At 35.2% G+C, this 57,671-nt stretch carries 52 protein-coding genes and 1 pseudogene (2 of these 53 running past the window's edge); 22 read left to right on the forward strand and 31 right to left on the reverse strand.

Translation table 11 applies throughout. The features are described from left to right. The 4 genes in view from ODR02_RS05445 to ODR02_RS05460 are tightly spaced (each overlapping or abutting the next) and all read left to right on the forward strand, a layout consistent with a single transcriptional unit that may run on beyond the window. Window positions 1-83, forward strand: partial view of a TnsA endonuclease N-terminal domain-containing protein gene (locus tag ODR02_RS05445; protein ID WP_175608825.1) — the final stretch only. 565 nt of this gene lie to the left of the window's left edge; only the last 83 of its 648 coding nucleotides appear in the window; its start codon lies beyond the left edge, outside the window; it ends in the stop codon at window positions 81-83. Then, entirely contained in the window at window positions 80-1,915 is a 1,836-nt protein-coding gene (locus ODR02_RS05450) for a Mu transposase C-terminal domain-containing protein (RefSeq protein WP_084196444.1), read from the forward strand. Before ODR02_RS05445 ends, ODR02_RS05450 begins: the two co-directional genes overlap by 4 nt. Then, window positions 1,903-2,799, forward strand: coding sequence for a TniB family NTP-binding protein (locus ODR02_RS05455; protein ID WP_309511796.1), 897 nt, complete (start codon window positions 1,903-1,905; stop codon window positions 2,797-2,799). Before ODR02_RS05450 ends, ODR02_RS05455 begins: the two co-directional genes overlap by 13 nt. Continuing rightward, window positions 2,786-3,775, forward strand: a complete 990-nt coding sequence (locus ODR02_RS05460) for a TniQ family protein (protein WP_309511797.1) — start codon at window positions 2,786-2,788, stop codon at window positions 3,773-3,775. Before ODR02_RS05455 ends, ODR02_RS05460 begins: the two co-directional genes overlap by 14 nt. On the opposite strand, the gene ODR02_RS05465 is transcribed toward ODR02_RS05460, so the two are convergent. Next, window positions 3,765-5,456, reverse strand: a complete 1,692-nt coding sequence (locus ODR02_RS05465) for a hypothetical protein (protein WP_309511798.1) — start codon at window positions 5,454-5,456, stop codon at window positions 3,765-3,767. The genes ODR02_RS05460 and ODR02_RS05465 overlap by 11 nt on opposite strands. Window positions 5,457-5,770: 314 nt before the next feature. Between ODR02_RS05465 and ODR02_RS05470 the strand changes: the two genes are divergently transcribed. The 4 genes from ODR02_RS05470 (at window position 5,771) to ODR02_RS05485 (ending at window position 8,877) form a co-directional block, all read left to right on the forward strand. Further along, window positions 5,771-6,838 (forward strand): helix-turn-helix domain-containing protein, encoded by a 1,068-nt coding sequence (locus ODR02_RS05470; protein ID WP_076393947.1) that lies wholly within the window; start codon window positions 5,771-5,773, stop codon window positions 6,836-6,838. Further along, the gene (locus tag ODR02_RS05475; RefSeq protein WP_076393946.1) at window positions 6,835-7,263 is read left to right on the forward strand and encodes a hypothetical protein; all 429 of its coding nucleotides are present in this window, start codon (window positions 6,835-6,837) and stop codon (window positions 7,261-7,263) included. The genes ODR02_RS05470 and ODR02_RS05475 overlap by 4 nt, the downstream gene beginning before the upstream one ends. Window positions 7,264-7,453: 190 nt before the next feature. Beyond that, window positions 7,454-7,627 carry a hypothetical protein gene (locus ODR02_RS05480; RefSeq protein ID WP_175608824.1) on the forward strand — a complete coding sequence of 58 codons (174 nt, stop codon included), beginning with the start codon at window positions 7,454-7,456 and terminating at the stop codon, window positions 7,625-7,627. A gap of 8 nt (window positions 7,628-7,635) precedes the next feature. Beyond that, window positions 7,636-8,877, forward strand: coding sequence for a hypothetical protein (locus ODR02_RS05485; RefSeq protein ID WP_309511799.1), 1,242 nt, complete (start codon window positions 7,636-7,638; stop codon window positions 8,875-8,877). A 62-nt stretch (window positions 8,878-8,939) separates the two neighbouring features. On the opposite strand, the gene qatD is transcribed toward ODR02_RS05485, so the two are convergent. The 5 genes and pseudogenes from qatD to ODR02_RS05510 form a co-directional block, all read right to left on the reverse strand. Beyond that, complete coding sequence (qatD, locus tag ODR02_RS05490) at window positions 8,940-9,674, reverse strand: Qat anti-phage system TatD family nuclease QatD (protein ID WP_309511800.1); 735 nt, start codon at window positions 9,672-9,674, stop codon at window positions 8,940-8,942. 7 nt (window positions 9,675-9,681) lie between these two features. Further along, window positions 9,682-11,013 (reverse strand): Qat anti-phage system QueC-like protein QatC, encoded by a 1,332-nt coding sequence (qatC, locus tag ODR02_RS05495; protein WP_309511801.1) that lies wholly within the window; start codon window positions 11,011-11,013, stop codon window positions 9,682-9,684. Further along, the gene (qatB, locus tag ODR02_RS05500; RefSeq protein WP_309511802.1) at window positions 11,013-11,891 is read right to left on the reverse strand and encodes a Qat anti-phage system associated protein QatB; all 879 of its coding nucleotides are present in this window, start codon (window positions 11,889-11,891) and stop codon (window positions 11,013-11,015) included. The genes qatC and qatB overlap by 1 nt, the downstream gene beginning before the upstream one ends. Before the next feature lie 10 nt (window positions 11,892-11,901). After that, window positions 11,902-13,755: a KAP family P-loop NTPase fold protein gene (locus ODR02_RS05505; RefSeq protein WP_331835072.1), complete on the reverse strand. Its 1,854-nt coding sequence runs from the start codon at window positions 13,753-13,755 to the stop codon at window positions 11,902-11,904. A gap of 219 nt (window positions 13,756-13,974) precedes the next feature. Beyond that, a pseudogene (locus tag ODR02_RS05510) lies at window positions 13,975-14,772 on the reverse strand (YifB family Mg chelatase-like AAA ATPase); the annotation flags it as partial. Window positions 14,773-15,055: 283 nt separating this feature from the next. Here ODR02_RS05510 and ODR02_RS05515 point away from each other — a divergent pair. After that, window positions 15,056-16,264, forward strand: a complete 1,209-nt coding sequence (locus ODR02_RS05515; RefSeq protein ID WP_309511804.1) for a PepSY-associated TM helix domain-containing protein — start codon at window positions 15,056-15,058, stop codon at window positions 16,262-16,264. 10 nt (window positions 16,265-16,274) lie between these two features. Beyond that, a complete protein-coding gene (locus ODR02_RS05520; protein WP_309511805.1) occupies window positions 16,275-18,398 on the forward strand; it encodes an outer membrane beta-barrel family protein in 2,124 nt (707 codons plus the stop codon). Window positions 18,399-18,549: 151 nt separating this feature from the next. Here the strand turns inward: ODR02_RS05520 and ODR02_RS05525 are convergent, their stop codons facing one another. The 11 genes from ODR02_RS05525 to ODR02_RS05575 form a co-directional block, all read right to left on the reverse strand. Further along, on the reverse strand, window positions 18,550-19,752 hold the full coding sequence (locus tag ODR02_RS05525; protein WP_309511806.1) for a hypothetical protein: 1,203 nt from the start codon (window positions 19,750-19,752) through the stop codon (window positions 18,550-18,552). A gap of 7 nt (window positions 19,753-19,759) precedes the next feature. Beyond that, window positions 19,760-22,120 (reverse strand): TonB-dependent receptor, encoded by a 2,361-nt coding sequence (locus ODR02_RS05530; RefSeq protein ID WP_309511807.1) that lies wholly within the window; start codon window positions 22,118-22,120, stop codon window positions 19,760-19,762. Window positions 22,121-22,675: 555 nt separating this feature from the next. Next, the gene (locus tag ODR02_RS05535; RefSeq protein ID WP_209786415.1) at window positions 22,676-23,638 is read right to left on the reverse strand and encodes a T9SS type A sorting domain-containing protein; all 963 of its coding nucleotides are present in this window, start codon (window positions 23,636-23,638) and stop codon (window positions 22,676-22,678) included. A gap of 44 nt (window positions 23,639-23,682) precedes the next feature. Next, on the reverse strand, window positions 23,683-25,071 hold the full coding sequence (locus tag ODR02_RS05540) for a porin family protein (protein WP_309511808.1): 1,389 nt from the start codon (window positions 25,069-25,071) through the stop codon (window positions 23,683-23,685). After that, window positions 25,064-25,630: an RNA polymerase sigma factor gene (locus ODR02_RS05545; RefSeq protein ID WP_105683017.1), complete on the reverse strand. Its 567-nt coding sequence runs from the start codon at window positions 25,628-25,630 to the stop codon at window positions 25,064-25,066. Before ODR02_RS05545 ends, ODR02_RS05540 begins: the two co-directional genes overlap by 8 nt. 106 nt (window positions 25,631-25,736) lie before the next feature. Beyond that, a complete protein-coding gene (locus ODR02_RS05550) occupies window positions 25,737-26,315 on the reverse strand; it encodes a DUF4840 domain-containing protein (protein ID WP_309511809.1) in 579 nt (192 codons plus the stop codon). Window positions 26,316-26,570: 255 nt separating this feature from the next. Further along, on the reverse strand, window positions 26,571-27,986 hold the full coding sequence (locus tag ODR02_RS05555; protein ID WP_209786418.1) for an efflux transporter outer membrane subunit: 1,416 nt from the start codon (window positions 27,984-27,986) through the stop codon (window positions 26,571-26,573). Continuing rightward, the gene (locus ODR02_RS05560; protein WP_309511810.1) at window positions 27,973-31,131 is read right to left on the reverse strand and encodes an efflux RND transporter permease subunit; all 3,159 of its coding nucleotides are present in this window, start codon (window positions 31,129-31,131) and stop codon (window positions 27,973-27,975) included. The genes ODR02_RS05555 and ODR02_RS05560 overlap by 14 nt, the downstream gene beginning before the upstream one ends. A 29-nt stretch (window positions 31,132-31,160) precedes the next feature. Next, window positions 31,161-32,282, reverse strand: coding sequence for an efflux RND transporter periplasmic adaptor subunit (locus tag ODR02_RS05565; protein WP_209786420.1), 1,122 nt, complete (start codon window positions 32,280-32,282; stop codon window positions 31,161-31,163). A 249-nt stretch (window positions 32,283-32,531) separates the two neighbouring features. Further along, window positions 32,532-33,296 (reverse strand): LytR/AlgR family response regulator transcription factor, encoded by a 765-nt coding sequence (locus ODR02_RS05570; protein ID WP_209786421.1) that lies wholly within the window; start codon window positions 33,294-33,296, stop codon window positions 32,532-32,534. Beyond that, the gene (locus ODR02_RS05575) at window positions 33,293-34,411 is read right to left on the reverse strand and encodes a sensor histidine kinase (protein WP_209786422.1); all 1,119 of its coding nucleotides are present in this window, start codon (window positions 34,409-34,411) and stop codon (window positions 33,293-33,295) included. Before ODR02_RS05575 ends, ODR02_RS05570 begins: the two co-directional genes overlap by 4 nt. A 229-nt stretch (window positions 34,412-34,640) precedes the next feature. Between ODR02_RS05575 and ODR02_RS05580 the strand changes: the two genes are divergently transcribed. The 7 genes from ODR02_RS05580 (at window position 34,641) to ODR02_RS05610 (ending at window position 40,615) form a co-directional block, all read left to right on the forward strand. Next, a complete protein-coding gene (locus ODR02_RS05580) occupies window positions 34,641-35,465 on the forward strand; it encodes a universal stress protein (RefSeq protein WP_209786423.1) in 825 nt (274 codons plus the stop codon). A 315-nt stretch (window positions 35,466-35,780) separates the two neighbouring features. Next, on the forward strand, window positions 35,781-36,335 hold the full coding sequence (locus tag ODR02_RS05585) for a hypothetical protein (protein ID WP_209786424.1): 555 nt from the start codon (window positions 35,781-35,783) through the stop codon (window positions 36,333-36,335). A gap of 10 nt (window positions 36,336-36,345) precedes the next feature. Further along, the gene (locus tag ODR02_RS05590) at window positions 36,346-36,990 is read left to right on the forward strand and encodes a hypothetical protein (protein WP_209786425.1); all 645 of its coding nucleotides are present in this window, start codon (window positions 36,346-36,348) and stop codon (window positions 36,988-36,990) included. 13 nt (window positions 36,991-37,003) lie between these two features. After that, window positions 37,004-37,774: a sensor histidine kinase gene (locus ODR02_RS05595; protein WP_309511811.1), complete on the forward strand. Its 771-nt coding sequence runs from the start codon at window positions 37,004-37,006 to the stop codon at window positions 37,772-37,774. Continuing rightward, a complete protein-coding gene (locus ODR02_RS05600; RefSeq protein ID WP_079243768.1) occupies window positions 37,771-38,415 on the forward strand; it encodes a response regulator transcription factor in 645 nt (214 codons plus the stop codon). The genes ODR02_RS05595 and ODR02_RS05600 overlap by 4 nt, the downstream gene beginning before the upstream one ends. Window positions 38,416-38,685: 270 nt before the next feature. Continuing rightward, window positions 38,686-39,531, forward strand: a complete 846-nt coding sequence (locus ODR02_RS05605) for a caspase family protein (RefSeq protein WP_209786427.1) — start codon at window positions 38,686-38,688, stop codon at window positions 39,529-39,531. A gap of 73 nt (window positions 39,532-39,604) precedes the next feature. Continuing rightward, window positions 39,605-40,615, forward strand: a complete 1,011-nt coding sequence (locus ODR02_RS05610; RefSeq protein WP_209786428.1) for a trypsin-like serine peptidase — start codon at window positions 39,605-39,607, stop codon at window positions 40,613-40,615. Window positions 40,616-40,743: 128 nt separating this feature from the next. Here ODR02_RS05610 and ODR02_RS05615 read toward each other — a convergent pair whose 3' ends face one another. From ODR02_RS05615 to ODR02_RS05670, 12 genes are all read right to left on the reverse strand, one after another. After that, the gene (locus tag ODR02_RS05615) at window positions 40,744-41,112 is read right to left on the reverse strand and encodes a hypothetical protein (protein ID WP_209786429.1); all 369 of its coding nucleotides are present in this window, start codon (window positions 41,110-41,112) and stop codon (window positions 40,744-40,746) included. Between the two features lie 115 nt (window positions 41,113-41,227). After that, entirely contained in the window at window positions 41,228-41,617 is a 390-nt protein-coding gene (locus ODR02_RS05620) for a hypothetical protein (RefSeq protein ID WP_209786430.1), read from the reverse strand. 59 nt (window positions 41,618-41,676) lie between these two features. Next, window positions 41,677-41,985 (reverse strand): hypothetical protein, encoded by a 309-nt coding sequence (locus tag ODR02_RS05625; RefSeq protein WP_209786431.1) that lies wholly within the window; start codon window positions 41,983-41,985, stop codon window positions 41,677-41,679. Window positions 41,986-41,990: 5 nt separating this feature from the next. Next, window positions 41,991-42,254: a zincin-like metallopeptidase toxin domain-containing protein gene (locus ODR02_RS05630; protein ID WP_209786432.1), complete on the reverse strand. Its 264-nt coding sequence runs from the start codon at window positions 42,252-42,254 to the stop codon at window positions 41,991-41,993. Window positions 42,255-42,298: 44 nt separating this feature from the next. Beyond that, window positions 42,299-42,556: a hypothetical protein gene (locus ODR02_RS05635; RefSeq protein WP_209786433.1), complete on the reverse strand. Its 258-nt coding sequence runs from the start codon at window positions 42,554-42,556 to the stop codon at window positions 42,299-42,301. Between the two features lie 115 nt (window positions 42,557-42,671). Then, the gene (locus tag ODR02_RS05640; RefSeq protein WP_309511812.1) at window positions 42,672-42,950 is read right to left on the reverse strand and encodes a hypothetical protein; all 279 of its coding nucleotides are present in this window, start codon (window positions 42,948-42,950) and stop codon (window positions 42,672-42,674) included. Continuing rightward, a complete protein-coding gene (locus tag ODR02_RS05645) occupies window positions 42,951-43,412 on the reverse strand; it encodes a hypothetical protein (RefSeq protein WP_309511813.1) in 462 nt (153 codons plus the stop codon). 128 nt (window positions 43,413-43,540) lie between these two features. After that, window positions 43,541-44,044, reverse strand: coding sequence for a hypothetical protein (locus ODR02_RS05650; protein WP_309511814.1), 504 nt, complete (start codon window positions 44,042-44,044; stop codon window positions 43,541-43,543). Between the two features lie 4 nt (window positions 44,045-44,048). Beyond that, a complete protein-coding gene (locus tag ODR02_RS05655; RefSeq protein WP_309511815.1) occupies window positions 44,049-46,286 on the reverse strand; it encodes a cysteine peptidase family C39 domain-containing protein in 2,238 nt (745 codons plus the stop codon). 75 nt (window positions 46,287-46,361) lie between these two features. Then, window positions 46,362-46,868 (reverse strand): hypothetical protein, encoded by a 507-nt coding sequence (locus ODR02_RS05660; RefSeq protein WP_309511816.1) that lies wholly within the window; start codon window positions 46,866-46,868, stop codon window positions 46,362-46,364. A gap of 119 nt (window positions 46,869-46,987) precedes the next feature. Beyond that, window positions 46,988-48,565: a hypothetical protein gene (locus tag ODR02_RS05665; protein WP_209786437.1), complete on the reverse strand. Its 1,578-nt coding sequence runs from the start codon at window positions 48,563-48,565 to the stop codon at window positions 46,988-46,990. 30 nt (window positions 48,566-48,595) lie between these two features. Next, complete coding sequence (locus tag ODR02_RS05670; RefSeq protein ID WP_309511817.1) at window positions 48,596-52,240, reverse strand: hypothetical protein; 3,645 nt, start codon at window positions 52,238-52,240, stop codon at window positions 48,596-48,598. A gap of 285 nt (window positions 52,241-52,525) precedes the next feature. Between ODR02_RS05670 and ODR02_RS05675 the strand changes: the two genes are divergently transcribed. The 4 genes from ODR02_RS05675 to ODR02_RS05690 are packed head-to-tail and all read left to right on the forward strand — an operon-like array spanning window position 52,526 to window position 54,430. Continuing rightward, window positions 52,526-53,035, forward strand: a complete 510-nt coding sequence (locus ODR02_RS05675; RefSeq protein WP_209786439.1) for a hypothetical protein — start codon at window positions 52,526-52,528, stop codon at window positions 53,033-53,035. Further along, window positions 53,032-53,379, forward strand: coding sequence for a tRNA-binding protein (locus ODR02_RS05680; protein WP_079243765.1), 348 nt, complete (start codon window positions 53,032-53,034; stop codon window positions 53,377-53,379). The genes ODR02_RS05675 and ODR02_RS05680 overlap by 4 nt, the downstream gene beginning before the upstream one ends. A 19-nt stretch (window positions 53,380-53,398) precedes the next feature. Continuing rightward, window positions 53,399-54,100, forward strand: a complete 702-nt coding sequence (locus ODR02_RS05685; protein ID WP_209786440.1) for a 3'-5' exonuclease — start codon at window positions 53,399-53,401, stop codon at window positions 54,098-54,100. 3 nt (window positions 54,101-54,103) lie between these two features. After that, window positions 54,104-54,430: an SUF system Fe-S cluster assembly protein gene (locus ODR02_RS05690; protein ID WP_034691980.1), complete on the forward strand. Its 327-nt coding sequence runs from the start codon at window positions 54,104-54,106 to the stop codon at window positions 54,428-54,430. Window positions 54,431-54,482: 52 nt separating this feature from the next. Here the strand turns inward: ODR02_RS05690 and ODR02_RS05695 are convergent, their stop codons facing one another. After that, a complete protein-coding gene (locus ODR02_RS05695; RefSeq protein WP_309511818.1) occupies window positions 54,483-55,319 on the reverse strand; it encodes a sulfurtransferase in 837 nt (278 codons plus the stop codon). 185 nt (window positions 55,320-55,504) lie between these two features. Beyond that, window positions 55,505-56,353 (reverse strand): hydroxymethylglutaryl-CoA lyase, encoded by an 849-nt coding sequence (locus ODR02_RS05700; RefSeq protein WP_209786442.1) that lies wholly within the window; start codon window positions 56,351-56,353, stop codon window positions 55,505-55,507. Between the two features lie 187 nt (window positions 56,354-56,540). Between ODR02_RS05700 and pepT the strand changes: the two genes are divergently transcribed. Further along, on the forward strand, window positions 56,541-57,671 hold the 5' portion of the coding sequence (pepT, locus tag ODR02_RS05705) for a peptidase T (protein WP_309511819.1). It continues 117 nt past the right edge of the window; 1,131 of the gene's 1,248 nt are visible here — the first part of the coding sequence; its start codon is at window positions 56,541-56,543; its stop codon lies beyond the right edge, outside the window.

The following is a 57,671-nucleotide window of genomic DNA, read 5'->3' on the forward strand; positions in this document are numbered from 1 at the left end:
TGCTTCATATGTTATCTAAAAGATATATAAACTTCGATGAAACAACTAAATTAACAATGGATACTCTAATATTTTTAGAATGATGGAAAGAATTTTTATTAGTAAAGGTGAAAAAGTATTGTACAATAATACTTTATGTATAATCGTAAGAATTATTGATATAGATACATTGTCAATTGAAGAAATTAAAACAAATATTATACATACCGTTAAAATAGCCGAACTAGAAAGCATTAAAAACTTCAGCGTAAACAACGAAAAAAACCTTGTTTCCTTGTCTGACAAGGAATGGGAAAAAGCACAGCACAGATATAATCTAATCAGTCCAATATTAAAAAACAGGGGTGATTACAAACTGATCTCTTCAATTTCCAAAAACAACAAGATCAGCGTTCCAACAATTTATAGATGGGTTAAGATATTTGAGACCTATGGAACAGTTTCGTCACTTGCCGGGAAGAAGAAAAATGGAGGACAAGGAAAGAGTAGATTATCAGATGATTTGGAAAACATTATAGCAAATAAAATACATTCAGTTTACCTTAATCAATCAAAAAAGTCAATAAATAAAACTATAAGAGAGGTGAATTTAGAATGTGATAAATACTCTATTAAGCCACCACATCCCAACACAATCCGTAATAGAATTAAAAATATTTCTGATGAAGAAAAAGTAAGAAAAAGATTAGGAATAAAGGAAGCTAAATATAAGTATGAACCTCATAGAGGCAGTTTTGAAGGGGCACAATACCCATTATCCATAGTACAAATTGATCACACATTGGTTGATATTATTCTTGTAGATGAACAATATAGAAAACCACTGAAAAGACCTTGGCTCACACTAGCAATTGATGTTTATAGTAGAATGGTTACTGGCTTATACCTTTCTTTTGAGCACCCAGGAGCACTGGGTACAGGAATGTGCATAGCCAATTCTATATTACCAAAAGAATCATGGTTAAATTCATTAGAAATATCTGGAGAATGGCCATGTTGGGGAATAATGGACACTGTACATTTAGATAATGCCAAAGAATTTAGAGGAAATACTTTGCGAAAATCCTGTGCTAATTATGGAATTAATATTGAATTCAGGCCAGTTGCTACTCCACATTTTGGAGGACATATAGAGCGTATTTTAGGAACATTTTCGAAAGAGATTCACAATTTACCCGGAACAACTTTCTCTAATATTCAAGATAGAAAGAATTATGATTCGAAAAAAAATGCATCTTTCACACTATATGAATTTGAAAAATGGTTAGTCACATATATTACTAAAATCTATCATAAAAGAATTCATTCTAGTCTAGACATCACTCCTGAACAGAAATTTAAAAGAGGAATTCTGGGAGGATCCGACGTTATAGGACGAGGAATTCCTCCTAGAATTAATAATGAAAGAAAAGTAAGATTAGATTTCATGCCAATAATTAAAAGAACTATTCAGGAGTATGGGATTGTTATTGATCATATCCATTATTATAGTGATGTATTAAAAAGTTTCATACATGATGCCAATATCAAAGGGGAAAAAATACAACATTTATTTAGAAGGGATCCTAGAGATATTAGTTGCATTTACTTTTACGATCCACAAAAAAACGATTATTACGACATTCCTTATAGAAATATGTCTTTACCTAAAATATCGATTTGGGAATATCGGGAAATTTTAAAAATAATAAAAAGTAAAAAAATAAAGGTAGATGAAAAATCAATCTTTGAAGCTTACCGGGAATTAGATGAGATAGAAAAAAGAGCTATGAGAAATACAAAAATCCAAAATAGTAAATCTTATAGTAAAAACAAAATACAAACAAAATTAGACGAGGAATCTCTAATACAAAATGAGCAGAAAAATTATCAAGATATTCAACCTTTTGATGACATTGAAGTATGGAACATTTAACAAATAATTTAAAGACATTCATTGCCAATTCTTCTAATGAAGAAAGAATACTATACACCAAAGAGTTTAAATGGATAGGCTATACAAAAGCTAAAATCATTTTAGATAAAATGGTAGATTTAACAACATATCCCAAAGGGCATAGAATGCCAAATTTATTGCTTGTTGGAGAGTCAAATAATGGAAAAACTGCCTTACTAAAAAAGTTTTGCAGATCACATCAATCATATGTTGATGAAAAAACCGCAAAATTAAAATGTCCTGTATTAATGATTCAGTCTCCTCCAGAACCAGATGAAAAAAGGTTCTATAATGCTATATTAAACTCAGTATTAGCGCCAACAAAAACATCTGAAAAAATTGAGAATAGACAAAATCGAGTAATACATCTTTTAAAAGAACTTGAAGTTAAAGTCTTAATTATTGATGAAATCCATCACGTTCTTGCCGGTACGATTTCAAAGCAAAGATTATTTTTAAATGTTATAAAATATTTATCTAACGAATTAAACATACCATTAGTTTGCTCCGGAACAAAACTAGCTTTCAATGCTATACAAACCGATTCACAACTATCAAATCGATTTGAACCTAATATCCTTGTAAGATGGGAAAACAACACTGATTACAAAAGACTTCTAGCAAGTTTTGAAAAGGTACTCCCAATCAAAAAGAGATCGGATCTCATAGAAGATCGACTATCGAATAAGATCCTTCTGATGAGCGATGGCTTAATAGGGGAAATTTCCAAAATATTAGAGCTCTCAACCATATTAGCTATTAATACGCAAAGTGAAAAAATAACTTTAGAAATATTAAATAACATCGATTATATAGCTCCACAAAACAGGAAAAAAGCTTTTTTTAACAATGGTATATATTAAATCTTTTGATAAAGATATTTTTCCTCTGTATATCGCACCAAACAAGAATGAGTTATTTAGTTCTTGGATAAACAGATTATCTATTAACCATCAAGTTAAAACACAAACTTTCCTTAAGAACTTCTTCCCAAAATCAAGAAGCTATTTTACAAGAGATATAGATATTTTAGCTCCTAATAATTTGATAGAGATAATTAACAGATATACTCCCTTGTCGATCTCACAAATTAATAACCTTTTTTTAAAATCTTTTGAGGGTTATGCCTTCGAAAACATTAATACTAAAACAATAACAATAAATGTTTTACCAATCGGAATAGTTAATAGGTCCAAGTTTAAACACGGTCTCCAAGCTTGCGTTAAATGTTTAAATGAATATAAATATTATCAAAAACAATGGAGACTAAGCTCTTCTATATTATGCCTAGACTGTAAATTATATTTGATTGACAGATGCCCTGAATGCAATCACCCTCTACATTTTTTTAAAATTAATAAGGGAGGAAATAGATTATATCCAGCGAATGGTTTTAGACCATTTAATATTTGCTACAATTGTTTTTTCGATTATACTTTAATAGACTTAAATCATTTAGTCGTAAGTAATAAATTAGATTTACAATATCAAAAGTATATTAATTCAACTATTAATATTGGATACAACGAATTCACTTCGTATTCATTTTTATTTTTAAAAGTATTATTAATCATTGCCTCTAGACTTAGAAGCAATTCACATAAAGGAATATTTAACCAATTTCTTAAAGATATATACCACTTCGATCTAGAAATAATTAATGAAAATATTAGCTTTTGGGATCTTCAAACAAGAATTGAGACTTTTCCACTTGCCTATAAAATACTTAAAGAACAAAAATTTTATGACCAACTTAACCACTATAAAATAGCAAAATCTTATATATACTCTGAAAAGTCTGGAATACCATATTGGTTTGAAAAGAAACTTATTTATTAATTTTTTTATATATATTGTCACCAATTTTTTGGATTGTGTTTTTCTCTGTAAGTCCATATCTATGGTTAACAGGTTGTAGGACTTCTAAAAACATTTTTTCTCTTATATATTCAAATCTTATTTTCTTATTTTGATAATCCTTACTTAATGTACCGTCGTAAAATATTGAACTCCAGCTAAATGTTACACTTCTATGATCAAGTATTTTAATAAGTTTGCTTAGATTTTTATCGTTCCTTTGCTGTGCTGGTATATTTGATAAATTTTCTACTAACCCAATATTCCGATACAAACCTGTTTCAATAATGAAAAACTCCTTATCATTTAACCTAGCAATAGCAATTATCATATATGGTATTTTAGAGTTCTCAGGCTCATAAAATGAGAACTTCTCATCTGCAGAATCATTAATTGTTGCGAAAACAATATTTACTCCCTTTTCTTTTAGATATTCAAGTATTTTCAAAAAAAGATCAGAAGAATTTTCTTGAATAGCAGTATAATCAATAGCTTGAGTATTATTTCCCGTTGTTGTCTGATTACTTAATATTCCATGCTCTTCTACTGTATTTACAAGTGTATTTCCTTTTATGTAATTTTTATCGTTTTGTATTTTCTTGGTTTTTTTATAATTAGGAGACTCTAAGAAGATATCATTATCAACTGTTATCTCTTCAACGTCCAAATTAGGATTTGTAGAGACCGCAGGAGAATCTGATATCAAATCTAATATCTCTTCTCCATCAATTGTTATATTGTCAGTATATGTCTCAGAATCTCCGTGATTGTTTTCAGCTGAACGAGTATCTACAAGTGCTATTGGTTCAATATCTTGGTCATTAATAAAAAAAAGATAATCTTTTTTATTGGGTTCAATATTTAACAATCTATAGGCGAAAAATTTATTTTTAGCAAGCTTTTGTCCTATAACAGTGGCTTTAATTGGAAAGTTAAATGGTATATTATAGAAGATTTCTCCTGAAAGGTGCCCTCTTTTATCTTCTTTTTGCTTCCATAATAAACTATAAAAACTATTAATCGCTTTCCTTAATAAATAAATCCCTGTTTTGTTTTCATCTTTATGGGTAAACCAATATTTACCTATAAACTTTGCCTCTTTTTGCCCTATACCGATAGTATTATCAAAAACGAATTTGCTTTCTAGCACATCTCTATTTACAAACCCTTTATTAAATTTTTCAAAATCTGTAATTATATTAATAACTTTAGTGGAATAGTAGTAGAAAAACTGACTAACCAAGCTTAAAGAAATAAACGTATCATTATTAAAGAGATAATATGCTTTATTATTAATTTGATTAGCAAAAGGGGTGTCACTAAAAAACTCTTCACAAGAACCTACTTTGAAATTTCTATAGTTTGATAAGATAACTTCCCTTTTTTCTATTTTATTATGATTTTTATTTAAATCGCATACAAACTTTCCATTGCAATCATAAATATCTGCGAGTTTAAATTTATTTACTATTTGCTCTGCTATTTCTTCTATGATAATTTCATCTAAACTCCACTCTTCTGAATTATAATAATCAGATGGATTTACTTTTATAAACTTGATTTCTCTATATAAAATTTCATCTCTAAAAGTGATCTTTCCAAAATTAAAAAGCATCCAAAAATCACCTTCCCTAGAATAACTCTTTATTTTTTTTAAAACCATATTAAATTCATGTTTTGGTGAAATTACAAAAGTTGAAGATAATAATTTAATTATAAAATGGAAATATCAAAATTATAAATCAACCTATAATAACATAGCTTCAATAACCGGAAAATTTATTATTAAGATTTCTGCTCTTTGTTGAATTTATAAGTAATGCTTGTTAAACTAGGTTAGATAAAATCGTGTCGATAGCAAATAAAAACAACTTGTAGACAATGATAATTTCAGAACGCAGCAACACACAAAATATTATTTTTTTTAAATTATTTGCCATATTTGTGTGTTTTTCATATATTTGTAAAAAATTTGACATGAACATAGGAGAAAGAATAAGAGAACTGAGGATAAAAAAGGGGTTATCACAAGAAGACCTCGCTATCCGTTCTGATTTTTCAAAATCATATATTCAGAAATTCGAAGAAGGGCATAGAGAAATTCGTTCATCCCAACTAGTCCAGTTATCCGGGGCATTGGGAGTGAGTATTCCTGAAATATTAAATGGAACAAGCTATAACTCAGATGAATTCACATTAAGAAATATCGAATTCAGAGAAGGGTTTAAAATTAATTTCGACCGAACTTTTTTTGAACGTAAAATTTTAGGAGAATTGCATGAAAAGTACAATTCTTATAGTAATTTAGAAAAACTTGTAAATTCAATAATTATATTTCAAAATCCACTTAAAAATTTTGATCCAATTACTAACAAAAAGCAAGTTGAAGATGCTGCTAAAATTTTGAGAAAAAAATGGAAATTTGAAACTACACCTATTTATAATTTAGTGAGTTTTTTAGAAGATTTAGGAGTTAAAATTTTTGAAGTAAATGAAGACGAAAGCTTTGCTGGTTTTTCTTGTTGGGAAAAGAATAATCCTATAATTGTCATTAATGTTAAAAATGCAGATATACCAAGAAGACGATTCACTGTTTTTCATGAATTAGCCCATTTACTGTTAAGATTTGAAGTAAATGAAGAAATAGAAAGGATAGAGCGTTTCTGTGACCACTTTGCCGGGGCAATGCTTCTGCCTTATGAAGCTCTAATGAACTATATAGGTGATAAATCTAGCATTACATTGGAAGAATTGAAAAGAATTAAAACCATGTACGGAATATCAATATTTGCTATCCTTATTAGAATTTTAAGCCTAGGTCTTATTGGGTGGGAAAAGTATCAAGAATGGAAAGATCAGTATGACTCTTGGAGAGACAAAGACATCCCACATGAAGACACCGAAAGAGTAAGTAGATTCAATTATTTGCTTGCTAAAGGGCTAAATGAAAAATTATTTAGCAAAAGTAAGGCAAGCCAGTTATCCGGAATGACGATTACAGCATTGAGTAGAGAATCATTTACCACAGAATTTACATTGAGATGATAGTGTTAAATGACATAGAGCTTATTATGCCATTGCGATCTTTGCAACTTATTAAGAACGGTTTTTTTGGTATTTCTCAACTTTTTTTAACTGAGAATTATTTTGAACCGAATGAAATAATCGCAATAAAAGATTTAGAAGGAAATGGAGATCTAACCGTATTTGATCTTTCAAACGATTTTTATAATTTTTACAATAAGAATCACAATGATCATCCCGAGATAGCAATTACGGACATCTCCTCCGTTTATTATGCTCAAAAATATGGATTAACAGTACTGTCCAGATGTAAGCATGTAGAAAAATTTGCAATGGAGAATAAAGTTAGCTTGTGTGAACCAATTGAAGCCGTGAAAAAAATGAATGCACAACCTGATCAGATAAATCTTTTAGAATATATAATAACATCTATGATGAAAAACTAAAATAACAGCTTTAAAAAGAAAAGCCTAAATCTAATGATTAGGCTTGTATTGAAGAATAATTTTCTTTTACCTTCTTGATTTGAGACCTCAAAGGTAAATATAATTATACTTTTTTCCAAGATTTTTCATAAAAATTAAATCGTTTTTCTTTTTAAGTTGCTCATTTATAAACAATTATTAAATTTTAATTATGGCAACTAATGCACCAAAAGACGGAAGTCGTAAAGGAGCGGTAAGAGACCGCTCTCAAGTTCAAAATCCTAAAACAGGTTTATGGGTAAAGAGAGATACTACAACAGGGCAGTTTATTGATGTCAAAGTATCAAGTCCAAAACCCTTTAAAGGAGTAAAAAAAGAAAAATAATCATTTTTATGAAGCCAGAGTTTTTTCAAAAAACAGTACAGCTTAACCCTGAAAAAAGTACGGGAAAGCTAAGAGTTAGCAAGTTATGTGAATTAATAGATTCCCATCCTTATAGGGATGAAATTTATAGTTCATTTAAAATTAGTGAAATTCAAGATGAGATTATCTGCATCGATTACATTGATCTTGTATATGAAAGAGTTAAATATTATAATGAAAATTATAATAGATCCTTTATATATGCTCAAGTAAAGGACATTGATGTTTACGACGATGAACAGATCATTGATGGAGAAATCAATACTGATATAATTTTCAATTTTGAAGAATATGTTGAAATTGATGAAGTAAAGAATAATCTCCGTACAATTGCTATTTATGATGCAAAGAACACTTTTTTGGATAGTTATGAGATGACAAAATATGCCAATAACCTTTTTAAGATTAGGGAGGGTGCATTGGCAAGACAAAACATTCAATATTTCAAAGAAAAAGCTAAGACTAATTCTAAAGTTAATAAACATAAAAGTTATAGGCTTGTAGAATATAATAGTCAATTTTATTTACGAGGAATTACGTCAATAAATAAATATTTTGAATATGGTGTTGATTTTACCTTTGTGGTAAGTATGTTGATTTTACATCAGAATATGAAATATAAAGTTGGAGTCGAATATACAATAAGAAGCGCTGCATTAAATGAATCTAAACTTGATATAATTGTTTCTGAGAAATTCTTGAAAGATGCCGGAGCCTTCGGTAGCATTTCAACAGCGGTTAAAATATCTACAAATGATTTAGGGCAAGGCTCGCTCAGCTTTTCTAACATTCTCAGTGTAGGTAGAATTGAAAAAGGTTTTTTTATCTATAGAAGAAAATCCGAAGTTGAAAAAAATAAAGAGATCATTCCACATACAACAAAACCAGAAAATGTATTCTCTACGTTTAATAATATGGAAGGAGTCTTGAATACGAGTGACGAATTTATACAAGAATTGAACGAAATAAAGTCAATAAAAACGCCTGATGAGCTTAGAGTCAAAATCTTAGCTAAAATTAAAAATCCTCGAAGTGCTCTGAAAGGTATAACGAAGCTTTCAGATATTTTTAAATGGAAGATTGATAATGAAATTTCAAGTTTTGCAAAGCTAATTGAGATGTGTGAAAATGCTGAGGACTTGGAAATTGAGTATGATTTAAAAGACAAGTTACGTTATATAATCTCCGACATAATGCTTTATGGAGGTTAAAAGGAAATCCATTGTAATTCAACTACAATGGATTTTTTGCTTAGTTTTTAATAAGATTTGCATCAGTGCTTAATTGATAAAACATTTTTAAAATTATCAAGTAACTTTCCCTTTAATATTTCTGACTGGAATTTCTTTACAGCACTTAACTCCTGAATAAGAAATTCTGCATTGTATGGAATTTTGCTACTCCTATCAACTCCTATAAATGGACTATCGGACTCCAATAATAATCTGTCATCTGGTATGTTTTTTATAATATTTAAACCATTCTTGGACTTCAGCATAGCTGAATTTATTGAAAAATAAAAGCCATAAGATAGAGCAGTCTCTAATTCTTTTAAAGAACCAGAGTACCAATGTAAAATAACAGTCCCAGGAAAATTGTTGCCTAAAATTGATAAAACTTCCTTTTCAGCCTTTCTTGAATGAATGGTTAATATTTTATCCCGTTTGTCAGCACATGCAAAAATGATTTTTTCAAAAATCTGCTTTTGCTTAGCAAAATCATCAAATGATTTTTTTTGATTATCTAACCCAATCTCACCTATATATCTAGTCTCGTTAAGATACTTAAGAAACAAATCTAACTGATCACTAAATTTAAAAACTAATTCTGGATGATAACCTAAGGCGGGACGAATATATTTACACCCTTCACATAATTTTTTTGTATGAAAAAAAACTTTTGGAAGGTTTGTTACAGCTATCGTATAAACTTGCCTTTTTTCAATATTTTTAATAAGTGAGTATGGATCTTCAAATAAGTCTAAGTGGAAATGAGTATCAAATAACATTAAGCATTTAACTGTTTAAAAATTGTTCAACTTCTGACATACCCCTTTGATAAACTGATATGTATTCATTTAGTTCATTTAAAGTGGAGTAAGGAATAGGACCTGATCTTATAATTTGCAAAGCTAGTGAATGTTCATTATTAATGTCTGATAATTTTTCTAATCCTATCTTAAATGCACGATAATCAGAACCTTTTTTATATTTTTGAGACGGAACCGATTCTCTCACATCTCCAATTGCATAGGTTGTGAAAATTTCTCCAGTTTGATACTCGGATGCTTGACGAATTATGCACGGAACGCAATATCCACAATTAAGAGGTTCTCTTCCTAAAAACCTCCCATTTTCTGGATGGGAACATGACATTGTTGTGGCAATATGTTCTTTTAAAAAGTCAATATCTTCACATTGCAATATCATTTCACCCTTAGTTTTAAACCTATAAGGATTTTCAATTTTATTGTTTATTCCTAATTTTTCAAATATACTATTTAATCCATCCACAAAAAACGGATGGGTAGTTCTTGTACTGTGGCTACTAAACCTTGATTTTGTAAGAGGTATATTTAGTGAAATAAGACCATTCTCTGGAAGAATCATCTGAATACCATCACCAATACTATTAGCAACGGCAACCCCAAGTGTTATAAATAAGAAAGAGCGAGCTCTTGAAGAGTTCTCTTTTTCTGCTGTAGAGTTTTTTTGATTTGGCTGTACCCAAAATTTTTGAGATTTAAAACTTGTATTGCCAAACTGAGCTTTTAAAGCCCCTAAAACTTTATCTTGAATTTTGCTTTCAGAAGTTTTGTGATGACTTACAAAAAATGGTATTTCCCCATTTGATAGAAGATCTATTGCTCCAATAAACGAATCTAGACCACCTGAAAGTAATGATACTTTTGTAATACCATTTGGATTTCTATTTTCTGGCAATACAAAATCTCTAATTTCTTCACTCTGTCTGAATACAAATTCCCATTTATCCCCACTTAAAAAGCTTAAATATTTGTTGAACTCTTCACTTACAGCATCCCAAATTTCAAAATCTTGTACTGGAAAATTGACAATGAAATATCTAGACCATCCTTGAAAACCATTGTTCTTTCTTGATACAACCTGATCAATCGTGTATATGGCAAGGGCAAAATTTAGTAAGTCATAAATTACATTATTGGGTACAAGACCTGAATGACTTAGATCTCTTAATATATTTTCCTTGACCATTTTATTCACATCTGTATGATCAAGCTGAATTTCCAGCACGTCTTCTTGCTGATCTTCAGCATATTGAAATGTATCAGAGCTATGTATTTTTACTATTATATTTTTTGTTTTCATTATTCAAGAGTTGAGTATGCAGTTTGAAAAATTTCTTCTATTATTATGTAATTCACACGATCATTTAAATTAAATGTTTCAATTGGAATATCTCGATATCTCTCAATTGTCTCAGCTCGAATAAAATCTTTAACTTGTATTTCTAAATTTATAACTTCTCTTTCTGTAACATCACCTCTTTCAATTGCTCCACCAAGCTCATACATCCATTTATTAAAAATATAGTTACTAACAAACTCAATAAGTGTATCTTTTATTTGTTCTAGATTTAATTGGCTTATACTTGTAAAATCACTTCCTTCTTCTTGCATTTTCCCATACAATGAGTCCAAGGTCGAGATAAGAGCTTCACGTGCTATAGCTTCATCATTTGTAGCTCCAATTGGTGCTAATGCGTTAGCTATTGCTATACAAACCTCTTCCGAGGTTCTCCCAATAAACTCATCTATTCCGAGCCCCTGTAAAGCATTTGCTATCCCTCCTTCAGCTATACTTCCTAAGAAGTTCGCATAGTTTTTACCTGTTATTACACCTTGCACAGCGGCTCTTGTTGCTCCTCTACTTCCGCCTAAACTGTTTACATAATTTTTGCCAGCCTTTCTAATTGATGCTCCAGATCTTGCATTTGATAGCCTCGTTAGGGCTCCTTTAGATTTCCCCCAATCTTTGGATTGATTCAATGGATTTATTTGTTCTAAAGCTTCATCTTGAGATTGCTCTTCTTGCTGATCATTATTTGCCGTATCATTCTCAAGATCATTATTTTCGGTTTCCGGTTGTTGTTCATTTTGTTCTCTTTCTGGTGGATTAGGATTAAACCAATCAGGTAAAAGTGGTGGAGATCCTGTTGGTCCCCCGTTTGAAGCTGATGTTCCCATGATTTATTAATTATTTTATTTTTTTTCTAACAATCTTTGCAAAGTTTTCATTAGCAGATTTACTCCATACACTAAAAAGATGGTTTAAAGCTTCAGGATTAGAAGTCCTCAATAGCCTATCAGTAAGTGTTATAGCGATTAATGGTAATTTATGGTCTGGATATTTTGTAAGAAAAGTAATAGCTTGTGATTTCAAATCTGATTTTTCCTCACATAAATAAAATAATGCTTTAAAAGCTTTGCTGTCATTAAGATTTTCTTCCTGTTTCACCTTTTCTGTCAAAGCTTCAAAAACAGATGCTGCTTCGCTAGAAGATAATGTATTTAGTGATTTTATTGCAGACTTACGAACGATTTCAGAATCACCTAATAATCTCCGAATTGTTTCTTGTGCCTTTGGGGTCATACGCTGAAAATTAACTGCGCTAATTGTTAATTTATCTCTAGAGAAATAGAAGTAAGGTTGTAAATTTTCTTTTCCTAATTTAGGTTCACTTTGGATCCACTCAACAATCCAATTATCTTCTAATAATATCTTCTCTTCTGAGCTTGCTTCATCTCCTTCTGACGTATCTTTAGACTCAGCATTTTCTTGTCCATAAGTAATTGTTTCTAACTTATCTATCAGAGGAATAGCACCATTATTCTCTGCTTGAATATCATGAAAATCTGTAAATGTTTCTGGCTTAAAATATTCTAACAACATTAATTTTGCAAGCACTCTTTTCTTTAATTCTATTCCTTTTGCAGAAGCCATGCTAATTCTTATTAACAGAGTATTAAGAAATCTTTTTGCTTGTCTAGGGTTTCCATTTAAACCAGTGCTCAAAACCGGTACTATCTGAGAACAAAGAGCAATTGCATCTTCAAACTCCTGATTACCGATACGAAAAAAATCAGAAATATTACTTTGGTCTAAGGCAAAATCAAATCCATTTGTTGATTTTGCATTTATAACCTCATTTCTTCTCAGTTCAAAATCATCTGTATCTACAGAATATAATTGAGAAAATAACAAATTAACATATGTCGTCAATTCTATTTTATTTAAAGGGGGAATTCGAATAGGATATTGAATTAACTTTTCTAGATAATCTCTACCTATCTCAAGATTTTCCCCAGCTAATTCCGGGAATCTTCTTTTAACAGCATATTTGATTAATCTTTCATCTGCTCCAATTACAAAAGCCGTTTTCTTCGTAAATAAAAAAAGCTTAATCGCTTCAAGAGTACCTATTATTGTATCAGGAGAACAGCGATCAAGATCATCTATAAATACTATAATTTTGTCTATTTTTGTTTCATCAATAAGTGATTCAAAATTTTTGTGAAATTCCTGGATATTATTTCTCAAACTCTCGTCTGAGTCTTCTATTTCTTTTCCTTGTCTTTCTTTTATATATTTTTCATAATCCCCATCGCTCATTTTCCCCATTGCATCAGCCAATGACACCCCAGCAAGTCCTACCGGTCCTAATGTTAAAAAACTCATTCCATATTTCATCGATGATCCTGCGACTTTAATCCAATCTATTCTTTTTAATAATTTAGCCGCATATTTAATAGCTTTCTCGGAAAATGTTCGTTTGTTTATTATTTCATCTACAATCCGCCCCATTAATACAGATTTTGCATCTTCATATCCCTCAAATAACCATCCGTTAAATTTAATTACCAAAATATTTTCTTCATTTTCATATTTTTTTTCAATCATTTTCATTAAACTAGACTTTCCACTTCCCCAATCTCCATAAATTCCAATACTACAAGGCAATAGATTATCTTTATCAATTATTGTTGTTACTGCTTTCATTAAATAACTATAATCAATATAGTCCGAAAGAGATTCGTTGTCATTCCACATACTTTAGTGATTTATATCAAAATTAATATCTAATCTTTATAACTTTTTACGGTAAACCGTAATTCATGTATTATTTTTGAGAAAATATACAATTGCGCTAAAATTCTTAAAAATTAGTGAATAAATATCTAGTAAAAACACGGTATTTCATGTTGCACTAATACAATGATATTATTATGAATATTGTAAGTTTATCATTTTTAGTTGTATATTATCATTTACTTTTGTAATTGACACTATTTTCCCGGCTACAGAATGAATTTTCGTTGTTTCCAGCGCTTCTTTCAATGTCAAAGGAGGTAAAATACTGGGAACTCTTTTGGCCAGCATCGTTTTTCCGCTTCCGGGCGGACCGATCAAAATGATATTATGACCGCCTGCTGCTGCAACTTCCATTGCTCTTTTGGCGGTTTCCTGACCTTTAACCTCGGAGAAATCAAAAGGAAAATTGTTGATCTTCTCATGAAACTCTTTTCTGGTATCCAATGTCATTTTTTCAAGTGGTTTTCCTTCATTAAAGAAATCAATAACTTCTTTGATATTTTCTACCCCATATACTTCAAGGTCACTGACAATAGCAGCTTCTCTGGCATTTTGTTTAGGGAGAATAATTCCTTGAAAGCCTTCTTCTCTTGCCTGAATAGCAATAGGTAAAACGCCTTTAATAGGCTGCAGGCTTCCGTCGAGAGAAAGCTCGCCCATAATAATATAATTCTCAATTTCTTCTGCCAAAATCTGATCTGAAGCAGCTAAAATCCCGATCGCTATACTCAGATCATATGCTGAACCTTCTTTTCTGAGATCGGCAGGAGCCATATTAATGGTAATTTTCTTTCCGGGAATTTTAAATCCTACATTTTTCAGTGCTGCAGAGATTCTGTAGCTGCTTTCTTTAATCGCATTATCGGGGAGACCTACAAGATGGTATCCTACTCCTCCGGTATCTACATTTACTTCAATAGTAATGGTCTGTGCGGCCACTCCATGAATGGCACTTCCATAAATTTTGATCAGCACGGTGTGTTTTTGAAGTAAAAATAAACAATATAGTATTTTGAAAATCTGCAAGTTACATTAATGATTTTCTATGTAAATAAGTATATCTAAAAAGATATCAATAAAAAAGCATTGGGATAGATTCTTCAAGACTATTAAGATTTTCATATGGCTCGGATAGCATACCTGCTAATAAAAATCAGGTTTTAAAGGAGAAATAAAGCCTTATTATTTGTTTAGAATTAATATAAATAAAGGTATATTTGTGACTTATTTATTTTTAATAAGACTAAATAGATATAAAATGCAACAGACCGGTCATAAAAAATCCAAAGGGACCTTCAAAAAATATATTCTGAAAGCTCATTTATGGCTCGGATTGTTTTCAGGTATTATTGTATTGATAGTTTCTTTATCAGGTGCATTTTTTGTTTTCAATGAGGACATTACCGCTGCATTACGCAAGGAAACGACCTTTCATGGAGAAAAAGATATTCAGCATAAGAAGCCAATTCCTATACGCGAGTTAAAAGATATTGTGAATGCCCAGCTGAAAAGTGAAATCGTAAAAACAGATGAAGTAACTATTCCTATAGATCCCGCCCGCTCTTATCAGTTCGGACTGATTAAAGTTAATGAAGAAGGTTGGAATCACTTCAATACCTTCATTGTTTTTAAAAACGTTTATGTCAATCAATACACAGGAAAGGTACTTGCCATATATGATGTAAAAAATAATCCTTTCTTTATCTGCATGACCCTGCACCGCTCATTACTGCTAAGCAATAAAATTGGCGGTACTATCGTGGGAATATCTACCATCATCTTTGTCATAATGCTGATTACCGGAATTATCCTATGGTGGCCGAAGAATAAAAAAATGCGTCAACAGCGTCTATGGTTCCGTTGGGAGAAGGTAAAAGGCTGGCGACGTAAAAATTATGACGTACACAATATCCTTGGCTTTTACGCCTCTTTTCTGGCGATTGTTGTAGCCATTACCGGTATTATGTATTCGTTCCGGATTACCCAGGTGTGGGTATATGCATTACTCAATGGCTTTTCCACTGCTACCCCAGATTACAGTCAATATAAAACAACCGCTCCCGAATCTGTGGAGACTGCAACAACCATAGACCGTATCATAGAACAGGTAAAAACTCATTATCCAAAAGCTTATTCTTTTGGACTTGATCTGGAAGACCATGCTGAAGCAGATCACAAACACGATAATTTAAGCATATGGATCAAGGATAAGGAATTCACTTATGCCGAGTCTTCGATGATGATTTTCGATGAGCATTCCGGGAAGCTTTTATTTAACCATCCCCACGAAGACAAACCTATGGCTGAAAGAGCTACAGATGCTACGTATGATCTACACGTGGGAGCTTTTTTTGGAATGCCCGGAAAAATTCTGGCCTTTATCATGAGTTTATTCTGTGCCTCATTGCCCATAACCGGATTTATGATCTGGTGGGGAAGAAAAAATAAAAAAAAACCAACAACCTAAATCTATTATCATGAAGAAACACTATATATGGCTACCTTTAATGGCGAGTCTGAATGCCTACGGACAAACTGAAAGCCAGAACGATTCTATACAAACGGATAAAATCTCAGAGATCAGCGGCATCGTAGTAAAAGGGAGTAAAGCCGTTTTCCAGCAAAAAGCTGATAAAATGATTTTTAATGTAGAGAATAGTGTGTTGTCTGATGGCACTTCTGTTTTGGAACTGCTTGGCAAAACTCCCGGTGTGGTAGTTTCGCAAGAAGGTGAACTCTCATTACGAGGCAAAAAAGGAGTAAGTGTAATGATTAACGGTAAGCTGAGCTCGCTGTCAGCAAAAGAACTTGCTAACCTGCTGCGTTCTACCAATTCCACACTGGTAAAAAATATTGAAATAATTGCCAATCCTTCCTCTAAATATGATGCTGCGGGAAATGCCGGCATCATTAATATTGTACTGAAAAAAAGCTCATCAGAGGGACTGAGTGGCAACTATTATCTGAACGGAGGAAGAGGCCGTAAAAGCAGAATAAATACAGGATTGAGCCTGAACTATACTCATCATAAACTCTCTCTACATGGAGACTACAGCTATACTTTTCGTGGCGAAGAAGAAAGACGAAACTTTAGCCAGATTTTCTTCGATGAAAAGCAACCTCAACAAATAACCAGGAGAACAGATCAGAATTCGATGACCAATGAGCCTTTAACTTCTAATAACTTTAAGTTTGGCGCTGATTATGCTTTTAGCGACAAAACAACTATTGGTGCTTTATTTGATGCTAAGATAGGACGATATGAAGATTTTTCGAAAGGGGAAAACAGAATATTCCAGCCGATAGATAACCTGTTTGCTCATGTACTTTCAGATAATAAAAGCAAGGAAAACTGGTACGATTATACCTATAATTTAAAAGGTACGCATATCTTAAATGATAAGGATTATAAGGTAGATGTGGATCTGGAATACGAAACTTCACGTTTTTCTTCCCGTCAGAATCAGATTTCAGATGCATTGGTGAATCTGGGGCCAGAGAAATTCAACAACAGAAGAGGCAACATTGCTTCCCGCCTGAAGGTTTTCAATGCTAAGGTAGACTTTACCCTGCCTTTTAGCGAAATGCATAATCTGGAAACAGGGTTGAAATCTACTATAAAGTCTAATAACAATCCTTCTGAGTATTTTATAGAGCAGGATAATGAATGGATTAATGATGATAAAGCAAGTAATGAATATGCATACAAGGAGCAGATACATGCATTGTACGCCAACTACAAGCTGAATCTGACGAAATGGACATTTCAACTGGGGTTAAGAACAGAAATAACCCATACAGATATCAATCAAAAAACTTCCGGGGAACAACGAAAAAGAGATTATACAAATCTTTTTCCAAGTGCATCAATCAAATACCAGATGGATGATCAACATGGATTTTATGCCTCATACAGTAAAAGAATCAACAGACCCAGTCACTTCGATTTGAATCCGTTCCGCTTTTATGATGATCCTTTCAATTACTGGCAAGGAAACCCCAATCTGAATCCGGAATTTACCCACGCAACAGAATTGGGATATACCTGGGGAAAATACATTATTGCATCAGCCTATTTTAGTGTTACAAATGATGTAATGACAGAAGTATACAACTATCAGCCAGACACAGGAATCCTCGTAAAAACTCAGGATAATCTAAACAAATCTTATGTATATGGCGCCAATATTACAGCCACTACAAAGCTTTTCAAATGGTGGTCACTTACTTCTATGCTGAATATATTCAACAGTGAATATAAGGGCAATTATCAGAATTACTCGGTCAACAGTTCTCAACTGGCATTTACGTTAAATGCACAAAATAGCTTTAGCATTGCAAAAGGATTGAAAGCAGAGGCTAATGGACAGTATTTTTCGAAATCTAATATTGGCTTGTTTATCCGTGATGCTTATTTTGACCTGACATTAGGGGTTTCTAAAACATTATTAAAGGATAAAGCAACCGTAAAACTTGCAGTAACGGATTTATTAAAGACCAATAATTACCGGGTAACAGGAAATAATTTCAGCTCTACCATCCGACAAAAATACAATCTGGACAGCCGTGTGGTAACGCTTTCATTCAACTATAAACTTTAACCCAATTATATCCGGGCATTTTAGTACAGCCTTGTCAAGGTTTATAACCTTGACAAGGCTTTTTTTAAACAAAGTATCGACAATAGTTTAACAAAAAACCGGTTCTCAAAAATTTTGAGAACCGGTTTTTTATCAAATAAATATGCTATAATTAGTCATATAATTTATCGAAACGGGCAAATCCGGAAATACTATTGGGAAGCTTCATTCCTCTAGTTATTTTATCAGTTTGCTGATCATAAATCCAGACAAAATTCCCTCCTTTACTGGCATTTACAGCAATGTATAATTTGTTATTCTGAACAAACATCCCTTGTTCGTAAGGCTCATCTCCCGGCAATTCGTCCAGAACCCTTACCAACTGCTTGGTTTCGATATCTATAATAGCATATCGGCCATTGTAGCTGTCTCCTAATGCCGGATCACGATACAGAACTACCATTTTATTATTACCAATATAATCGATAACTGTTTCCAAAGGCTTGCCCCCGACAAGATTGGTAAGATTGATCTGATATCCTGCATCAGGCGAAGTTGCCCCTTTGAGGGCCCTGAAAAGGAAAATATCACTTGTTCCTGCTCCTGCCCGTGGAAAACATGTATAATAAAAAGCTTCTTTATCTTTTGTAAAAGTAGTTTTAAAATAAGGAGAACCATTGGCTACCCCAGAACTTCGGTTATCCGTTATGGAATTTTTTACTTTGAAGGTATTATAATCTATTACAGCAAAATTGTAATATTCAGGAGTGAGCCATTTACCATTGCGGAAGCTGTATTGCAAATAGATCTGTCCATCCATATACGTCATAGCGCCCAGCGAATAGAAATTATAAGCGTTTGGGAAAGGCTGAAATCCTTCAATCTCACCCTGACGGATAATACTAAGGTCTGTGGTATTGAAAACAGTATAACGTATATGCTGACCATCTCCTGTATCTCCTACAGCAACCAAGGTATGATCATCTATCCAAACATAACTGGCAATATCACTGATATAGGTATAAGGCACTTCTTTTACCGTCGTCAGCCTATCGTGCGTATATTTAAATTTTTTGAAGATGCCCTGATCGGTTTTATAGTTGTAGATAAAGCCATTTTTTACAATATAGGAGTAAGTTCCTTTGGAGTTAATTTCATCTCCTTCTTTGGTAATATCCATTTCACCTTTTGTCAGGTCATTGGTAGCTGTCATGTAATGTACAGTATTGGGCCAGCTTCCAAGAGCGGAAAGTAAAAAATATTTATAGTCTTTTTCGCCACTTTCAGATTCGCCGGAACCAGGTTCGCGTTCACAGCTAAAAAGGGTTAAACATACAAGTATTAAAAGTATACTGTTTTTGAAATAATGTGTCATGATCTTTTTACTTAAGTAGATATCTGAATTTTACATAGAAAGCACGTCCCTGCTTCTGAAGTTTAAAGTTGTCATAGGCCAGTGCATCCCCAATGTTGCTTACATCGAACGCCAGATTATACCTCCCGTTCTTCATGGAATAGCTTATCCCTATGTTGTGAAGGGTTTGTCTTGGAATGATTGGAATGTTTCGTGGATTTCCATAGGATTTCCAGTTTTTGTAGAACCATTCTGTCATCTGCAGCCCGTAGTAAAGCTCTATCCTGCTGTCTTTCTGAAACCAGTCGTCTTTACCAACGCTTACATTTACATTTCCAAATAACCAAGGCTGGTTGGGAACATCCTTTTTGTAAGTAGCCGAAACGACATCTTCACTGTTATTGGCAAATTTTGTATTGTCATAAGCTTTGTTGTAGCTCACATTCATTAACACGTTCAGGAGTCTTTTGTATTGGTAACTTATCTCTCCCTCCAGTCCGCGGGTAAAGATATTAGACAGGTTTTCATATTTGAAAGTACTGTTATATAAATTGGGAACGGTATAAATAAAATCCTTTGTATCACGAATATACCCTGCCCCTTCTATACGGAAAGCATGCTGACCCCAATGGTGGCCATAGTACAAACCTACGTTTACATTATTACTGGTTTCAGGCTTCAGATTCATATTACTGGTTACAGCAACCCCGTCTCCGAAAATTTCCTGCGGTTCTACCAAACGATAAGAGCGTTCAAAAGATCCTTTTATTCCCAATCCTTTTGTAATTTTTACTGTGGTAGCGAAGCCGTAGCCCCAACTGCTAAAATTATCCTTTGCCGGATTATCTGTTCTGGTCACCGGATCGAAAACCATTTTCTGAAGTCCTACCTGATAGTATTTAGCAAAGAAAATATTAGTCCAATACTTATTGAAAAACTCCTGTTGATATGCCACAGATAAGATCTGTTTGGTCATCTTCGCCGGAGGCACATTCTTTTTTTCCTCTTCAAGTTGATTGAATGTGGTATTCTTAAGGTAATCAAGGACATAATTGAAGATAAGCTTGTGGTGTTCAACTATTTTGTAAGTAGCTCCTAGCTGTGAGTAAAGACGGTCTTCATGCTGCATGATAATAGTTCTTCCTCCTTTTTCACTTGTAGCAGAAGGTTCAAAAGTGTTATCCCAGCTATATTTACGCATAAGTGTATCTGTTGCTTTCTGAACACTTTTTGAGAAACCTGCATACACATTCACATCAAGATGATCATTGAATAGTCCTGTTTTTTTATACTTCATAAAGTAATTATGAGCCTCTCCGTTTTGCTTTACCCCGCCATATACTACTTCCTGATTGGAACCGGTCTGGATCTGTTTATCAAAAACGGATTGCGACATTCCGACAAAGAAAGAATCTGCCCAGCTTTTGTTTTCTAATCCTACCTCTGCCATCCCAAAAACAGATTGATATCTGTCATTAAAACGTTTCAGGTCTTTTAACTCATATTCGTTTTTAGCAACATTCCAGATTTTCATATCCTTCATCAGATAGTTGTTATCTGAATGGTTATAAAAACTGTTGATACGCAGGATAATTCCTGTTTTATCGTCTTTAAACTGCCCATTCAGATTGATACGCTGTGTATTAAAAGAACCCAGGCTTATACTTGCATCCAGGTAATTTCTGCTGCTTGACGGCGTAATAATATTAACCGCTCCACCCATTGCATCCGTACTTAAATGGATAGGAACTACCCCTTTATAGATCTCTACACGGTCTGCCATATTTACAGGCAATGTACTCAGATCCACTCCTTTTCCAAGCATTTCCAAAGGAACGCCATCTATAAAGAATTTCACAGCTTTACCAGACATTCCGTTGATAGAGAAATTATAATCGGAACCTATACCTCCCTGTTGACGGACTTTAATCCCTGTGGTTCTGTTCAGAACCTGATTAAGATCTGCCGTGGTATTGGCCAATTTAGCAACATCTATAGCATTAACAGTAAAAGCACCGTCTTGCAGTGCTTTTACTTTACCTTTGCCGTGAACTACAACTTCTTGTACAGCCGCACGATCCTCAGCTAACTGAATATTTACGGGTGATACTCCACTGCCGAAGTTTATTTTCTTTTTGAGTCTTTTGTAGCCATCCAGGCTGAATACTAAGGTAGCTTCTCCCTTCTTGTAACTAATTTTGAAATTTCCGTTTTGATCGGTTTTTGTATTTATTTTTGTGTTTTCAACAAAAATAGCTACTCCATTTAATCCCTGCATTGTATGATTCTGTACAGCTCCTTGAACTGTAAAACCAGCATCCTGTGCTTTAATGAGGGAAATTGTAAGGGTAAAAATGAGAAAGATAAAAATACGCTGATACAATTTCATTATTTATAATTATTATAAATAGCAAAATTAAAGGTTCACCTGTAAACTCCCAAAGGAAAAAGGCTTTATTTTTAATTGTTCTAATTATAATTAATGTTGGATTATTTATAAATTCCTTTTAAAATTGTAACAGGCTTACATTCAGATGTAAATACAAAACCATGATTGTACTCTATTGTTGTCTGTATGAAAAAAGTCATATAAAAAGCAAAACATAGGGCTAGAGAACATTCACCCAAAAAAGGGGGCATAAAAAAATCGGTACAAAGAGATTTGTACCGACCCAACCATTATTAAAAACTAACGAAAATGATTATGTCATCTGAATTACTGAAAAAATTAAGTGTAAGTCAGGAAGGCGGATGCCAGAGAGAGTGAGCTCCTTTTGGGGGTAATTATGACCGTCATTAGATTAACAAGGATGAAATGTATCTATGAGCGTAAAGTATTAAAATAAATCACTTTAGTTCTTCTTCAATACAAGGAACATCCCTCGTCTGACATCCATTCTTCCTTCCCACAATCAATATTTTAGCATCTTCAGATTATGTAATCCTATTTCTTTATAAATCTATTTTTGTATTCGCTGCCATCTGTTCCTTTAGAAACAATAATATAATTTCCGGGTACCAGCTGGCTGACATCAATGGGCTGATTGTACTGGTGATCAGCTTTCTTCAGGACAAGCTTTCCGGACATATCTATGATGATAACTTCCTTGTAAACTTTATCTGATTCTTTCCCGATATAAAGGTGTTGTGCCGTAGGATTCGGGTAGATTTTCAGATTATTGTTTTTAACTTTTGTTTCTCCTGTTCCCAAATTGCCGCAGAATTCCCAATCTCCGAAATTCAGTTCTACAAATGCAAACGGGTCTAACATCTCACACTGATCAGGGCAATATTCCGTACAGGCATAAAATCCATACTTTCCTGAACTGGTAGCCACGTAAGTATCTCCTACAACACCAGGAATGATACAGGGATCTCCTACTACCGGAGGATTGCTGCTTGGTACACATCTGAACCAGGTGTGCTTTCCGTATACTACAGGAAATATATTATCAAACTGAACAGAAGCACCGTTGCAGACATTCACTGTTCCCGCATTTTCCTGATATGTTCCAGGCGTATAAGTGCTCATCATAGCCGGAAGACCGTATACAAAGCCGTCTGCAAATGCAGTTGGACTTTCTGCGGTACAATCGCCCTCGGAAACGATTACTTTAAAATAATTCAACTGTTCGCTGCCATTAATCGTTAACTGCTGTGATGTAGCTCCCGGAATGGCTACCCATGGATTGTTATTAGGAGTCTGCCAGGTCCATTCCTGTTTATACCACTGATAGCTTGCGTACGTCTGTGTTGTGGAAAGGATTTCGTCTTCCGTACTACAGAATAAGATCGTTCCCGGATATTTTTGCCCAAGCCTCGCACTGGTAATTGTTGGGGCACATTGTGCTTTTATATTCAAAATACTGAATAGTAAAAACACTAAAAAAATTAGTTTTGTTTTCATATATAAAGATTATTAAGTTTGGTGTTATTTTATAATCCTCAACATTAATCCAACAGCACTCTTATTCCAAATTTCATATTAAAATGAAGGGGTTTTTCTTTGTAAATGGTATTGGGCGCATTTTCTTCTTTAAAATGATATCCTATTCCCGGTTCTGCATAAATTCCTACTTTATCAATGAGCTTCAGCTGAAAGCCTACCGCCGTGTTCACAGAAAACTGTAAAGGTTTTGGTTCCAGGCGTTCTTTTGAAGATTCCTTTATTTGATCATTAACAACGTACGTTGTGGTGATATTTCCTGATATAGGTTTTTCCACGAGAGCTCCACCTGTTATATAACCCGTAAATCTTCCTTTTTGAATGACATTATAATTGACCTGAACAGGAATTCCTAAATAATGAACCGTCTGATCTCCTTTAATATAATTATTGTCACTTCCGGAATGGAGTTCAGTAGACAGTTTGGTATAATTCAGTCCTGTTCCTATTCCCCATCTTTTTCCTAAATTATAGTAGACAGAAAGGCCGAATGTAACGGGTACTTTGTGTCTGATCCTCGCTTCTACCGGCTGGCTTTGATTGGCAAGCAATATGGCCATCAGAGGATCATCATGATATACAGAAGTCGTCCATACCTGCTCCACATTCATCACTTTTCCAGTAATTGAAGCATATCCGGGAAACTGCTGTTCTGCAGAATTGGAAGCAATATTACCGGTAAGCAGACCCAGCATCCATGATTTTTTATCTCGTGATTTTTTCGTATTGGGCTTTGTATTTTCGGCATATAATTCTTTTATTTTTTCCTGTTCAAAAAGAACCTCATCCGCATTCTTTTCTATAACCGATTCTTTCACAGTATCGTCTACGGGAGATACTTTCTGAGCAATTTTGCTTTCCTGCTGAAAAGCTTCTGAAGCCGTTGGCAGTTTAATAATATCCTGAATATTCCCTATTTCATTTTTCTTTCCGGGAGCCGAATAGCTTTGTGTCAATCCTTCCTTCGGATCTTCTGTCTTCACTATATTTTCTGCTAAAAAAGCATCTGCCTGTGATTGTACTTCACTTCCTGAAACCTGTTCAGTTTTTATAGGTTGTAAAGAATTTTTATCATCTTTTTTTACCTCTTCAGGTTTATGAGACAAGATTTTTTCTGTATCATTCTGAGGCAGTATTTTCATCAGTAAAAACAATAATGTAATAGCAGCAGCAATACCTCCGATTCGATAGAATAAGGATTTCTGTCCTTTACCTATGGTTCTTTCTTTCTTGCCTGCCCCATCTTCATGAACTTGAGGAATAAATCCGGGGATGCTGTTATTTTCTTCTTCAGAAAACAATTCACCTTTGATGTCATCCCACAATCCTTCCGGCACTTCCTCTTCATGGTCGTCCATTCTGCTTCGCAGGTTATTTAACCATTCATTATTCATATTGTGCTTTTTTTGACATTTTAAATTCTTTTATTTTCTGAACAAGCAGTCCTTTTGCACGGTGAAACTGTGATGCAGAAGAATTTTCTGCAATTCCCAATACTCCGGCAATCTCTTTGTGGCTTTTTTTCTCAAATACAAACAGGTTAAAAACAGTTCTGTATCCTTCAGGAAGAGATCTGATCATCATCATAATATCATCTCGGGGAATTTCTTCAAAATCCGGTTCTTCTTCATTAGGCATATCCGGAAGATCATCTACTTCAATGGCTGATTTAAAATCTCCTTTCTGTTTAATGTGCTTCAAAGATTCATTCACTGTAATACGGGTCATCCAGGCTTTTAAAGAACCATTTCCCCTGTACTCAAAAGATTCTATCGAACGGAACATTTTGATAAAGCTGTTTTGGAGTACATCATGAACATCTTCTTTTTCTGCCAGATAACGGGAGCATACATAGGTCAGATTTCTGGAATAAGCTCCAAAAAGCTCTTTCCATGCAGCCTCCTCCTTCTTCAGAAGGTGCTTTACCAAAATCTGTTCTTTACTTTCTTCCATATGCTGCTACTGCCTCCGTATCCACTGGGACGTTATAAAACTGTCAAGCAAAAATAGATTGCATCTTAGTAATAAAGCGCAATCCATTTATGATAATATCTATTAATTAATTTTTTATACAGAATGGGAAATTATAGTCAATCACTTCATAAGGAGTAACCAATGTACCATCTACTGTAATTTTTTCTGCTGTAAGAGCATACCTAAGTGTTTGATCCATACCTACGTAATATCCTTTTTGCTTAGAGATGAATTCTACAACCGTTTTTTTATTAACACCATCTACAGGAATCTGAAGTTCCATTGCTTTAGGAGCTAAAGTAAGTTCTATTACGTTATTCGCAGTATTAATCACTGCTGCATATTGAAGATCATACTTTATTTTTCCCATTGTCTTTAAAGCGGCTTCTGCTTTTGCAGGATCTTTCACTACCGTCTTTACAATTTCGGTAATTGGAAATTCGGCAAATGAGATGGTATCTTTCTTTACTTTAAAATCTTTTACTCCTTCTCTTTTGCTATTTCCCTGCACAATTATAAGCTTCCCTTTATAGTTTCCTTTTAAGTCATCCATTTTAACAGGCGGAATTTCCGGACTGTCATCATTAAGACAAGAGGATAAGGTAAATCCTACAAAAACCATTAAAACTGTTATCAAAAATCGGGGTACTGTCAATTTTTTCATTGCATTACTTTTTCGTTAAACATTAATTATTTTCGAGTACTCATCTATATAAATCTCACTTTTCAAAAATCTTGCATGTATTTTTGAAAAAAAGATAAATTTTCACATAACTTATTGATTTAATGAATATAAAATTTCACCACTCTTCTGCAAATTCCGTACCTGTTGTAAAAATTAAGCTGTATTCCTGCTTCCTGAATAGCAAAAAAGGAAACTATAGGTATAGCTTCCTTTTTATTATGGATCAGTTCTGTGTTATTGTACTCCTCCTCCGAGCGATCTATAAAGATCAACCTCAGCATTTAATTTTTCAAGGGTAACGTTGATGGCTTCCAGATCATTCTGAAGTTTATTGTTCTGAGCGGTGATTACTTCCAGATAGGTTGCCATACCGCTTTTATACAATTTCAGAGCATCATTGATTCCTTTATCCAGAATGGCTGTTCTCTGTTCCAAAAGCTGTAGTCTTTCTGAGGAACCTTTAGATTTGGCCATAGCATCAGAAACTTCTCCCACAGCGGTCATGACAGATTGTTTAAAATTGATAGCTGCTTTTTCCTGCTCAATTAATGCTGTTTCATAAGCAGTTTTCAATTGTTTTTTCTGAAAAATCGGGGCTGTCAGATTGGCTGCGATTGCTTTCGTTATAGATCCCGGAATATCAAACCATGAGCTGAATTTATTGGAATTCACTCCTATTTGCGGACTCAGACTGATGCTTGGATACATGGCTGCTTTTGCCAGTCCGGTTTTAGAATTCAGGCTGATTACGTTAAATTCTGCCATTTTCAGATCCGGTCTGCGGCTCAGCAGTTGGGCAGGCAATCCTTCTGACAATCTATTTTCAGGAATCATTGTTTTAAGATTTCCTTCTCTTTCTATTCCGGTGGGATATTCTCCACAAAGAATACTCAAAGCATTTTCCTGGATAGAAATATTCTGTTTTGCCAAAGGGATTAACAACTCGGCAGTTTTCTTTTGGGCTTCTGACTGCTGAACAGCCAATGAATTAATCTGTCCGGCCGTAAACTGAAGATTCATCATTTTAAGCGTGTTGTTGCTGAGTTCGATATTCTGTTCAGCTATTTTCAGTTGTTCATCCAAACTGATAAGGTTATAATAAGCCTGTGCTACCTGAACTACAATTCTGCTTTTAATGGCATTTAAGTTTTCCTTCTGTCCAAAATATTCTGCAGCAGCAGATTCTTTCTGCATTTTAGCTTTTCCCCAGATATCTATTTCCCAGGAAAGCCTCAGTGCAGCACTGAAATCATCCATATACTTTGTTCCAACAAACTGTTCATTAAGAGAGCCGTTAAGGGTATTTTTGGATGCCCAGCTTCTGTTCGCCCCAGCGGTTAAATCCAATGTCGGCATCAGCCCCAGCTTGGCTTGTTTATAGATCAGATCCAGCTGTTCAATATTTTTCAGGGCAACATGTACTTCGTTATTTCTTGAAAGGGCTTTATCTATTAACCCAATCAATTTAGGATCTTTGAAAAAAGTCTTCCATGGCAGCACTACAGTATCTCCTGTAACCTGTACCTGTTCTTTGTAAGTTTCAGGAATCTGAAGATCTGTTCTTGTATATTTTTTCCCTATGGCACAAGACATCAGCAGTGATGCCATTGCGCCTGAAATAAGGAAATTCTTTATATTAAATATTCTCATTTGTCAATTGATTTTCTATTGTATTATACTTCTTTTTGGTAGAGAATTTCTCATCCAGATACTGAAAGAACATGTATAGTACAGGAATTACAAAAACTCCTAAAACCACTCCGCTCAACATTCCCATTGCTGCACTTGTACTGATTGACTTGTTTCCTGAGGCCATTCCTCCTGTGGAAATCATCAGCGGAATCATCCCTACAATAAAGGCTAATGAAGTCATGATGATCGGACGTAATCTCGCCTTTGCTCCTTCCAATGCAGAATCCAGAATCGAAAGACCTGCTTTTCGCCTTTGTATGGCAAATTCTACAATAAGGATCGCATTTTTAGCCAGCAAACCAATAAGCATAATCAATCCTACCTGCACATAGATGTTATTATCCAGCCCGATCGCTTTTATTCCTAAGAATGCTCCTACAATACCCGTTGGGATGGAAAGCATTACCGCAAGAGGCAGGATGTAACTTTCATATTGCGCCGCTAAAAGCAGATATACAAAAAGCAGACACAACCCAAAGATGGCGATGGTTTGGTTTCCTGCAGACTTTTCTTCAAGACTCAATCCTGTCCATTCATAACTGTAATCAGAGGGTAATTTGCTTAAGGTCTGCTCCAGTTTTCCCATTAATTCTCCATTACTTACTCCTGGTTTTGGAGATACGTTGATATTTAATGAGTTGTAAAGATTATAACGTTGAACGGATTCCGGACCATAGACTTTTTTCAAAGTGATCAGCGTATTTACCGGAACCATATCTCCTTTTTCATTCTTTACGAAGATATCATTGAATGCCTGTTCATCCATTCTGAAAACTCCGTCAGCTTTAATATTGACTCTGTAGAACTTCCCGAATCTTGAGAAATTCTGAGACTGATCTCCTGAGAAATACGTCTGAACCGTTCCCAACAGGTTTGAAATGCTTACCCCAAGCTGTTTGGCTTTATCTTCATTTACTTCAAGCTCCATTTGTGGATAGTCTGCCCTGAACATGGTATAGGCAAATGCCACTTCCGGAACCTGCATCAGTTGGCCAATCAGTTCATCTGCTTTAGCTTTAAGAACCTGAGGATCTCTTCCCATACGGTCCTGAAGGACAATTTCTGCATCATTCGTCATTCCGTATCCTTCTACCGGAGGCATTCTGAAGGTCATCACACTTCCTTCTTTAATAACTCCCAGTTTTTCGTTAGCCATATCTACAACGGCCTGAATATCCTGAACTTCACCTCTTTCTTTTTTAGGTTTCAGTTTAACAAATCCCATTGCGTAAGCTGGTCCTGCACTGTTGCTAAGCAGGTTATATCCAGTAATGGAAGTATTTTCCTGCACCGCATCAACCCCTTTTAAAATAGTATTGATCTTATTGGAAACTTCTGTCGTTTTGGTTAATGCGGTTCCCGGCGGCATGCTTAGGGTATACATAAAGAACCCATCATCTTCCATTGGAACAAAACTCTTCGGAGTGCTTGACATTAACCATCCTGCAACACCGATAATTGCGACAACCAATCCTCCTGCAATCCATTTTCTTCCTATTAAAAACCGAATCCCTTTTGCATAACGGTTCGTCATATTGTTAAATCCGGCATTGAATGCTACCGCAAACCTTTGTCCGAATCCTTTGGGTTTTTCTCCTTCTCCTGAATGATTATTTTTCAAAAACACTGCACATAAAGCGGGAGTTAACGTCAATGCGTTGACCGCTGAAATAATAATCGCTATTGCTAATGTATAGGCAAACTGCTTATAGAATAATCCTGCAGAACCTGACATAAACCCGATTGGAATAAACACTGCAGACATTACCAGTGTAATGGAAATAACCGCTCCTGTGATCTCACTCATCGCCTTGTGCGTAGCTTCTCTTCCTGAAAGATCTGTTCCTTCCATATTGCTGTGGACGGCTTCTACAACTACAATGGCATCATCGACGACAATACCGATGGCCAGTACAAGGGCAAAAAGAGTCAGCACATTGATGGTAAATCCTAAAACCAGAAGGAAGAAGAATGTACCGATAATTGCAACCGGAACGGCTATTGCCGGAATGATGGTAGACCTGAAATCCTGTAAGAAGATAAACACTACAATAAATACAAGGATAAAGGCTTCTATCAAAGTAGATTTTACCTGTCCTGTAGCTTCATCCAACCTTTCTTTGGTACTCATTACCTTGGTATATTTGATCCCTGGAGGAAATGATTTTGACAATTGGTCAAGAGCTTTATTTACTCCTATTTCAATCTGATTGGCATTAGATCCTGTAGTCTGCATGATCGCTACAGTAACAGCATTTTTCCCGTTGGAAAGGTTGTCTCCCGTATTTGAAATGGCTCCGAATTCTACCCGGGCAACATCTTTTAGTCTGATGACCTGACTTCCGTTATTTTTAACAATAATATTTTCATATTGTTCCGGTTTGTTCTTTTTTCCTTTATATCGGATTACATATTCTAAGGCTGCATCAGATTCTTCTCCCAATTTACCAGGAGCAGATTCTAAACTGTGGTCAGCAATTGCTCTGGAAACATCTGCCGGCTCAAGTCCGTAAGACGACATTTTCTGAGGGTTCAACCATATTCTCATGGAATAATCTTTCAACCCAAATACCATGGCCTGCCCTACTCCTTTGACCCTTTTCACCTGTGGAATCAGGTTAATGTTTGCAAAGTTCTGCAGGAATGTTTCATCATACTGTTTATTATCTTCAGTATAAATATTGAATATCAGTACCATACTGTTCTGTTGTTTGGATGTGGTCAATCCCATTCTCACAACTTCTTGTGGAAGTATCGGAGTGGCCTGCTGTACTCTGTTTTGTACATTCACGGCGGCCTGATCGGCATTCACTCCCTGTTTGAATATAATGGAGATGGAAAATGTACCGTCATTACTTGCGGTAGATTTCATGTACTCCATATCTTCCACTCCATTGATCTGCTCTTCCAGCGGAGTTACCACAGAACGAATTACGGTTTCACTATTTCCTCCCGGATATGATCCTGAAACGGTGATGGTAGGCGGAGAAATGTCCGGGAATCTGGTCACCGCCAGCTGGTTTAATCCTATGATCCCTAAAATTACGATGATCAGGGATATTACCGTCGCCAGTACCGGACGGTCTATTATCTTTTTTAACATTTTTGAATTTTCTAAGAATGGTTATACAACTATTTCAAAGGAACTGTTGTCGCAACAACCTGTGCTCCATCCGTGAGGGCATCAATTCTGTTGATGGCAATCCTGTCTCCTGCACTCACACCTTCTTTGATAAAGTAATCCTGAGATGTACTTCCTGAAACGGTAATCTGAGTCATTTTCACTTTATCCTTACCATTCAGTTTATAGACAAAAAATCTGTCCTGAATATCTTTTACTGATGTTTTAGGAAGTTTAACCACTCCATTCAGGGCATTGTGAATCATGACTCTTGCTGTACCGCCTGCTCTCAATAATTTATCGGGATTTTGAAAAACGGCCTTCATCTGGATGCTTCCTGTATTTCTATCGAAGTTTCCGCTGGCATTTTCCAATTTTCCTTTAAGAGAATAAGTAGAGCCATCTGCAAGGATAAGTTCTACATCTTCTGCCGTATTTCCTGATGCTGCCGATCTGCTGTGAGCAATAAAATCAGCTTCATTCATTGAGAAATATACATTCACACTGTTGATACTTGAAAGGGTTGTCAACGGAGATGCATCAGACGGACTGATAAGGTTTCCTACCCTGTTTGGAATTCTTCCAATATATCCGCTCACGGGAGCTTTGATGTAGGTAAAATTGGCATTGATCTTTGATGATCCCAAAGAAGACTGTGCCTGTGCTACCTGTGCTGATGCTGCTTTATAACTTGCCTGAGCTGTTTTCAACTGCATATCAGAAACTACTTTTCCTTCTACAAGGGGTTTCAGCTTTTCCACTTCAAGTCTTGCTGTTTCCTGGGCTGCAAGGGCAGATTTCAAGGCCGCTTCATTGGTGTTTACCTGTTCGTTATATACCGATGGGTTTATTCTGAAAAGAGTCTGTCCTTTACTTACATATTGTCCTTCTTTGATATAAACAGCTTCCAGATATCCTGTTACCTGTGCTTTAATATCCACATTATCCTGCCCTTCAATACTCCCCGGATATCCTGTAGACACCTCAGCATCTCCGGACTTCACCTGAATAAAATCTGTAGGCAATGCCTGCTGCATTTGCTGGGCATTTTCCTGGCTGTTCCCGGAACCACACGAGTAAAGTATCGCTGCAGCCGTAAGTGAAAGTACCAGATATCCTTTTCTGTAATTCATAACATTGGTTTTTAAATTTTACAGGAGCAAAATAACTTCATATAATAAGGATATTCATTCAGAAATTGGGTGAAGTGTCGTTAATCGCGGGTGAAGCGTATGATAGGAAAAATGAAAGGAAAACAGGTGTTTTCGCTTATAAACATGATAAAAAAGAGCTTTTCCGACAGAAATAAGAGTAAAATTAAATGAAAAAAAGCTGCCTTATGTAAAGACAGCCTTTGTTATTTTTTATAAGGATTAATCATCTTAATAATCCATCCAGGATTTGAAAATGGAAGCTTTTTCCCTGCTTACAATCACTTCCATTTCAGGGTGTTTTCTTAGTTCCAGCTTCAATTTTCCATTAAAATGATTAAAAATCTGTTTTACGGAATTGATATGAATGATAAATTGTCTGTTAGCCCGGAAAAAGAATTTGGGATCTAACTGTTTTTCAAGCTCTTCCAGCGTCTGTGGAACATTCTCCACCACTCCGGTATTCAACATGGCTTTGCTGATTCCCAATTCGGTATAAAAGTATAAAATATCTTCTGCCAGAACGGTTTTATATCCATCTCTATGGGCTATTAAAAACCGTTTTCTGTAATCTTTCGGCTGGATATAATTCAGCAGTCCTTCAATGGCTGTTCCCACTACCGGAACGGCTTCCATAAAGGTTTCATACCGTTTTAAAGCGGCATCCAGCTCTTCTTCTTCAATAGGCTTCAAAAGGTAATCTACGCTGTTGTATTTAAATGCCTGTACTGCATATTCATCATAGGCTGTGGTGAATATGACCGCACTTTTAATTTCATGCTTGTTAAATATTTCAAAGCTGAGCCCATCCGCAAGGCGTACATCCATCATGATAACATCCGGAACGACATTATTTTCCAGCCAGTGTACTGTTGAAGTAATCGAGTCTTCTACAGACAGGATTTCGATATGGGGTCTTAACTTCAACAACAGTCTTTTTAATCGATCAGCATTCGGTCTTTCGTCTTCAACGATTAAAACTTTATTAATCTTCATATCAATGGGAGTTTTACAATAAATTTATCTTCAGTTTTTTCAATCACAGGTTTAGGATATCCCAGGATTTCGTACCGTGCAATAATATTGGTGAGCCCTACTCCTGAGGAATCCGGCTTATTGATTAAAGGTAGAAATGTATTGGAAACCAACAACTCTCCTTCAGAATTTGTATAAACCTGTATTTCCAGTGGGTTCAGTTTAGAGGTTTGGTTATGTTTAATGGCATTTTCCACCAACAGCTGTAAAGACAGAGGAAGTGTAAATCTTGATCTGTATTCTTCCTGAATATCTATTTTGAATACCACTCCTTCACCAATTCTTTTTTCAATCAGAAAGATGTAGGATTCTAAAAATTTCAGCTCCTCTTCTACTGCAATGATATCTTTTTTGGAATTGACCAACAGATATCTGTACACTCTTGCAAACTTCTCTGAATAATCATAACCTAGCTGCTGATCTTCCAGAATGAGTTCTGACAACACACTCAGGTTATTGAAAATAAAATGGGGATCTATCTGCAGTTTTAGAGCCTGAAGTTCTGCTGCCATAGCAGCCTGTTTATGTTTGGATGCTCTCAATTTATGCTGGGCAGCTTCTACTGCCGTTTTTTTCCAGTTTTCAAGTAAATAATCCACGGTATTAAATGCACTGATAATCAATGATATTACAATATTGGTTGCAATCCACTGCCCAAGAAGGGTATATTCTTTACGGGAATCCATTTCAGGTAATGTTACAGAAGTACAGTCTACAATTGCATTAATAATAATCACAATCATAACACTTCCCACGATCTGAATCAAACATTGAATGAGCAATCGCTTTACGGTTCTGTTACTCCAGGGAAGCAGCTTATTAAGTGTCCTGTCAATAAATATACTTACTTCCGAAATGATGATAGAAAAAAAGACAATCCATGAGGCATCTTCCAGAATCATCCTCAGCGGAGCATCCAAATATTCTTTCCAAACGGGATCAAAAGGATCAATAAGATAAGAAAAAACACAGAAAGTAACTACCGCTACTGCCCAGATTACGAGCCTTCTCTTCATGGTAGAAAGAATCTTCTTATTCCGTACTATATTTTTTCTGATGGTAGAAATCCTATTCATATCCGGGATTTTATGAATGTAAATATAGAAATAGATTTTAGACGAATATCTTCTATTTTAGACGAGACCGCCAAAACCGTCCCTGAAACGTAAAATACAAGAGTTAAAATGGATATGACGGTTCATCACCTGAAAAAGACATTTCATCATCATTTTATGCAATGTCACCCTATTTTTATCATCAGCGAACTGCTGGCTATCATAGTTTTGCAGTATTAAATCCGGTACAATGAAAACAATAATTGTCTGCACAGATTTTTCTCACGAAGCTGAAAATGCCACGCATTACGCAGCATCTATGGCAAAAGAAAATAAATACAGGATTATCCTTTTTAATCTTCAAACGGTTTCTGTTCATGCCTTGAATGCACAGGCTTCGGCCGATTTTTTCTATGCCCAAACGCTTAAAAATCAGAAAAAACTGGAAGACAAAGCCGCTGAACTTAACTCACTCTATACAATTGAAGCCGGGCATCATCTGGCTTCCGGCAATTTTATTGAAGAGCTCGAAAACTGTATACAGCTTCACGAATGCGATTTTATAGTGATGGGAATGGCAGAAAAAACTCTTGAGCAAAGGATTTTAGGAAATAGTGTGACAAGGGCGATCCATAGAATTAAAAAGCCGATACTCATTATTCCTGCCCACATAGAATATACGGGAATCCGGAAAATTCTTTTTGCGTATGACACTCACAAAAACATGACCTGGTCTGCCATGAATGACATCTATTATTTTATTAATGAATTTAATGCTGAGGTTGAAGTATTCAATGTAAGTGAAAGGCTGGAAGATTTTGCAGAGGTTATTCATGATATTGACCTGAATTCCGGATATGACCTGGATGACATTAAATACAGTTTTAAGATGATTCAATCCATTGAGGTCATCAAGGCTATTGAGGAGGAAATAAGGTTGACAAGTCCCGATCTGCTGACCATGGTTCCCTACAAATACAATCTTGTGGAATCTCTTTTCCACCGGAGTAAAACAGCCATTATGGCTTATAAGAATAAAATACCATTACTATCAATTCCCCTAAACATAGATTAAGAATCAATAAAAATCTGTTCACATTTGAATTATCCTTTTTGCCTTTAAAGGCTAAATTTTACACTTAATCTTGTTTGACAGGACCGGGAATAGATTTCCGGTCCTGTTTTTTATACTTAGTTTCGGAACTAAACAGATATTGTTATTTTAATAATCATAATTAATATTTTTTTTAAAATAAAAACAAATCAACATTTTATATTCAACTGAATATTAAAAAGCCGTAAATTTAGTAAAGGATAAAAACAGTGTTTTCCCTCTTTTTTATAGTTGTGCCGTTAGCTAATTTTGTTCCATAAAATTAAAACCATAAAAATGAAAACTTCCTTTTTTACTAAGATTTTAAGTCCCTTATGTGCAGCACTTATTCTGGCTTTATGTCTGCTAAGCTGCACCCGCTGCTCCGAACCACCTAAAGAACCTGTTAGCAACAGTTATAAGAAAAAACTGATCAGCTATCGTGAAGGCCGGGTTCTTTTTGATGAATATACCAGAACCAATCATGAAATTCTCACCAAATACAGGAACGGTGAACCTGATTCCCGATGGTACTGGTTTTCGTTGGAAGACATGGAAGGTTATATTAAATATGTAAAAGAAAATGCCAAAAAACAGAAATTAAAAAATCCGGGAATTAGAATTTATATGGGAAAATACCCTGTAAATCATCCTAAAAACAGAATGGCAAAACCTGAATACGCAGGCTATCAAACCATATTTCTGGTACCTACTTCACAGAAAAGAAAAAGAGACAATCCAATGGCCAGAACGGAAGCTACTGAGGAAAACACAGATGTCCCTTCAATAGAATCTATGAACATGACCAATCTGGCACCTCCTCCAAAAACGTTATCCGGAACCATGCCATAAAAACGAGATTATGAACTGGAATATTGAAACAGGGAAACAGATATCTATGGTTATATCCATTATAGTAATGACTCTGATGGTCACAAAATATAGAAAAACCGGAAAGGAGAATTTGTTTTTTATCATAGGATATCTGTTGTTTTCCCTGATTGATATTTTCTGTTATTTCTACTACGACCTGACAAAACTGCCTACGGACATATTTTACGTGATTGGTTTTTTAATGATTATATTCTTTTTATACTTATTTTACTATTACCAGTTATTGTATGTTCCGCTGCTCAAAAGGATACAGGTTATCATCCTGGCCCTTTTTGTCCTTAATATTGCTGTCATGTTTTATACAGAGGATGATCTGCTTCATCACTTTTCTTTTAATATGCTCTATGTAGATATTCTTCTGTTGTTATTTTCAATTATTTTGTTCCTGTACCAAACCTTTAATTCTGATAAAATACTGGGAATCAAAAGCTACTTACCATTCTGGATTTCAGTAGCTTTACTGATCTTTTTCATTGGAAGCATCCCAATACTTTTTTTCAGAACTACTGTTTCGGAAACTATTTATTTTTTCATTTTATTTATGTTGAATCTGATCAGTAATGGTATACTCATATTGGGTTTAATTTGGAACAAACAAGAAAGAATCAGATAAATCCTTTTCAGATATGGAAGAGAATAATTTAGTCATCATCTTTACGATTACTTTATTCATCGTTGTCTTGACAATGATCTTTATTTATGCGGTTTTTATCAAGAAAAAAACAACCTTGCTGATCGCACAAAAAGAAAAAGACCTTCATTTTGAAAAGGAGCTTGCTACTTCGCAGGTAGAAATGAAGGAACAGACTCTCAACTATATCGGTCAGGAATTGCATGATGATCTGGGTCAAAAACTTTCGGTAGTTCGTTTGCGCCAAAACCAATTGATTACCAAGCTCCAAAATACCGAAAAAGAAGATCTGATTGAGCTCAACGAATTATTGGGTGAATGCATACAGGATATAAGAAACCTGTCTAAAACATTAATCACTGAACAGATCATTCACTTCGGGCTGGCAGAGTCTATTGAAAGAGAAGTTCAGAGGATCAAAAAACTGAAATTATTAAAAATAGAATTTATCACCCAAAAACAGGATATTGATATTTCACCAAAACACGGTCTGATTCTTTTCAGAATTGTCCAGGAAAGTATCAACAACATCCTTAAACATTCCAAAGCCAAAAATGTTTCCATACAGATGGAAGATGACTGTGAGAAACTACACATCAGCATCTCCGACAATGGAAGAGGCTTTGATACCAGCAGTATTCAGGATGGTTCAGGATTAAAAAACATGGAACTGAGAGCCAAACTGATTCATGCTGAACTGTCTATACATTCAGAACTTAATAAAGGAACACAAACTTTGATAACCTATCACAAAAATTTATTATGAAAACTATTCCCATAGCGATCGTTGATGATCATACCTTAATTTCCAAAGCCCTGGAAAATATGATCACAGAAAACACTCAATATCGGGTCATTATGAATCATCCCAACGGAGAAGAATTTATTGCAGGTGTGGAACAGGCTTCAGAATTACCCGCCGTAGTCCTGATGGATGTTAATATGCCCTATAAAAATGGTATAGAAACCACAGAATGGCTTACCGAGCATTATCCCGATATCAAAGTCATTGCCCTGACCATGGATGATGATGAAAGAATTTTGATTAAAATGCTGAAGGCCGGAGCAAAAGGATATTTACTCAAAGATATGCAGCCCTCTATTCTCTTTCAGGCCATTGATACCGTATTTGAGAAAGGGAGTTTTTATACTGATTTTGTAGCCCAGAAGTTATTGAAAGTAAAAACTGAAGAAGCTAAAAATGCATCCTTACTTTCAGAACTGAAAGACCGGGAAAAGGAATTTATAAAATGGGCATGCAGTGAACTTACCTACAAGGAAATTGCTGATAAGATGTGCCTTAGCCCCAAAACCATTGATGGCTACAGAGATTCTGTTTTTGTAAAACTGGATATAAAAAACAGAGCCGGTTTGGTGCTTTTTGCCTTAAAACATGATCTGTGCTGATTGAATATTCTCATTATTAATCTTATTTCAATACTATAAAACAAACATCTTTACATTCTATTTACGTATCCGGCAGCTTTTCAAGCTGCCGGATTTTTATTTTATAACATTCTCATATACAGATAAAAAGGTGTTTTTCCTTTTCCAAAATACGGTTTTCTCCTCTGTTTTTGTCTTTCGGAATAGCGGAATTTTGTGATAGAAAAAAACACAGAAAGGCAGAACCTGAAAAGCCGAAACAGAGTAGGGAATATTTTTAAAACTAATACAATGAAAAAAGCACTTATCGTAGGTATTAATGATTATGCACCCATTGGATACGGAGGTCCGGACCTTAATGGCTGTGTAAATGATGCGAGGGATATGGCAAATACATTGGTTATCTGTGGTTTTAGTCCGGCAAAGATTAAAATCCTGACCAACCAAAATGCCACAAGAGCGAATATATTGAACTATCTGAAATCCATGATCAGCACAAGTGTAAAAGGAGATTCTCTTGTCTTTTATTATTCCGGGCACGGAACAAGAGTCGCCAATATCGGAGCAGATCTGGAATTGGATGGTCTGGATGAAGCTATTTGTCCACACGATTATGCCAATAACGGAGTCATTCGTGATGATGATTTTAAGACCGTTCTCAGCAAACTAAAAGCCGGAGTGAATATGGAAGTGATCTTCGACTGCTGTTATTCCGGAACAGGAACCAGAAAAATGGATCTGGGACTGGAAGCAGATTTTCTGAACGAAACTGCCCGTTACATTCCTCCCATGCTTGAAGATGAATTCTATCTGACCTATGCCAGTGAAATGGAATCTTCTAAGAATTCAAAAAAAACAACCGTTCTCACGAAAGCACTTGTCCCTGTTGCAGGAATGAACCATACTTTATGGGCGGCTGCGAAAGACAATCAGGTATCAATGGAAGGCAATATCAGCGGACAAATACGAGGATATTTCACCTATCATTTCTGTAAGGCATTACGTGCTACCAATGGAAATATCGTCCGAAAAACGCTTGATAAACAGGTGGCTATTGCACTGGCTGCTATGGGAGCCGCTCAAATTAACCAGACAGAAAGCATTACTGCAGAATTTTCACAAAAAATATTCACTTAATCATAAACCTTTACCGGCGGAATCCGAAAAGCCATCAAAAGAGTAGGAATACACTAGATTAAAAATAATAATCATGTCTAAAATTGAAAACAACAACCCAATGACAACTGAAGAGGTGTCAAGACTTAGAACTGTTAAAGCGAAATTAACTGAAAAACCGGCAGCAATTGAAAAATTATTCAGCCAGGCTCCTGCTATGGAAACCATTAACGGAAGAACTTTTCCAAAAGGAATGAAAACCATAGGAATGCCTATGGATGAAAAAACAGCAGAAAACCGATCGTTGGAAACTGATCATTTCTATCCTACCCATGCTGATTTTGAATACAACCCAAAACTGGAACCTAAAAAAGACAGAAAACCTAAATTCATTGAAAGAGATTCTTTCCTGACTGCTGAAAATGCAAGAACTATTTTCGGAGCAGATCAAAGAAAAGTATATAACTCTACCGCCTATCCATGGAGATGTGTGGGAAGAGTAGAAAGCTCTTTAGGCTCAGGAAGCGGAGTAATGATTGGTCCAAGACACCTTCTTACCTGTTCCCATATTGTAGACTGGCAGCCTAATAATACAACAGGATGGCTGAAATTCACTCCAATGTATTATAACGGAAGTGCTCCTTACGGAACAGCCTGGGGAACATTAACCTATTACAAGTATAAAGTAGCAGGTCCTACTATCGACTCTACGGAAATACAATACGATTATGTAGTGATTGTATTAGACAGACCCATCGGAAACAGCACAGGATGGCTAGGCTCAAAATCCTACTCTGATTCATGGGATGGAGGCGCCTACTGGACTCACGCAGGATATCCGGGTGACCTTACAGGAACGCAAAGACCAACCTACCAAACAGGTATCGCTCTGGATGGAGATTTCTGGAGTGCTGATGACAACGAAAGCATGAGCCATAAAGCAGATATATGGCCTGGACAAAGCGGAGGCCCTTTCTGGGGATATTGGGACGGCTCTCCGTATGCTGTGGCTACTCAAAGTGCCCACAACCCAAGCGATAATTTTGCAAGTGGCGGCTCAGATTTAGTCAATCTGGTCATCAGAGCAAGAAATGAACATCCTTAATTTATTTTTTAGTTTAAATCAAAGCCTGCCTTTCGGGTAGGCTTTGATATTTTTTTACAAGGATGAAAACTTTTTAGAAAGTTGGTAACGAAAAGCCACACGATATAATTGTGCGGCCACGCGGTTAATTATTTAAAATATCTTATGAACTGTTCTTCATTTTTAATATAGTTCAGGAAATTTTTTAAATTTCCATCATCCCAATTTTGTTTAATTAACGTAACCATGTCTGCTTTATAAAGTTCGTTATCAGAGTAGTCTAATATTGCAATAGCGATTAACCATGAAGTAGTTACACCTCCCATCACAAAATCATCAATATTATTAACATCAATTAATTCTGAAAAAAGAAAATCTTTGAATTTATCTATTCTCTTTGCAAATACGGGATAATAATTTTGCTTGCCTAAAATCACTGGCTTCTTTACAAAATTCTTTTCTAACTCAATGTCACTCATTTTTTCTACAGTTAGATTGAGTGGTAAAATATGTCCCATCTTTATAAATTTTTAACAAACTATGATCTGCAACCTCTTCGCCAAAACCAAAGACATCATTTAAAATCTTTTCTAATTTACAAAAAAAGAACCCCCTCCTAAGAAGCGGTAAATATTATGATTTCCTACCATAACTATGTCTGATAATCTTATAGTTTTCATCTACATACTCTAAAATCTCTTGTTTTTCTTCATTTGTTAAAGAAGAATTGAAATATATTTTATCATTTTTAAGCTCATAGAGTTCTGAAAGTTCAGGACAGTTTTCAAATAAAATTTTATATTTTGGCAACAAAACATCGGAAGGTTCAAAATAATCGTTTTGAAACTCTTCAAAAGGGAATCCTCTTTTTATTTTTTTATGCCAATGCATAAGCCAGTTTGTAAGTGAAACAGAGTCACTTATTCCTAGTTTATCATCCGCCTTTGCTAATATTTTATACTGAAACGGTTTTTTACCATTTAAGGTTAATTCTATTAATAATTCTTTTATTATTGTTTTCATATTATAAACAAGTGCAATAATACTTGGTGAAAAAAGTACAGTTTAAAAACATCTTCAAATTATGGTCTTTTTTCCTTTATGAAATATTTTCCTGTCTCCTCATCATATCCCAAGGCTATAGAACCATTTCGTATCGATATATTTTCTTTTACTATTTTAAGATCATCATCAATAACTAGACTTCCATAAACATATCTATCAAAATCTTCTAAACCATAGGGAAAACCTAGTAGCCAGCAATTAAAATCATAATATTTCCCTTTTTCTAAATATCTAATACTAATTTCAGCATTCTTGTCATAATTAAAGTTTATATCAGACATTACTTGAATACCTAAATTTAATGCCTCCTCTTTTTTTAAATTCATGATTTTTATTTTAATAATTTTTCTAATTCATCAATGATTTTTGGCTCTGCACCTTGTCTTAAACATTCATTCCTATAATATTTGTATGAGTCCAATAATTCTATTTCTGTCCAACGGTACTTTTGTTTCCAAACTCTTTCCCAAACCAATTCTTCTAATTTCCAGTTTGGAACACTATGATATTCTTTAAAACCTAATTTTTTGAAATCATCTATATGCCACATCTCATGTTGAATGGTGAGTTCTGTTGCATCATCTCTAAGAAACATTATTGGTGGTATTTCATGTGTTCTACAGCTAGCCAATATATCATTTAGATAATTTGTCCATCTTTTGTAACGCTCTGGATGACTTCTTTTGGTAACAATCTCAACAGTTTTAGTCCAATATCACTATATTTTTTTTCAATTTCTTCAGCAATGCGTCTTAAAGTACTTCTCTTATACCTTTGTCCTCCTCCTGATCCTTTTTGAGCTTTTCTGAAAATCTCTTCGTCTTCCCCGGAAAGATAACCTCCATTTTTTCTCCTCTCAATATTCTCCTGTATTCTCCTCTGCTTATCCTTCGCCATCTTCTGTTTAGGAGACAAACCATGATCCGCAACCTCTTCGCCAAAGCCAAAGACCTCATTTAAAATCTTTTCTAATTTAGAAAAAATAACCGCCTTATATAAAGCGGTCTTAAATCTATTTTATCATAACTAGTTGGACAATGTCCTTTTTTAAATCTATATCATTATCAATTTTTATCTTTGTGGCTAAAGACCTATATTTATTAATATTATCGATTTTTTTAACTATTTGTTCTCCTTCGATTTCAATGGTTCCCATTTTTTTCCCATTAACAATCAATTCCCAGAATGAATTTTCTACCATAGCATCATGATTATGCATAATTCCAGTAAAAAAAGTCTTCCCAAAAGACATTTGAAAAATGCCATTTACATATAATATAATTTCTTTCATTTATTTAATATTTTTATAAACTTCATAATCTCTATCTCTAAGTATTTTTAATATTTCTATATCTTCTTCAATTAACCCCAATAGTCTTTGATGTCTTATCATAAAATCCTTTACATGATATTCTGCATAAGCTATATCTGATGTATTTTCAATTATTTTTATATTTTTTTGTGTACCGTGTAAAAACTCTTCTAAAACAGCAGCTTTACTTGGGTTATTTTTTAATAATATATGCTTAAGATCTTCTCCTCCTACATTCGCTTCTGCCCCCATCCACTCTAAATACCTAAAATCATCCGTTCCTTCTTGTGCTATTTTTACAATCCTTTTCTTTGAAATATTATTAATTAACTGTTTAGATGCTTTTTCCACACCTTCCATTCCCTCTCTAAATAGTTGTAGCTGCTTCTTTTTCCCTTTCCTCTCAATTTTCTCCTGAATCCTCCTCTGCTTATCCTTCACTGTTTTCTCCGCAGGAGACAAACCATGATCTGCAACCTCTTTGCCAAAACCAAAGACCTCATTTAAAATCTTTATTAACTAAAGAGAAACCACTTCATAATATGAAGTGGCTTTAAACAGTAAAAGTCCTATTTAAGGGTTTTATATGTTGTATAGTCTTTTATTGTTTTTAGCTCGTAAATTTCTTGCTTATCTGAATCTATGATTCTAATATTATCTAAAGGAACATTTTGACAATGGATAAAACTGATGAACTGTCCAGCGTTGAACTTACCTTTAACTATAATATCAAAGCCTTTTTCTGTTTCTAAAGAGCTATACCATTCCCATCTTCTGATATCTTTATCAAGAAAATTATCAACACTTGAATGTACTCTATATAAAAGTTCATCATATTTGTAGTCATCGTCACTTAATTGTTTTAGCTTGTTTACAATTCCTTGTGGTAGTAGTTGTTCCCACTTAGAATCCTCATCACTTAAATCTGTGTTTTTTATAATTGTTAAAACTGCATTCTTGAAATTATTTAGTACTTCTTTTGAATGAGCTATATTTCTCACTCTAACAATCTGATATCCTTTTAAAGGTTTCTCTCCTTTTGTGTTATACTGTATATTTCCTTGTTCTGTCATCACTTTATTTTTTTATAATTACTGCTTTTCTGTTAAATATTTCCTTGAAATCTTCTATTTTCATAGAATAAGAAGCTCCTTGATTCATAGGTAAAGGGTCGCGTAAAAATACCTTTCCATCTTCCACTTTTTCCAATACTACAGCATGACCTTTAAACTCATCTGTCCTTAAACTTACAATTGCTTTATCTCCATCTTCTAGTTTTTCTAATAACTTTGAAAACTTGATGTCTTTTTCAGCAATAGCTGTTACCTGATCTTCCAATCTTTTAAAATATAAAGCCTCAGGGATATCTAAAATTGAAGCTCCATTAGCATCGGTTTTTAAAGCTCTTGCCAATTCATCTTCTAATAATAAAATATCTTTGTCATGTAATGTCATTCTCAAAGAAGTAGCGGCACATGTATAATCTGTTGACTGTCCAAAAACTTTAGTTTCACTTACAAATATTTCTATTTTTATTCCAGCATTCTCAGCGAAAGTTTTAGTAGCATCACCTCCTTTTACAATATCAGGGAAAACTTTATTTTTCTGATTAATCTTCTCCTGAATCCTCTTATGATTATCCTTCACTGTTTTTTCAGCAGGAGACAAACCATGATCTGCAACCTCTTCGCCAAAACCAAAGACCTCATTTAAAATCTTTTCTAATTTAGAAAAAATTTCTTTTGATCCCTTTTTAAATTCCCGGAGAATCATTCGAATAAATTCTATAATTCTGTTGAGAGCGTTCTCTGCTGTTGTGATTGCTTTGGTAATCTTTTCCAAAGGGTTCAGGACAAAACTTTCTACGGATTTGGCCAGCCTGGCGACTGCTGCAGTTCCACTTGTAAGAAGTGTTTCCACAATAATATCAATAATAATCCCAATGATATACCCGTAATAATAGGCCGCTTTTTCCAGTGTGATCTTAGGAAGATTTTTTTCTACCCATTTTACCAGACGGACGATGGTTTTTAGCTGAAACGTAATGCATTCCTTAAAGAACTCCACATAATCAAAAGTCAGAATACCTTCCAGCAGGTCTTCCATCAATTCCAGGAACATTTCCCCATATTCCACTTTCCTGTCATTCACTTTATCCATGGCAGCGACTGCTTTGAAGATAAAGCCGATGATGGAAAAAATTCCGGCAATAATATCAACCAGACTGTTATAGATTCCACAAAGAAAGGCATTGGCAATCTGATAGTTTCTGTAGACCATATGCTGCATTCCGGTGAGTGGGTCTGCAATAAACTTCTCCAGCTTATCGATCTGGTTGAAAAAGAAGGTTAGGGATTTATTAATTCTTTTATAGATAAAAGTGGGAAATAAAGTTTCAGCGTTATTCAGCAGACCATTAAAACCATCCTTTACCTCATTGATGCTTTCAAAAAAAGATTTTACAATTTTAGCATTGATTTTTTTCTGGCCCGCAAGATTTTCATAAGGGTTCTGGGATGCTTTATGTTCATAGAAATCTTTGATCTCTTTATAAAAGACCTCCGGAATAAAGGTAGGATTGTATTCTCCTTCTTTCGGATTGGGATTCCATCCGTTCTCTGAAATTCTTAGTTTGACAATATTTTCGGCAATACCTTGTGTGAAAAACACTGACGCTCCTTCCAATGCTTCCTGCTTAAAAAAGCTGAATATTTCTCCGATACTTTTATCTTTAAGTCCCAGAAACCAGCTTATAAAATCAACTTTATTTCTGTAAATCCCTTTTTCAATAAGGTTTCTGAGTGATTTTGGTGTAACGGTTACTTCGTGTTTCCTTGTAAAACTGAGAATGTCTGCAAAAGGCATATCCTTTTTATTCGTAAGTCCTGCTCCGGCTACGGCACGCATTACCGTATTATGATTGTAACGGTCATCAATTTCTAAAAAGAGAATAAGTTCATTACTATTAGGTAAAGCTTCCATAAAGCGCTGAAGAAGAAAAGCACCATTTTTACTGGCAAAAAGAACAACATCAATTCCGGCTATGGTCTGTCTGAATCTGCTTTTATAAACAACAACTTCGTCGATATTTCCTCCAAAGACAGGATCATCCGAATAGATCTGAAATCCATTACCGTCTGTAACCGGTTTCCCACCGTAATACGTATTGGCAATTTGTCTTGATGTTTTTTGCTTTAACTCCAAAGGAGATTCCTGAACAGGGAAAATGGTCTCAAAAGAATCAGAACTGTCATTTCCGGGAGAGAAATCCGTGATGTTCCTCAACAGAGGATTATTTAAAATTTCTAAACTCATTTTGTGATTTTTAAGGTGAATAAAGGCAGGGTTTTAAGACCCTGCCAGTTAAATGATCATTTGATAATCAATATGTTAAGACAGCCTGTTCAGCTCATTGCTTTTCATCTCAGCAAATTCCTGTAAATAGCTTTTCAGAAGATCCAGAAAACCTATTTTATTGTTTTTGACAAGCCAAAGCATGTAATGATGGGTATTCACTTTGACAATAGATGTTTTGGGATGTCCGTCCTCATCCAGAACAGGGTTCTGGGTTTCTTCATCTACGACGGGTACAAATATTCTGTTAAAGTTTTCATCTCTAAGGCTTGACCATTCATCTTCCCCAATCAGCCATTCAGGAGTCGGGAGGTTTGAAGGTTCAATTTCATTCGTTTCTTTATCTCTTAAAACCTGCTGGTAAAAGAGATAAATTCTTGGAAGCTCTGTATCTACCACCATTTTATTGATCCTGATAAATCTGTTAAAAGTTGAGAGCAAAGGATGTTCAGAGATCTGGATTTCCCCCAGGTTTAAATCTGTTGTATTGATTTCTTTTAAAAGTTGCTTTACCTCTTCAGGGATTAATAATTTTTCTTTCATTGTTTTAAAATTTTGCTTGGTTAAATAATTCGTGGCTAAGTTTATAGACACTATTTGATTGAAAGGCAGAATTTTCAGGCTCTGCCTTTTATTGCTTTAAGCTCAAAGCTTGATAAAGGTTATAGTTTATACAGTTCAACAATATTGGCACTTACCCCTGTATTCCCACCTGTATTCATGTTATACATTCCGAAGGCAACCGGGCCGGTATAACCAGTTTTGGTATAGGTAACCGTTTTATTATTGAAATTGACAATAACAGTCCAGCTTCCTCCACGTCTTATAAATGTGACGTTAAGAGCATAAGTTGGCTCCGCAGTAGTGACTGTCTCAGCTGAATTGTCAGGGAATATTTTACACATAGGATACCAATACGACTGAACCAGCCTAACGTTTGCAACGGTTTGATTTAATAGGTCTACTCCATTGGCTGCATTGACTAATCCTACAAAATGGGTCATCGTTCCAAAACCGTTAGGCCCGTTAATTGTTGCCGTTCTACCTGTAATTTCAACATTCATGTAAAAATCTTCATCTGCCCCAATCAGTTGATTTGTCTTTCTGGCTGCGATGAAAGAAGAATCATCAGCCAGAGCCTTTACATTGCTATCGGAGCTGTAGCTTACAGCGGCTCCTGCTTGGGTAATGGCGGGTGATACCGCATTATTGTATATTTTTTGTTCCCAAACAATGTTATTGAGAGGAATACGCTGTATCTGAGTTACCACACGGATGGTAAAACTTGTCAGATACCAGGCTACCCCATTCCACAATCTGATCTTATATTCTCCTACCGGAATATTTTTGAAATTGTAATAGAAGGTCAGATCAATTCCATTAGGATATAGCTGAACCTGTGAACCGGGGATTGCGGTAACAACAGTAGCTGTATCAGCTGAAACACTATCCTGGGTACACAGCTCTACTTTAAAACTTGTGGATGGAAGGTTTAAATTTGCTCCTTTTAGATTGATCCAAAATGGACGGTCTGTTTTATCCACAATTGGCGGCGATATTACAGCCACGCTCATGGTATCTGTACTCCAGCCTCCGTTCATTTTCGTCTTCCATGCTGACCTTTCAACTTCTGTCATTTGATTGGGCATTTCCATCAGTAAATTTTTACTGTCTACAATGGCATTTAAGCCACTGGTATTTTGAACTACAACTTTTTGAAAATTAGCCGTATCAGCATTCTTATTAGGTAACCCGGATAATATATAGGGGTTTCCTAGAGTATTGATCGAAAATGAAGCATTAAGGGTATGATTTCTTGCTGCGCTGTTGGACAGGTTTGCATTCATCATATTTTTCCCTAAATCACCTGCAGGAAGTTTGGCAACATTCCCATTATCATTCAATCCTATGATTTTAGGATAATCCTGAGCATTTCCGTCTGTGACAGGAACTTCTAATTTCTTAGCTAATTTTTCTCTTGTCTTGATATTATACTGAGCCTGACTTGCGATTCCTTCTGCCAAAAGATCAGCATTTGAAATACTGACATGATTATCAGCTAATTCCAGGGGAATGGTTCCGTCAACAACGGCATGGGTCTTTAAATCTCCGTTTTCATCAACGGCATAATCTGTGTAAGATAGGGAACCTGGCGCTGCTACCTGATAAATAGCATTCGTTTCCCTTTCTCCAATGGGAGGTAATTCATTGACACGTATAATTTTTCCTATAATTGGCATTTTTTTTAATTTTTAAGGTTAATAATTATGTTATTTCCAGTCTCCCAAAATCACTTTCTGTCCTTCCAGCGATTCTACTCCAAGAAGGTTATTATTAGGTTCAAAATTGAATCTGTCCTCAGTAATTACTTCGGAAGGCACTTCAAAATCATCTGGATTCTCAGTAGTAAATGGCAATGCATGAGCGACTTTTAATCCTATACTTTCTGCCTGAAGAATATTTAAAGTAGTAGGAAGTCTGGTAATCCATGCTTTTCCATGTTTTTTCCCTTTTGGCTGCTTCAATTCATCTACAATTGATAGATAAAGGTCATCTCCAATGACAGGAACTTCACCTCCATTCCATATTTTTCCTGTTGCCAGATAAAATTGTACAGCACCTTCAAAGCCTGGACGCACCGTTACTACTACTCTGGCCATACCGCTTTGTAAAAATGCTTTAAAAACAGGATCTGTATTTTCTGCTTTATATAAATCTGACCAGTTGTGTTTATTTCCCCAATAGTATGGATACAGATAATAGGATAGATTCTCCCATTCAAATGCCTGCTCCATGAATTTTACAAAAGCAGAGTATTTGTCAAGATTATGAGAAAGCTTCGTTTCATAATCGGTAAATGAACTTCCCTGAGTTAACCCTGATAAACCGTAACCATGAATGGCGTCCGGGGCTCTATCTGCCATATAGGAAATACAATTTTTTCTAAGAACCGTATTTTCAATCTGCCTGTAAAAATTAGGATTTGAGTCTTTAATGGCAGAGGCTTTGTTTTCTTCCTCAGAAATAGCATTGTTATATTCGACCAAAGCGACTTCGTAAGCATCAATGATAGACTTGAACGTTTTAAGCTGCCATTGTTTCCTGGCATCTTCTGTCAGCATACATGTGATTGAAAGTGAGGTTTCAAAAGAGTAAAACCTGTCCGTAGAAATGCTGACTGCAACATCGCCGGTATATCCAACAAAACTTCCGCTTTTACTGAACCCCGTTGTTGTGATTCCCTCTACAATACGTTTATCAGCAATATTGATATTCAATAATGAGCTAACATATTCTTTTCCTCCGCCACTGATTGAATATTCTGTACTGATATATCCCTCCGGAATTTTCACCACATCCTGTAATCCGATTGCACTCGATGCTCCTGCTGTCTCACTCATATCCGGAGTTTTATCTCTACCGTATGCAAACCCTTTTGTTACCTTGATACTATTCTGCAGAAATTTTTCCATTTCCACATTGTATTTACTGATCCAGTATTTCAAAGTTGTCTCATTGGAAAGGGCACTGAAATCTTTCATCGGCATTACATCAGAAGTTCTCGGATCTTCAGGTTTTACAAACTTACTTTTTGTCATTCCCAACAAATGTAATTTTGCAGGCTCAGGAATCATAAATTCAAACATCATACGTTTCCCGTAATCATAGATCTGATTCTTCATCAGTTTATCCACCCATCTGTAAACGCCTACAACATGTTTATCTCCTTTTTTATTATCAAAGCCATGACTATTGTTTTCTTCAAACTCTTCAATAATTTTCTCAATTCTCTCCTCATGAACTTTTGTAACAATCCTATCCATAGCCCTTGATGTAATATCCTGTGCCTGGGTAGTAGCTTGTCTTATACTCTCATCTCTGGAACTATGGCTGGCATTACCCAGACCTAAACTGGTATTGATATTTGCATTTCCTGTTTTGTAACTTGCATTTACTCCAAACTGCGTATTACTGTCTGATGCTTCCTGCATCATTTTAGCAATCTCATTCTGCATTTCAAAACGGGTAGCTGTTGTAGTATCAGTAAGTTGTTCTCTCTCTGTATCAGAAGATGTAGTCGTAGTATTTTCACTTCTTCTTAATCTTCTGGTAGATTTCTCACGATATTCGCGAGCCATGATATTCTCAATATGAGCGACTTCACCTTCAACATAGGCATGAGTAGTCTGTTCAACTTTCAAATAATCTGCAATACCAATTTGCTTAAATCCGAATCCTGACGGAATAAAATTATTTTCATCATCTGTCTTCACAGGTTCATCATCTTCCACTTCAAGCAAAAATTTGTCAGACAAACAAGATCTGGCCTGTAATTTATTCGCATAAATATTTGCCAGTTTTCCATTAGTGAACATAATTTTAATACTTAAAGAAGCATCCTGAATCGTATTAAAGTCTAGCCCCGGCATACAAAGATCATTTAAGAAAATAGTATTCCCTGATCTGGATTTCATAAAATAATCACTATTAAAATCTGCTAAGCCATTATTAGGAGTTAAAGTATAAGAGATATGATTGATCTCCCAGGATGAATCCGGAACTGTAAGTGCCATATCAAAGGTAAATCCCTGATGAACATACTTCGGGCAAATCTGATAGGTAAAAGGAACAGCCACTGTTTTTGCCACAGGAATCAGAACTCCTCCGATACTGGTATATGCTTCATTATCCGTATTGGTATTTTCAACAATACTAGTATTACACTTCTCAACAGCTTCTTTCAATAAAGAATCAATCTCCGAAAAAGTACTTCTTCCTTCTAAAAGCCCTGCAAGATCGAGAGGACTCAGCTCTGCTGACCTTTCATTATTTGAGCTTGCCTGAAAATCAGATCCCAGAATATCAAGCAAAGCATCCAAATTTTCAGGTTTTATTGCTCTTAATAAAGAGTCTGCTTCTATTTCAGGTCTGAATTGAAAATTAAACTTTGGTAATATGGGTTCAGGGATACCCGGAGCTTGCTGACAAGGATCTGCCGGATCATATTTTATCTCAGGATTCCTTACCTGGCAAAAGTTCTCTTTATTAGCTGCCAGCTCTCTTTTATATCCATTAATAATCGAAGTAATTTCACTTTGATGAATTTCTTCTTTGGCTGCATACTCTTTTTGATATTCTGCCTTATACAATCTTTCAACAGCAGAAAGATTTTTCTTTAAAGCTTCATATTTTTCAAGCTTCATCTTTGCAGCAGAAATTAACTGCTGACTTTTCATTTCTTCTGTCGGGAAAGTTTCCTTCGGTCCTTCAGAAGCCATTCTTGAAACAGTTTGTGATGCAACAAGAGACTCATTGTCCAACATCAATTCTTTAGGCAAAACAACTTTTGCGCCTAGTGCCGTTTTCATTTCTTCCTCATTGGATACAGAAAGAATATGGTGAGCCAAAAGCTGTTGCATAATAACTTCCTTAACATAAAAATCTTTCTGAGTTACCACCTGATAGATTAAATTATTCCATAAACCGATCATTGGTGGAGCTACAGCAGCAGCCTGTGGATCAGTCAACAAACTTCTTTTTGCAATAACCTCCTCATACGTGCAGGTATTTTTATTTTTTGCCAGCCAGGTTCCAAATGCATAGTAAGCTTTATAGGTTCTTTTGAAGCCTTCTAAACTATTTGAACTGTTTAAGTCTGTTGAAATGCGTTCAGGGTTATTTACATAATTGGCAGCATATGTCTGCAGTAATTTTTGTTTCAATCCGGTTCCGTTAACAACCGGAATATAAAAAGCGTTATCGTTTTTCAGATCCTGAGGAATAACAATAAATCTTTTATCTTGCTTCGTATCGTCCGATAATTCAGGACTTCTCAGGCTTACAAATCTGAAAAGAGTTTGTGATGGTGTATTTTCTACAGGCGCGCCTGCAGTATTATTTTCCATTTCGTTCATTTTGTGTAATTTTGTGTAGATTAAAATAGAGATCTGAAGCTCTTTTTAGTAGAATGTCTTCAGGTTTTAGCCTTATTTTTTTAGGTGGTTTCCGGCAAAAGATGTCCACCTGGAATTTTTAAGTCAAGTTTCATATTGTGTTTTTTTCTTGAGGCAAAGATCACCCCCAGAAGCGACAGAACTTGACGTATGAAAAAAGAATTTCATTTTTCTACTCTAAACCTTTGAGATAAAAACTATTGGTATTCTCAATATTTTAATACATTTGTTTAAAACATACTTCAGATGAATTTCGAGCAGATCAATTTACACCTTGAGGCTTACAAAGAACACAACCAGATTCTGGATGCAGCAAAATATCTGCTCCATTCTTTTGATCTGGAACATGAAAACTTTGCGGGGTTCGGATTCAGGGAAGGGCTCTCTCCTACTTCGATGCTTCTTACAGCAGAAGGAGAGCTCGGAGGTCCTCAGACCGTAATGATCCCACGAAATTTATTTGATTTTGATCTGAACCTTGTTCTGAATATGGTTGCCCATGAAATGCTTCATGTAAGGCAGAAGGCTCCCGGACAGGTCATTGAAGACAAAAATGAAAGAGAATTTCAGGCCTATTATGAGATGCTTTTTCACAAAGTTTTTCCGCAGATCCCTGAAGTTTCGGATTTTCATAAAAAATTCTTCGGCGGAAAAGCGTTGGAATATTACAAAAGAATGGGTGAAGGCTCTATGTTACAACAAAAATATGCAGAACAGAAAACAGAAGTAGAACATCTAATTAACGAATTACCATGACAGTAAAACCAGATATCACCTGGGCAGATTTTGAGAAAATAGACATCAGATGCGGAACCATTCTTTCAGTGAATGATTTTGAAAAAGCAAGAAACCCATCTTATCAGCTGGAAATAGATTTCGGAGATTTAGGAATCCGAAAATCATCTGCACAAATTACTTCTCTTTACGAAAAAGAAGAACTTGTGGGAAAACAGATTTTAGCAGTGGTCAATTTTCCTAAAAAACAGATTGCCAATTTCTTCAGTGAATGCCTTGTATTAGGATTATATGGTGAGGACAAAAAAGATGTCACTCTTTTAGCGCCTTCATTACCCACAAAAAATGGAATGCAGGTAGGATAGACACCCAACAAAAACACATATGATACAGAACATACCCTTAGAAAGAGTTTTATTTCTTGATATTGAAACTGTTCCGCAAGCCGGTTCTTGGAACGAATTATCCGAAACCGATCAATATCTGTGGGATAAAAAAACAAGATTTCAGAGAAAAGACGATGTCTCTGCAGAAGAATTCTATGACCGAGCCGGTATTATGGCCGAGTTTGGAAAAATCATCTGCATTACCATCGGGATGGTGGAAAAGAATGAAACGTTAAAAATAAAAAGCTTTTCCGGGCATGATGAAAAGAAAATGCTTCAGGAATTTGGAGAAATCTTCAACAGTCCAAGGCTTTACAATGTCATTCTTTGTGCACATAACGGAAAGGAATTTGATTTTCCATGGATTGCCAGACGATACCTGATCAATGGAATGCTCCCTCCTGCTCCGTTTCAGATGTTTGGAAAGAAACCCTGGGAGGTTCCTCACATAGATACTATGGAACTGTGGAAGTTCGGAGATTATAAGAGTTTTGTATCGCTGGAATTGCTGGCGCATGTCTTTGGAATTCCCACTCCGAAAGATGATATTGACGGCTCAATGGTTTCATCAATTTACTACATAGAAAAAGACTTGCAGAGAATTGTTGACTATTGTGAAAAAGATGTCTTAACTTTGGCAAATATTTTCCGGCGTATGCGTCAGGAAGATTTGTTGAAAAGGAATATCAATCTAGATTAAAAAATGAAATTTACAGACGATCAAATTGCTGACATTGGTGAGGAAATCATTGGTGTGCTAAAAACCGTATATGACCCCGAAATTCCGGTAGATATTTACGAATTAGGACTGATTTATGATGTCCAGATCTCCGATGATGCTGACGTAAAAATTATAATGACACTTACTACTCCCAACTGTCCCGTGGCAGAAACACTTCCTCAGGAAGTAAAAGATAAAGTGGCTGAAGTAGAGAACGTAAAAAGTGTAGATTTAGAGCTTACTTTCGAACCAAGCTGGAATAAGGATATGATGAGCGAAGAGGCGAAGTTTGAGCTGGGAATGCTTTAAAAATTACCTTTAACAATATAAAAACCCCGAAAATAATTTTCGGGGTTTTTGTTTATATATCTTTTGCTATTTCCTTTCCTTCTCTCCTGCTCCATTCACTCCATGAACCGACATACAGATCCGGAATGGGAAATCCTGCATAATCCAGCGCTAAAATAGTGTGGCAGGCAGTAACTCCCGACCCACAGTGAATAATCAGATGATCAGGCTTATTTTGTAATAACTTACTGTATTTTTCTTTTAAGATTTCCGGACTTAGAAAGTTTCCGTTTTCATCAAGGTTTTCAGAAAAAGGAATATTGATCGCTCCCGGAATATGCCCCGCAACCAGATCAATAGGTTCAGATTCACCTTTATAACGATAGGCATCTCTCACATCAACAACTGTAGAAGAATCGCTTTTCAATTCATTTTCAACCACTTCCAAGCTCGAAACAGGAAGACCCCAGTTGTCTTTTTTAATTAAAGCAGCTTTATCAAATGTTTCTTCTCCGGAAGAAAACTCCAGTGCATTTTTCTCTGCCGCCTGCATTCCGCCGTCAAGAACCTGAACATTTTCCAATCCAAAAGATCTTAACATCCACCATGCCCGTGCTGCTGCATTGGAAGCATTTTTATCGTCATACACAACGACATGAGAATTTGCAGCAATTCCAAGGTTTGAAAGGATTTCCGCAAACTTTTCTACGGAAGGAAGCGGATGTCTCCCCCCAAAAGCAGCATCTTCCCCTATCTCAGCCATATCTTTATCAAGATCAATAAATCTTGCTCCGCGAATATGCTTTTCAAGGTAATTTTGTTTTACCTCTTTTCCGGTTCTTGCATCAAGAATGACGAGATTTTCTGTTGGAATATTTTTTAAATCGGATGGGGAGATTATTGGAGTCATTTTGTTGATTTTGGAATTAATACTAGATATGACTATAGTTAGTTGTGTTTTTGTCATTTCGTAGGAATCTTAATTTCGTTATTGAAAAAGATAATCTGGATTCCTACGGAATGACAAACTGAACGTTGTACCAACCTAAGGTCTAGTTAAGTTGCTAGATCTGTGAAATTTATGATGTATTCTTTTTAAAAATGAAAAATATCCTTCGCTTTGTTATAAGAGCTTTCAAAGTTCAGTAAGTTCAGTTTATGTTCTGCCTTTTCAACACTCATAAAGTTGATAACCTGTTCTGTAGGCATATTTCCTACAAGATCATCTTTAGCCATAGGGCATCCTCCGATTCCTTTAATGGCGCTGTCAAATCTTCTGCAGCCTTGATCATAAGCAGCCTTTAATTTCGAATAAGAATCTTCATAACGGTTATGAAAATGTCCTCCGAAGTTGATTTCAGGATATTTTGAAGGTATTTTTTCAAACAAAAGAGCAATGGTTTCCGGAGTTGCCACCCCTGTGGTATCAGATAATAAGATATCTTTCACCCCAATATCAGAAAATCGCTGTGCCCACTGGTCAACATCTTCCCATTTCCACATTTCACCGTATGGATTTCCAAAAGCCATGGAGAAATAGATATTCAGCTGTTTTCCTTCACTTTTTACCAGATCAAGCATTTTAATAATTTCATCAAAAGCTTCTTCCTGACTTTTATTGGTATTTCTGTGCTGAAAAGTTTCGGAAATAGAAAAAGGGAATCCCAGAATATCTACTGACTGATGTTTCAATGCTTTTTCGGCACCTCTGTAATTACCGATGATTGCAGAAACTTTAGTCTTGGAACGTGATTTATCAATATTTTTTGCCACCTCATCAGAGTCAGCCATCTGTGGAATTGCTTTTGGAGAAACAAAACTCAGACAATCCAATACATCAAAGCCAACATCCATCAAGGAGTTGATATAATCTATTTTTTTATCGGTAGGGATAAATTCTCCCCATCCCTGCATGGCATCTCTAGGACATTCGGTAAGAAACATTTTTACTTTTTGATTTTCTCAAATATAATAAAACTAAACTACTTAGTATACTGTACATACAAAGCTAACATTATTTTGATTTTCAAAGATTTATATCTGATTTATAATTTCAATAACTGATATTAAATCGCAAATAACGTATTCTCAGCATCAAATTTGCTAACTTTGTTAAAATTTATGATATCTGATGAGTACAATAGAATTCACCCCATTGTGGAAAGAAAAATTACTGAACCGTTTTCTTAGCTATGTAAAAATATATTCAACCAGTGATGCAGAAAGCGAAACGACACCTTCTACTCCTCGCCAGTGGGATATTGCCAACTATATTACTGAAGAACTGAAGACCATCGGCCTGGAAGATGTTTCAATTGATGAGCATGGTTATATTATGGGCTATGTTCCTTCTAACCTTGAAAACGATGACAGACCTACCATCGGGTTTATTTCACATTATGATACTTCACCGGATTTCAGCGGAGAAAATGTAAAGCCTCAGGTTTGGGAAAACTATGACGGAAATGATCTTCTTTTGAACCAGACTACAGGATTCACCTTATCTCCTTCAAGATTTGAAAGCTTAAAAAAATATATCGGTCAGACGTTAATTACTACGGACGGAACTACTCTTCTTGGAGCTGATGATAAAGCAGGTTGTGCAGAGATTGTAACAGCTGCAGAATATCTTATTGCCCATCCTGAGATTAAACATGGAAGAATTGCAGTAGGATTTACTCCTGATGAAGAGATCGGAAGAGGTGCTCATAAATTTGATGTGGCTAAATTCGGTGCAGAATGGGCTTACACAATGGATGGCGGAGAAGTGGGAGAACTTGAATATGAGAACTTTAACGCTGCCGGAGCAGTAGTAAAAATCCATGGATTAAGTGTTCACTCTGGTTATGCTTACGGAAAAATGATCAATGCTGCTCTTTTAGCCGCTGAATTTGCTCAAATGCTTCCTGCTAACGAAACTCCTTCAACGACAAAAGGGTTTGACGGATTTTACCATTTAACGGATATCACTGCTGATATTTCTGAAGCAAAACTTCAATACATCATCCGTGATCATGATGCTGATAAATTTGAAGTGAGAAAGAAATTCATGGAGGAAAAAGTAGCAGAATTCAACCAAAAACATGGTGAAGGAACTGCTGAAGTGAAAATCAAAGAGCAATACAGAAATATGAAGCAGCAGTTTGAAGGTAAAATGCACATTGTAGACCTTGCTGCCAAAGCAATGACCGAAGCGGGTATCGAACCTAAAATCAAAGCGATCAGAGGAGGTACAGACGGTGCACAACTTTCTTATATGGGA

This window comes from Chryseobacterium sp. CFS2 (assembly GCF_036543225.1).
GTDB classification, from domain to species: Bacteria; Bacteroidota; Bacteroidia; order Flavobacteriales; family Weeksellaceae; genus Chryseobacterium; species Chryseobacterium culicis_A.

Coding starts and splice junctions, on each gene's coding strand:
- ODR02_RS05480 (WP_175608824.1), top strand. CDS start 7,454: ATGGCAACTAATGCACCAAAAGACGGAAGTCGTAAAGGAGCGGTAAGA.
- ODR02_RS05545 (WP_105683017.1), bottom strand. CDS start 25,630: ATGGAAGAAAGTAAAGAACAGATTTTGGTAAAGCACCTTCTGAAGAAG.
- ODR02_RS05635 (WP_209786433.1), bottom strand. CDS start 42,556: ATGGCGAAGGATAAGCAGAGGAGAATACAGGAGAATATTGAGAGGAGA.
- ODR02_RS05590 (WP_209786425.1), top strand. CDS start 36,346: ATGAACTGGAATATTGAAACAGGGAAACAGATATCTATGGTTATATCC.
- ODR02_RS05700 (WP_209786442.1), bottom strand. CDS start 56,353: ATGTTTCTTACCGAATGTCCTAGAGATGCCATGCAGGGATGGGGAGAA.
- ODR02_RS05650 (WP_309511814.1), bottom strand. CDS start 44,044: ATGACAGAACAAGGAAATATACAGTATAACACAAAAGGAGAGAAACCT.
- ODR02_RS05600 (WP_079243768.1), top strand. CDS start 37,771: ATGAAAACTATTCCCATAGCGATCGTTGATGATCATACCTTAATTTCC.
- ODR02_RS05450 (WP_084196444.1), top strand. CDS start 80: ATGATGGAAAGAATTTTTATTAGTAAAGGTGAAAAAGTATTGTACAAT.
- ODR02_RS05570 (WP_209786421.1), bottom strand. CDS start 33,296: ATGAAGATTAATAAAGTTTTAATCGTTGAAGACGAAAGACCGAATGCT.
- ODR02_RS05630 (WP_209786432.1), bottom strand. CDS start 42,254: ATGTTTCTTAGAGATGATGCAACAGAACTCACCATTCAACATGAGATG.
- ODR02_RS05695 (WP_309511818.1), bottom strand. CDS start 55,319: ATGACTCCAATAATCTCCCCATCCGATTTAAAAAATATTCCAACAGAA.
- ODR02_RS05610 (WP_209786428.1), top strand. CDS start 39,605: ATGTCTAAAATTGAAAACAACAACCCAATGACAACTGAAGAGGTGTCA.
- ODR02_RS05475 (WP_076393946.1), top strand. CDS start 6,835: ATGATAGTGTTAAATGACATAGAGCTTATTATGCCATTGCGATCTTTG.
- ODR02_RS05620 (WP_209786430.1), bottom strand. CDS start 41,617: ATGAAAACAATAATAAAAGAATTATTAATAGAATTAACCTTAAATGGT.
- ODR02_RS05505 (WP_331835072.1), bottom strand. CDS start 13,755: ATGTGGAATGACAACGAATCTCTTTCGGACTATATTGATTATAGTTAT.
- qatB (WP_309511802.1), bottom strand. CDS start 11,891: ATGGGAACATCAGCTTCAAACGGGGGACCAACAGGATCTCCACCACTT.
- ODR02_RS05685 (WP_209786440.1), top strand. CDS start 53,399: ATGATACAGAACATACCCTTAGAAAGAGTTTTATTTCTTGATATTGAA.
- ODR02_RS05680 (WP_079243765.1), top strand. CDS start 53,032: ATGACAGTAAAACCAGATATCACCTGGGCAGATTTTGAGAAAATAGAC.
- ODR02_RS05565 (WP_209786420.1), bottom strand. CDS start 32,282: ATGAATTACAGAAAAGGATATCTGGTACTTTCACTTACGGCTGCAGCG.
- qatD (WP_309511800.1), bottom strand. CDS start 9,674: ATGTTATTTGATACTCATTTCCACTTAGACTTATTTGAAGATCCATAC.
- ODR02_RS05655 (WP_309511815.1), bottom strand. CDS start 46,286: ATGAGTTTAGAAATTTTAAATAATCCTCTGTTGAGGAACATCACGGAT.
- ODR02_RS05470 (WP_076393947.1), top strand. CDS start 5,771: ATGAACATAGGAGAAAGAATAAGAGAACTGAGGATAAAAAAGGGGTTA.
- ODR02_RS05455 (WP_309511796.1), top strand. CDS start 1,903: ATGGAACATTTAACAAATAATTTAAAGACATTCATTGCCAATTCTTCT.
- ODR02_RS05660 (WP_309511816.1), bottom strand. CDS start 46,868: ATGAAAGAAAAATTATTAATCCCTGAAGAGGTAAAGCAACTTTTAAAA.
- ODR02_RS05485 (WP_309511799.1), top strand. CDS start 7,636: ATGAAGCCAGAGTTTTTTCAAAAAACAGTACAGCTTAACCCTGAAAAA.
- ODR02_RS05585 (WP_209786424.1), top strand. CDS start 35,781: ATGAAAACTTCCTTTTTTACTAAGATTTTAAGTCCCTTATGTGCAGCA.
- ODR02_RS05460 (WP_309511797.1), top strand. CDS start 2,786: ATGGTATATATTAAATCTTTTGATAAAGATATTTTTCCTCTGTATATC.
- ODR02_RS05615 (WP_209786429.1), bottom strand. CDS start 41,112: ATGGGACATATTTTACCACTCAATCTAACTGTAGAAAAAATGAGTGAC.
- ODR02_RS05580 (WP_209786423.1), top strand. CDS start 34,641: ATGAAAACAATAATTGTCTGCACAGATTTTTCTCACGAAGCTGAAAAT.
- ODR02_RS05575 (WP_209786422.1), bottom strand. CDS start 34,411: ATGAATAGGATTTCTACCATCAGAAAAAATATAGTACGGAATAAGAAG.
- ODR02_RS05670 (WP_309511817.1), bottom strand. CDS start 52,240: ATGAACGAAATGGAAAATAATACTGCAGGCGCGCCTGTAGAAAATACA.
- ODR02_RS05535 (WP_209786415.1), bottom strand. CDS start 23,638: ATGAAAACAAAACTAATTTTTTTAGTGTTTTTACTATTCAGTATTTTG.
- ODR02_RS05665 (WP_209786437.1), bottom strand. CDS start 48,565: ATGCCAATTATAGGAAAAATTATACGTGTCAATGAATTACCTCCCATT.
- ODR02_RS05465 (WP_309511798.1), bottom strand. CDS start 5,456: ATGGTTTTAAAAAAAATAAAGAGTTATTCTAGGGAAGGTGATTTTTGG.
- ODR02_RS05605 (WP_209786427.1), top strand. CDS start 38,686: ATGAAAAAAGCACTTATCGTAGGTATTAATGATTATGCACCCATTGGA.
- ODR02_RS05560 (WP_309511810.1), bottom strand. CDS start 31,131: ATGTTAAAAAAGATAATAGACCGTCCGGTACTGGCGACGGTAATATCC.
- ODR02_RS05555 (WP_209786418.1), bottom strand. CDS start 27,986: ATGAGAATATTTAATATAAAGAATTTCCTTATTTCAGGCGCAATGGCA.
- ODR02_RS05595 (WP_309511811.1), top strand. CDS start 37,004: ATGGAAGAGAATAATTTAGTCATCATCTTTACGATTACTTTATTCATC.
- ODR02_RS05520 (WP_309511805.1), top strand. CDS start 16,275: ATGAAGAAACACTATATATGGCTACCTTTAATGGCGAGTCTGAATGCC.
- ODR02_RS05525 (WP_309511806.1), bottom strand. CDS start 19,752: ATGACACATTATTTCAAAAACAGTATACTTTTAATACTTGTATGTTTA.
- ODR02_RS05690 (WP_034691980.1), top strand. CDS start 54,104: ATGAAATTTACAGACGATCAAATTGCTGACATTGGTGAGGAAATCATT.
- ODR02_RS05550 (WP_309511809.1), bottom strand. CDS start 26,315: ATGAAAAAATTGACAGTACCCCGATTTTTGATAACAGTTTTAATGGTT.
- ODR02_RS05640 (WP_309511812.1), bottom strand. CDS start 42,950: ATGAAAGAAATTATATTATATGTAAATGGCATTTTTCAAATGTCTTTT.
- qatC (WP_309511801.1), bottom strand. CDS start 11,013: ATGAAAACAAAAAATATAATAGTAAAAATACATAGCTCTGATACATTT.
- ODR02_RS05540 (WP_309511808.1), bottom strand. CDS start 25,071: ATGAATAATGAATGGTTAAATAACCTGCGAAGCAGAATGGACGACCAT.
- ODR02_RS05675 (WP_209786439.1), top strand. CDS start 52,526: ATGAATTTCGAGCAGATCAATTTACACCTTGAGGCTTACAAAGAACAC.
- ODR02_RS05625 (WP_209786431.1), bottom strand. CDS start 41,985: ATGAATTTAAAAAAAGAGGAGGCATTAAATTTAGGTATTCAAGTAATG.
- ODR02_RS05530 (WP_309511807.1), bottom strand. CDS start 22,120: ATGAAATTGTATCAGCGTATTTTTATCTTTCTCATTTTTACCCTTACA.
- ODR02_RS05515 (WP_309511804.1), top strand. CDS start 15,056: ATGCAACAGACCGGTCATAAAAAATCCAAAGGGACCTTCAAAAAATAT.